Raw genomic sequence first — 57,671 nt, forward strand, 5'->3', positions numbered from 1 at the left:
CTTCTGTTCCCTGAGCGAAGATTTTCATCCAGGAAGAAGCATGGGTGTAATGGTATCTAACTTCTTTTAAAGATTTTTGAGCAATCGCTGACAGCTCTTCATTCGCAGAGTTTGATAACGCTTCATACATCAGTTTCTGATATACAGCCAGCACATATACTTTAAGAATAGTCTGTGCATAATCTTCATTAGGAAGTTCTACCCAATGTGCATTGACGTATTCGTGTTCGTATCTTAAAAATGCAATATCATCTTCACTTTTACCATTGTCTATCACTCTTGAAGCGTATACATAAAAGTTGTTCGCCTGCCCTAGCTCATCCAATGCAATATTTGTCAATGCAATATCTTCCTCTAAATAAGGACCTTCACCGCACCATGCAGACAAACGCTGTCCCATAATGAAACTGTCGTCTGCTAGTTTTAATAAATAATTATATAATGGGTTCATTGTTTAATTTTTTGTAAAATGTAAAATGTCGGATGTACAATGTACTTTTTACAACGGACATTTTACAGAAGATTACATATTTTTTACGTCGTTGGGGATATCGTAGAACGTTGGATGACGGTATAATTTATCATCAGCCGGATCAAAGAATGCTTCTTTATCAATCCCTTCCGAAGTCACAATATATTTGCTTGGAACAACCCAAACAGAAGTACCTTCTTTTCTTCTTGTATAAACGTCTCTTGCATTTTGCAAAGCCATTTCTGCTGTTGGTGCCTGTACAATTCCAACATGTTTGTGAGATAATCCCGGTTTAGTCTGAATAAACACTTCCCACATATCTAAATTTGCCATAGTCAAATTAATTTAACAATGTATCAATGTACCAGTTTAATAATGAGATGCTTCGACAAGCTCAGCATGACAATGATTGTTACATTTCTACATTGGTATATTGTTACATTATTATATTACTTCTTTTTGTTGTTTCTCTGCAAAAGCTGCTGCTGCTTCTTTTACCCAAGAGTTTTCTCTTTGCGCTTTTCTCTTGGTTTCGATACGCTTCTTGTTGCAAGGTCCGTTTCCTTTTAAGATTTCCATGAATTCATCCCAGGGAAGTTGACCAAAATCGTAATGTTGTCTTTCCTCATTCCATTTCAGATCTTTATCCGGAATGGTTAACCCTAGGAATTCAGCCTGAGAAACGGTAACATCGATAAATCTCTGACGAAGACTGTCATTACTTTCTCTTTTTACTCTGTAATTCATAGAGATTTTAGAGTTTGGAGAGCTGTCATCGTTTGGTCCGAACATCATCAGAGCCGGCCACCAGAAACGGTTTAATGAAGCCTGAGCCATCTCTTTCTGTTGTTTGGTACCACGGCACAGTGCCATTAAAATCTCATATCCCTGTCTTTGGTGGAAAGATTCTTCTTTACAGATTTTCACCATCGCTCTTGAATAAGGACCATAAGAATTCCCCATCAGCATTACCTGATTCATAATAGCAGCACCATCTACCAACCAGCCGATGGCACCAATATCTGCCCAGCTTAGCGTGGGATAATTGAAAATACTTGAATATTTTGCTTTTCCTTCCAGCATATCATCATAAGTAGCATCTCTGTCTGCTCTGATGCTTCCGTCTCCTAAAGTTTCAGTGGCAGAATAAAGATATAAACCATGACCTGCTTCATCCTGAACTTTTGCCAGAAGAGCCATTTTTCTTCTCAATGAAGGCGCTCTGGAAATCCAGTTAGCTTCCGGCAGCATTCCTACAATTTCAGAATGTGCGTGCTGTGAAATCTGACGAACCAATAATTTTCTGTAATCATCTGGCATTACATCTTTTGGTTCTACTTTATTTTCCTCGTGAACGTATTGAACAAATTTTTCTAAGTCCATTTTTTTGTCTTTTGTACTAAAGTAAAATGTCGGTTGTACAATGTATTTTCGATATACGTTTTACATTATACGTTTTACATTTTACAAAAAATTAAACATCATAATTAAGCATCACCACATTGGTCGTTGGGTGACATTGGCAGGTAAGAACGAAGCCTCTGGCTACTTCTTCTTCGGTAAGTGCATAGTTTTTCTCCATGAAAACTTCTCCTTCTAAAACCTGCGCTTTACACGTACAGCAAACGCCTCCTTTACATGCGAAAGGAACCGGAAGCTGATCTTTCAATGCTTTATCTAAGATACTCTCTTTTTTAGAATTAAGGTGGAACGAATATTCATCATCATCAATGATTACCGTTACCATACTTTCAATATTGGCAATGGCCTTGAATTCATCACTCATTTCCTCCGTATTTTCTTCATCCGGAGCGGTGAAATATTCAAATAAAACCTGAATAGCAGGTACTTTTTTATCTTTCTTCAGATAATCGGCAATCCCTTTGATCATTTCTGAAGGTCCGCAAATAAAGTAAGTTGCTTCTTTGATGTCAATATCTGTATATCTTTCAAATAGCTGCTCCAGCTTTTCTGATGAAATTCTTCCTTCAAAAACAGGGTCTTCATGCTTTTCACGGCTCACTAAATAAACAACTTTCAGTCTTCCGTTGAAATGCTCTACCAGTTTGTCGATCTCTGCTTTTCTTAAAACATGATTCATGCTTCTGTTGCTATAGAACAGGTAAGCAATACTTTTAGGTTCCTGATAAAGACTTTCTTTGATATTGGATAATACTGGAGTAATTCCGCTACCTGCCGCCAGACCAACATAAGTTTTTACATTTGTCGGGTGATAAGAGGTATTAAAACCACCCATCGGAGGCATCACTTCCAATACTTCATCCATATGAAGATGCTCATTGAAATACCCGGATACCTTTCCGCCTTCAAGCAATTTCACCAATACTTCCAGCGTATTGCCTTTTTCACTTGGAGCATTACAGATAGAATAAGAACGTCTTTCTTCATTTCCGTTGATGATCATACGGAAATTCAGATACTGCCCTTGCTTGAACCTGAACTTATCTTTCAGTTCTTCAGGGATTTCCACCGCTACATTCACTGCCTCGGAGGTATCTTTCTGAACCTTAACTGTTTTAAGTTTATAAAATGAATTCATTATTTTTTTAGTATTCTATTAATTTTTCCACCTTCGCACTTCGGCAAACTGTCCTGGGCATGAACTTTTACTTTCGTAGTAATCCCTACCCTCTTTTTTATTTCGTTTTCTATATTTTTTCCAAAGTTTCCGACAAAATTAAAATAATCATCGGTATTGGCGCTTATTTTTTGAGATTTCACCAGTTCATCATCTATTTCAACATCAATGTCCAGAGCAATACACATATGTTCTTTTTCCACAGGGGTCAAATAGTAGTTGGGAACCACTCCTTTTACATATGAAAAAGCATCTTCAATCTGACTTGGATATACATTTACTCCTCTTACAATCAGCATATCATCTGCTCTGCCGACAATGGGTTTCATTTTCACCATTGTTCTTTTCGCATTTTCATCGTAGTAAAGGCTTGTGATATCATTTGTCCAATATCGTAAAAGCGGCATTGCTTTTTTCGTTAAAGTAGTGATCACCAATACACCTTCTTCCCCGAAAGGAACCGGCTGTTTGGTTACAGGATCTAAAATTTCCGGATAGAAATGATCTTCCCAGATATAGCCTCCACCTTTCTCTTCGAAATCCTCCATGGAAACTCCAGGCCCGATGATTTCACTCAATCCATAGATATTGGTTGCATGAACACCTAATCTTTCTTCGATATGGCCTCTGATAATCTCCGTCCATGGTTCTGACCCTAGTACCGCATATTTAAGACTGATTTCGTCTGCAGAAATTCCTCTTCTGGCAAACTCATCGGCTATGGTTAAAGCGTATGAAGGAGAACAGCAGATCACTTCCGGCTTAAAGTCTACAATCAGATCTACCTGTCTTGCTGTCATGCCTCCGGAAATAGGAAGTACGCTCATTCCCAACATTTCTGCTCCGTAATGAAGACCTAAACCTCCTGTAAAAATCCCGTAGCCATAGGCATTATGCAGCTGCATTCCTGGTCTTGCGCCTGCCGCATGTAAAGATCTTGCCACCACTTCACTAAAAAGATCTACGTCTTCTTTGGTATATCCTACCACGGTCGGTTTTCCTGTAGTTCCGCTTGAACAGTGAATGCGCTGAAGCTCATTTTTTGGAACGGTAAATAACCCGAACGGATAGTTATCTCTTAAATCCTGCTTGTAAGTAATAGGAAGTTTCGTGATATCTTCAATCGACCTTATATCCTGTGGAGATATTTGCAATTCATCAAATTTCTTTTTATAAAATTCCGACTTCTCTTCCAAATAGCTGATCAGGCTGATCAACCGGTCGGATTGAAGCTGTCTCAACTGACCCAGCTCCAGATATTCAACTGAAAAATCCATAAAACTAACTAACATTTGTTAGGTGTAAATTTAAAAAGATTTTGCTAGCTGGCAAAATTTTTATGACTTTTGTCATATTTTGAATGATTCTAAATAACAAAATAAAAGCTAAGATGCTTATTTTGTAAAACGTATAATATAAAATGTAGTAATGATTCTATTTACCAAAATTCTATGAATGCTGATTTCCAAGCAGACCAAAAAGAATTTTATCTCTGATCTCATCGGTAATTTCATCGGTAGAATCACTGCTTCTTTTGAACCAGAAGTATGAATTATTTAAAGTATGAAGAATAAATCTTGTGGTAAATGAAGGTGATTTCAGCTCCCATTTTTCTGCTTTGTAGATCTCAGAAATCAGTTCTTCAACTTCCTGCTGGTAGTTTTTTCTTAATTCTACAAATTCAGGAAGTCTTTCTTCAAGATGCCTCCACTCATTGGAATAAATATGGGTAACATCACGGTTTTTAAGAACAACCGAAAGGTGTTTATCCAAAAGCAGATTCAGTTTTTCTCTGGGTGCAATATCCGTATTTTTTACTTCCTGAAGTTCATCGAAAAACTCCTGAGCAATGCCAAAACAGATCCATTCCAAAATTTCTTCCTTTGAACGGATATGCGCGTACAGTGATGCTGCCTTGATATTGAGTTTCGTAGCCAGATCTCTTACCGAGCTTCCCATATAGCCCTTCTCTTTGAAAAGTTCTACTGCTACGTCTAGTATTTTTCTCTGTTTTTCCTTTAGTTCCATCTGGTAAAATGCAAAAGTAACTATTCTGATTTAAACTGCTTATTTTTTGATCATAAAAAGCAAAAGACTCTTCAATTTCAGTTTTATGATGTAATTATTTTACCTGATTCTGACTATTTGTTCATCAATTTCAAAGAAATAATTACGAAATCGGAAATTTTGTCAAGTTAAATTTCCGTTAAAAATACAATATCCGGAAAATTTGTCCTATTTTTTTGTAAATTTAATAATTGAACAGTTTTTGCGATACAGTCATCGAATAAATGATTAAATAATTGATGGCATTAAGAAACTGAGCCTTAAAATTTGGTTTCTTGATGTTTTTAAAGCTAAACTTAATATTAACCATTACCAAAAATATAAAAGATATGAACTTAAACCAATATACTGTAAAATCACAGGAAGCCATCCAAGCAGCACAACAGGTTGCTATGGAGCTGGGCAATCAGAATATTGAACCTCAACATCTCCTTGAAGGAATCTTTCAGGTGGATGAAAATATATCGCCTTTCTTATTAAAGAAATCTGAAGCAGATGCCAACTTAGTAAGAGAGCGCAACCGTGAAAATTTAGAAAAACTTCCAAAAGTACAGGGAGGCAACATTTATCTTTCACAATCAGCCAACAAAGTATTACTGGATGCACCCAATATCGCTAAAAAGATGGGTGATGAATATGTAACGATTGAACATTTATGGTTATCACTTCTGGAAACCAGTTCTGAAGTATCCAAAATGCTGAAAGATATGGGGGTAACTAAAAACCTACTGGAAGGCGCTATCAAAGAATTAAGAAAAGGAAGCAAAGCAACTTCTGCAAGCTCAGAAGAAACCTATCAGTCTTTAAATAAATATGCTAAAAACTTCAACGAGTTGGCAGCAGAAGGGAAACTGGATCCTGTAATCGGGCGAGATGAAGAAATCAGAAGGGTTTTACAGATTCTCTCCAGAAGAACTAAAAACAATCCAATCTTAATTGGGGAACCGGGTGTAGGTAAAACAGCAATTGCTGAAGGAATTGCCCATAGAATTATCAGCGGTGATGTTCCGGAAAACCTTATGGATAAAACCTTATTCTCATTGGATATGGGAGCATTGATCGCCGGAGCAAAATACAAAGGTGAGTTTGAAGAGCGTCTGAAATCTGTGGTGAATGAGGTGATCAAATCTGACGGACAGATTATTCTTTTCATTGACGAGATCCATACTTTAGTAGGAGCCGGTGGTGGTGAAGGAGCAATGGATGCTGCCAACATTTTAAAACCCGCTTTAGCAAGAGGAGAATTAAGAGCGATAGGAGCCACTACGCTGAATGAATATCAAAAATATTTTGAAAAAGATAAAGCCTTAGAAAGACGTTTCCAGAAAGTAATGGTGGAAGAACCGGATACAGAATCTGCAATTTCTATCCTTCGTGGTATTAAAGATAAATATGAAGCCCACCACAAAGTAAGAATTAAAGATGAAGCAATTATTGCTGCGGTGGAAATGTCTCAAAGATATATTTCAGACCGTTTTTTACCGGACAAAGCGATTGACCTTATTGATGAGGCTTCCGCAAAACTGAGAATGGAAATCAATTCAAAGCCGGAAGAACTGGACGTTCTGGACAGAAAACTAATGCAGCTGGAAATTGAATTGGCAGCCATTTCAAGAGAAGGAAATCAGACAAAAATTGATCACCTGAAGGAAGATATTGCAAAAATTTCTGAACAAAGAAATGAAATTAATGCCAAATGGCTGAAAGAAAAACAGAAAAGTGAAGATCTTACCCAGATCAAAAAAGATATTGAATCTCTGAAACATGAAGCAGAAAGAGCTTCCAGAGCCGGAGATTATGCCAAAGTAGCGGAAATCCAATACGGAAAACTCCGTGAAAAAGAGGAAGAACTCACCAAGATGGAGCTGGAAATGCAGAACCATCAGAATGAGCTGATCAAAGAAGAGGTTACGGCCGAAAACATCTCTGAAGTAATTGGTAAATGGACAGGTATTCCTGTAACCAAGTTACTGCAGTCTGAAAGAGATAAATTATTAAATCTGGAATCTGAACTGCACCACAGAGTGGTAGGGCAAGACGAAGCCATTCAGGCGGTTGCCGATGCTATCAGAAGAAACAGAGCCGGGTTAAGCGATGATAAGAAACCTATCGGATCCTTCTTATTCCTGGGAACAACCGGAGTAGGTAAAACCGAGCTGGCAAAAGCATTGGCGGAATTCTTATTCGATGATGAAAATAATATGACCAGAATTGATATGAGTGAATATCAGGAGCGTCACAGCGTTTCAAGATTGGTAGGAGCGCCTCCGGGATATGTAGGATATGATGAAGGCGGGCAGCTAACTGAAGCCGTGAGAAGAAGACCTTATTCCGTAGTACTTCTGGACGAGATCGAAAAAGCACATCCAGATGTTTTCAACACCTTACTTCAGGTTTTGGATGACGGACGTCTTACGGATAATAAAGGGCGTGTAGTGAATTTCAAGAATTCAATTATCATTATGACCTCGAATTTAGGTTCTCACCTTATTCAGGAAAATTTTGAGAATCTTACGGAGGAAAACCAGGATGAAATTGTGGATAAAACAAAAGATGAAGTTTTTGATCTTTTAAAACAAACCCTACGTCCGGAATTCCTGAACAGAATTGATGAAATTGTACTGTTCCAGCCTTTAAGAAAAAAAGAAATCGGAAAAATCGTTCAGTATCAGTTGAGAGGATTCAATGAAATGTTATCTAAACGAAACATCATTATGACATTCACTCAGGATGCGGTAGATTATCTGATGAATAAAGGTTATGATCCTGCTTTTGGAGCAAGACCACTGAAAAGAGTAATCCAACAGGAAGTATTAAATAAACTTTCTAAAGAAATCCTTGCAGGAAATGTAAACGATGGAGACAGAATCACGCTGGATTATTTTGTAGAAACAGGTTTGGTTTTCAGACCTACTGAGCAATAAATAGTTTTTTTCGTATACATTATTTTTGTGAATAAGTGCTGTAGAATGATCTGCAGCACTTATTTTTTCTATTTTTTCCTTTGTTAGTGAAATATTATTATATTTACGATACAAATCAACTAATAACTCAAACAAAATCAGAATGAAAAAGTTAAAAAGAAACGAATTAAAGAAAATTGAAGGCGGACTCATTCAATCCATGATAGCCTGTGACGAGAACTGGAACTGCCCCATCGGCCTTTGCTGCACAGCAGGACTGATCTGCAGGGATCCAAAACATTACGGATGCATTTAATTAATATAAACGGAGATTTTCTCCGTTTTTTTTGGCTGAATCAGCGCCTCCTTTCTGCAAAATCTTTATCCCATCCCTACAATCCGTAAAAACACGGTAAAAATAACAGGGTAATTCCCAATTCATGAATACATTTTCTAGAATATTTTTTACGAGATTTGCATATTAATTGAGTTTTACCGTAAAACACTAAGCTATGAATACAGAATCAAACAACCCACTACAACCCGGGATCATGTCAAACAGTCTTATCCAGGCTCTGATCGACAATTACCGTCAAAATCATCTAAGTGCTATTAATACCACTTTGGGAATAGAAGACGCACATTCCATTTGGTTTGATCTTCCTAAATTAAAAAGCTTTATTGCAAAAATCGAAGAAGAAGCTGCGAAAGTAAATCCGGCAACTTCTCAAGAAGATCTTGGAATCAGATTTTATTATGCAACTTATCCGAAAGCTGAAAACTGGTCTATGATGGATTCTCATCCTGTTCCTGAGGAATATGCGGGAAAACATACACTGGTAATGATTCCTACTCTGAAAAAAACAAATGAAACAGGGGAGTTTCACGATTATGATTTCAATCCTTTCCAGAATGCTGGAGGAAGTTCTTTAGCATTAAATTTCCTCTCTGCCAAAGGTGCCGGAGAAGATGACGATGATACTCTCGGAGAGAATAACGGAGTCCTTATTCCACCCAAAACACCTATAGGCGAGTCTTTCTAATTGTAATATATATACTTAACACACTGTATGACAGAGTTCCAGGAATTTGCACAAAAAAGTCTGCTTTGGGCTGAAGGACTTGCTGCAGTCATCGCTCTTTTCCACTATAACCGTTTAAAAGGACAACATTGGAAGTTTTTTGTGTTTTATCTGGTATTTATTTTTCTTGGGGAAGCGTATGGTAAATGGGGAAGTTTTGTCCATTTTACCAAAGCTCAGTATTATAACTACCTTTTAATGCCGATCCAGTTTATATTTTTTTACTGGTTATATGCTGCAAAATCTTTGGGAAAGCCCAAATTATTTTGGATAATATCCATTTTATATCTCCTTTCATTTATTCCCAATGAATTATATTTTGCCAAAAGTAAAATTGTATTTGCTTTCAACTATACGTTTGGCTGCCTTATTCTGATGCTTTTGGTAATAATGGAGTATTACAAACAAATTACTTCACAAGAGATTCTCAATTTCAATAAAAACAAAATGTTTTATATTAATCTTGGGATTACGCTATCCTATATAGGAACATTACCTTTCATGGCATTTTTATCACTTCTGGTAAAATACAAGGAAATTTGGGATATCTATTTTAGTTATTTTCTACTCTCAGTTTCAGTGATGTATATCTTATTTGCAAGTTCATTTATATGGGGAAAACAGAGCTCTTAATAGTTATCATTCTATTCAACATACTTTTTGTAATGTTTGTAACAGCCGTATTGGTATATATCCGAAGTTACAGACAGCGCAAAAAAGAATATCTGAATGAAATCGAGATGAAAAATGAAATTCATCAGAGAGAGCTCCTGGCTACCCAATTGGAAATCCAGCAGGCTACCATGCAGCAGATCGGCAGGGAACTGCATGACAACATTGGCCAAAAGCTTACCCTGGTAAGTCTCTATATACAGCAGATGCTGTATGAAAATAAAGTATCCGAAGCCAGTGAAAGAATTGATCAGGTTTCCCAGATTATTAATCAATCTCTACAGGATCTTCGAAGCCTGTCTAAAACATTAACGGATGACAATATCAACCAGAAGGAAATTGTAACGCTGATACAGGAAGAAGTAGATAACACCAATTCCTTTAAAAAATGTCATGTAAGTTTTGAGCACAATTTTAAACAACTGGATTTAGGCTTTGTTCATAAAAATGTCCTTCTGAGAATTACTCAGGAGTTTATTCAGAACAGTATAAAACATTCCCGCTGTAAAAATATTCTTATCAGCCTGAATACTTCCGAAGATATCCTTTGGGAACTTAATATTCAAGATGACGGAATCGGGTTTGATACCTCAGAAATCAAATCCAACGGAATAGGTTTGACCAATATGAAAAACAGAGCTGAAATTATAGGAGCACGTTTTCGTATGGAAAGCCAGGAAAATAAGGGAACTCAAATCAATATTATCTTAAAAAAACAGTCATGAAAAAAACTATTGTAATTGTTGACGACCACATACTTATTGCAAAAGCCCTGGAAGGGATTATTGGTAATTTCAGTGAATTTGAAGTAATCTATGTAAGTGAAAACGGAAAAGACCTCATCCAAAAATTTGAAGAAGGCAATGCAATTCCCGATATTATTCTCCTGGATATCAGTATGCCGATTATGGATGGTTTTGAAACCGCAGTCTGGCTTACAAAAAATCATCCTGATGTTAAAATTATGGCGCTCAGTATGCAGGGAGACGACAACAGTGTGATTAAGATGATCAAAAGCGGCGCAAAAGGTTATCTTCTAAAAAATACCCATCCAAGAGATCTGGAAACCGCTCTCACCCGACTCAACAGTGATGGTTTCTTTTATCCGGACTGGGCTTCCAAAATCATATTCTCTAACCTTAATAAAGAAACAGAATCTGAGATTGCCATAAAAATTTCCGACAGAGAAAAAGAATTCCTGAAATATACTGTAACGGAACTCAGCTATAAGGAAATTGCAGACAGAATGTGCTGCAGCCCAAGAACAGTGGAAAGCTACCGTGATCAGCTTTGTGAAAAACTGGATCTGAAAACACGTGTAGGACTGGCTGTTTTTGCCATTAAAAATGGTTTTGCAAATTAAGGTTTTTATCATTAAAAAATTCTTATAAAAATAAATTTAAGCGAAAAGTATCAATGTAAAACAAGTAAAACAAAAAACCACATTAGTAATTTTCATGAAATTGATTAAAATTCAATACATTTTAAAAAATATTGAATTAAAACCATCAAACAACAATAAAACATAACGATTCTTTAAATAAATTTAAAAAACTCTTGCATATCAATTTCAAATAATATAATTTCACATCCTCAACCTAAATGATTTTGATATGAAAAAACTATTATTTGGAGCTTTTATGCTCAGTGTAATGGCTGCGTGTAACAATGACAGCATCACCAATCAAAACGAAAACACAACTGACGAACCCAAAACTTCTGCCAGTTTAGCTCAAAGAGGCTGCGCTTCTGAGGAAATCAGACAGGAAGCATTGAAAAAAAGCCCTGAACTTCAACAAAGATTTGCTGCACTGGAAGCCAATACAGAGAAATTTGCCAATGATCTGAAATTCGGAAAAGTTCTTGCAGACGGTACGGTAGAAATTCCGGTGGTGGTAAATGTGATATACAAAACTACAGCTGAAAACGTTTCTGATGCAAGAATTGCTGAGCAAATTGCAGTATTGAATGCAGACTATACAGGCACGAACAGTGATGTTAATAAAATTCCAACCGAATTCCAGACCGTAAGTTCTGGGGATACAAAAGTAAAATTCAGGCTGGTAAACACCGTTAGAAAATCCACTTCAAAAACCAGCTGGGCTACTAATGATGATATGAAAAAAGCATCTAAAGGAGGAATTGATGCCACTAACCCTACCAATTATCTAAACTTATGGGTTGTAGGCAAAATGACCAGTCAGGGACGCACAATTCTTGGATATGCCACTTTCCCGGAATCTTCAGGATTATGGAATGATGGTGTTGTAATAGCCGCTCCATATTTTGGAAAAACGGGAGCTTCATCTCCTTTCAACCTGGGAAGAACAGCAACGCATGAAGTAGGTCATTACTTAAACTTAAGACATATCTGGGGAGATGCTAATTGCGGAAATGACCAGGTAAGCGATACTCCTACGCAAACTACTGCCAATTACGGAAAACCTTCTTATCCACTTTACAACACTTGTAGTGGTGTACAAAGATCTGTAATGTTTATGAACTACATGGATTATGTAGATGATGCAGCAATGTTTATGTTCTCTGCAGGACAAAAAACAAGAATGCAGTCTGTAGTAGCCTCTTCTGGTGCAAGATCAGGATTGAGAGTGTACTAAAATATTTTTTTTATATAATTTAAATCTATCTCAGCTTTGAGATAGATTTTTTTTATGCTTCTACTTTACTTAAACTTCAGGAATATAACAATAAAAGGTATTAAAACCACAAATCCTACAGGAGCATTGAAGAGAATACGATAATAAATCTACCGCTTTTAAAGATCATTCACAACCTGCTTTAATGTAAAAAATATTCTATAAATAATAGAAAAGCAATAAAATTATTTACATTTAAAATACACTTAAATGTGAAATATAAAACAAATAAATAAAATTAACTAAAATTCAACACAATGTTATTTTATTTGATTTAAATTCAAACAAAACAATGATAACTTAAATATTTATCAAACATTTTAAGAAAAACCTTGCATATTAATTTCAAATAATATAATTTCACACCCTCAACCAAATTATATTATAACGATATGAAAAAATTCCTATTTGGAGCCCTAGTTCTGGGCTTTATGTCGGCGTGTAACACTGACAACTTAACCAATCAAAATGAAACTCCGCCCACTCAGGAGCCTGCTACCGGAAGTGCGCTTAAAAGAAGCTGCCCTTCTGAAGAATTGAGGGCTAAAATGTTACAAAAAGATCCTTCATTACGCTTAAAAGCAGAAGAAATCGAATCGCGTACCCAAAGCTTCATCAATGACCTGAAAGTAGGAAAAGTTCTTGCAGATGGAACTGTTGAAATCCCGGTTGTTTTCAATGTAATCTATAACACTTCTACGCAAAATGTTTCTGATGCAAGAATTGCAGAGCAAATTGCCGTACTCAATGCTGACTATGGAGGAACCAATTCTGACGTTACAAAAATTCCTTCTGCATTTCAGCCTTCAGCAGCAGGCGATGTAAAAATCCGTTTCAAATTAGTGGCAACCAACCGTAAGCAGAGCACAAAAACAGGTTGGAGATCTGATCTAGAACAGATGAAAAAAGCCAGTACAGGAGGGATTGATGCTACTGATGTAACTAAAAACATGAATATTTGGGTTGTCAATTCAATACTTGACGAAAACAACCAACCTGGAACTTTAGGCTACGCTTATTACCCGGAAAATGCAGGACAATGGTATGACGGTCTTGTAATAGGTTACCAGTACATAGGAAAAACAGGTGCTTCTGCTCCGTTCAATTTAGGAAGAACAGTAACTCACGAAGTAGGACACTACCTAAACCTTCCACACCTTTGGGGATCTTCTGATGCAGGATGCCAGACAGATTACTCTAATGACACACCTACTTCTCCTGGCCCTAACTACGGTAATCCTACCTATCCTCTAAACAGAGTTTGTGGAGGAGTAAGCCGCTCTCAGATGTTCATGAACTATATGGATTATGTAGATGACAAATCTATGTTTATGTTCTCGGCTAATCAAAAAACAAGAATGCAGGCTGTAGTAGCTGCATCCGGACCTAGAGCTGGATTAAGATAATCAACAGCCTCATCCGAATATTATAAAAATATTAAAATAGTCTATCTCAATTTTTGGGATAGATTTTTTTAATATTTTTACCCGATTTAAATTTCAGCACCACTACGATGAAAAAAATAGCACTAGCATCAGGAATACTATTGCACTTACACTGTATTAAAGCGCAGGATACTATCCAGGTCCGGAATCTCAAGGAAGATCTTACATTACTTAGTTCAGTTGATCCCATCCAGCAGAAAACTCCTTTTTTCCAAAAAGAATGGGTTAAAAAATCAGTAGCTCCAGCCCTTCTTTTTACAGCGGCCGCTGCAACATGGGGAGAAAAAGAGAATATTCGTGAGGTAAGAAACCGATATCTTCCCAACTTCAAAGTTAAGTATGATGATTATCTTCAATATGCTCCGGCCGTTGCTGTTTATGGATTAAAATTAGCAGGCGTAAAAGGAAGGAATAATCTTGGAAGGGCCACCTTATCTTATGGGACGAGTTTAGCTATTATGGCTATTTTAGTCAATTCTATTAAATATACAACAAAAGTTGAACGCCCGGATGGCTCTAAAAACAATTCTTTTCCTTCAGGACATGCGGCCATGGCATTTACGAATGCTAGCTTTCTACACAAGGAATATGGAATGGTAAATCCGGCTTACAGTATTGCAGGGTATGGCTCTGCTACGATTACAGGACTCGGAAGAAATTTAAATAACAGACACTGGGTTCCTGATATTCTTGCTGGTGCCGGTATTGGAATTATATCCACAGAACTAGGATATTTTTTTATTGATAAGATTTATAAAAATAAGGGTGATAATTTAAGTATATTATCCAGGATACAAGGAAACGATTATCCTTCCTTTCTTGCTCTAAAGTCAGGGATAGCACTAGGTACAACCAACTTCCTGAGAGAATCTGAACTGGATGACAAAAAGCAAAACGGTTTTGAGGGCGGATTGGAAGGCGCTTATTTCTTTTCAAAAAAATGGGGTGTGGGTGCAGATATAACTTTCAGCAGCTTCCCAATTAAATCTCAAAGAATAACCATTGATGACGGGCAGGATTTTGGCAACCATGAATTAAAAACACAATCCATGGGCTTCCTGTCTGCAGGCATTGGCCCTTATTTCTCTCATGAGTTCTCAGACAAATGGCAGCTCATGGTAAAGCTAACCGGAGGATATGCTGCAACTGCCAGTGGAAAAGTATTTGTAAAAGGAGATGATATTGATGCTCCAAATCACGAGCTTCAGATTGCCAGATATAAACCTAAACCAGCTTTCCGCTGGAATACAGGAGCTTCTATGACCTACAAATTCAATCCGGGAGTAGGCCTTACCTTTTATACAGATTATAATCAGATCAACTCTACAATCCGTTACCAGTTCAGTGATAAGATTAAAGACAGTGATGAACTGGATCAGGAACTTAACAACATGATTGCCAAAGAAAAAATCAGCTATATCACCTTAGGTTTACGATTAACTGCTTATTTTTAAAATACAAAAGCCTTCAATTCTGAAGGCTTTTCTTTTATAATTTTTTGTAATTATCTTCCGGGGTATAATCCATAAACAGATCTCCATCCAACTGTACAGACTTTACTTTCTTTTTAATAGGAATTACCAGATCCGTAAGTTTCTGATCTTTTTCCCAGACAGAAGGTGAGAAATGCAGCTTCTCTGTAGTTCCGTCTTCATAGGCTAATATAGCATCAAACGGAATGGCAAATCCCCCAACATTAGCTACGTTTATAGTAAGCATATCATTCATCTGGGAAGCTCCGGTTACTTTTAAATCAATATAATTATTGGTATAAAACCAATTCTGGAAGAACCAGTTCAGATTTTTCCCTGAGCCGGTATTCATAGAATTGAAATAATCCCATGGAACAGGGTGCTTCCCATTCCAGTTGTCCATATAATGATGTAAAGCTTTTTTGAATAATTCGTCTCCCAGATAATCTTTCAGCGCCAGATAAGACAAAGAAGATTTCACATAGGAATTGTTTCCATATCCTGCTCCACTCACCTGGGTACTCATTGTAATAATGGGCTGATCCTGTTCTGCAGATGCATCATTAATCCATCTTTTAACACGGAAGTTTTTATAAAATTCTTTGGCAGCAGCTTCTCCGTTTTCATCAATTCCGATCAGATATTCCAGTGTGGTAGCCCATCCTTCATCCATGAATGCATATCTTGTCTCGTTGATTCCCATGTAAAAAGGGAAATAGGTATGGGCAATTTCATGATCTGCAGTCAGTCTTGCATCCTGAAGATCATCAGGAATACTGGTATCATTGATCATCATTGGATATTCCATATCTGCATATCCCTGAATCGCTGTCATTACATTGTAAGGATATTCTACGCCCGGCCAGTTTTTCGAGAACCAATCCAGATTATAGCGCATCCAGTCTACATAATGTTCAAAATCTTTAGCTCCTGATTTATATCCGGCCTGAACGCTGGCTCTTTTTGTTTTTAACTGTACGCTGGCAGCATCCCAAACATAATGGTTGCTCATCGCAAAACAAAAATCTGTAATATGACTGGCTTTAAACTTCCAGACATTCCATTTATTCTGCTTTGTTACTTTTCCGGACTTCATTTCCTGCTCTGTAGCAACATGCATCAGCTTGTCGCTTTTTAAGGAAGCTTTATATCTTTTTAAATATTCCGGCTGAAGTACAGCTTCCGGATTCAGAAAATCTCCGGTAGCCCAGACTACATAATTTTTGGGTGCCGTGATGGCAAAACTGTAGTCATTAAAATCATTATAAAACTCCTGTCTGTCTGAGTGCTGAAGCATATCCCACCCATTGTAATCATCATATACGGAAATTCTTGGAAAAGAATAGGCCACATAGAATGTTTCAGGATCAATCTGCCCTTCTCTCCCACTCTGTACTGATAATGGATATTCCCATTCTATTTTAACCTCAGCTTTCGACTTAGATTTTAAAGCTGATTTTAATTTTACTTTTTCAACGGTACTCCAGTCGTCACTGTCGATATCATATTTTACATTGTTTACGATGAAAGATTTAATCTTTAGCCCGGACGACAGAAAATCTTTGGATACAAATCCTGATCTTGGCGACTGTGGCTTGTGAAGATTATTCACAAATCGTATAGCAAGTTCATTAAGATTATCGGGACTGTTGTTGGTATAAACAATGGTTTCTTTTCCGTAAACCACCTTTGTACCGGCATCCACTTTCACCTCTACATTATACACTCCTTTATTCTGCCAGTAGTTTTTACCGGGTGCACCGGAGATATCACGTGTTCCTGTTTCATATGCTTTTTTGATATTCCTCGGCATATACAATTCCTGAGCTGACAATTGCAGTAAAGAAACTGCCATCAGCATTCCGGAAAAAATTTTCTTCATAGCGATCTTTTTAAAGATAGGTATCAAAAATAGCGAAAATGTAACATCAGGCGATCATTCTTTAGTAACAATATTTTGTCGCAATTAACTTTTATATTAAAATATTCTATAATCTCTCCTGTTCGGCTGTCTTCTTGATTGTTTTTGCATTTTTAACGGATTGATTTCCAAAGTTGAATTTCAATGAAAGCGTTACTCCCTGGGTATCTGAATAATCAAGAAAATAATTATCCTGATTCGCATATTTTGTGCTGACTTTCTGACCCGTGGATCTGAAAATATCGGTAAAAATAAGACTGGCTTCCAGTTTTTTGCTGAAAAACTTTCTGTTCATTACAAAATAGGCTGACCAGAGAGAAGAAATTCTAAAGGTTCCCTGTATACCGGGTGAATAGTAGTGGTGCCCCATTTCCATTTTCCAATCGCTGTTTTTATCCAACGTAAAGCTTGTAGAAATATTGGACACCCAGTTCCACACCTGATTTTTATACAGCATTCCGTCCGTTCCTTTGAAGTAGTTTTCATTGTGTTCCAGATTTTCAGAGAGGATGATATTCCACCATGGCTTCACCTGAAAGTTTTTATACAGGCTCAATCCGAAAGCTTCTCCTTTTTCAATATTGGTGAAATAATAAATGAGACTGTTGGTACTTGGTTCCTGATATGAAATTTCCATAGAGGGATATATTTCTTTTCGGTAATACAAATCCAGGTTCCAGTCTTTCCAGGAATAGGTAAGATTGAGATTATGGGTAATGGTTGCTTTTAATTTTGGATCTCCCTGATAATAGGAAAACAGGTTATAATAAGATTTCGCAGGATTCAGCCATGAATAGGAAGGTCTGCTGATTCTCTTTCCATAGGAGAACCCGAATTCCTGTTTATTTTCTGTGGTATACTGTGCATAAAAAGTAGGAAACAGTTTCCAATAGTTACTTTTATTCAGTTCGTAGGGTTCGGAAACAATTCCTTCAAGATCTGTCCTTTCTGCACGAAGTCCTCCTTTGAAACTCCATTTTCCAATATTATAAGCCAATGAAGAATACAGTGCAAAATTGTGTTCTTTATAATCGAAAATACTACTCTTTTCAGGACGGTATTGCAGGATTCCATTCTCATTGTCTGAGAAATCAAGCTGACTGTTTGTCTTCACAAAACTATACTTCGCTCCGGATTCCAACTCCAGTTTATCCGCTTTCCACTGATAATCCAGCTGGGTAGAATATAACTGAACATCTGCTTTATTATGGGTAAGAAAATTATCTTCTCCTGGCGGCTGCCCTGCAAAGTTCAGATAGGTGATCACATTCTGATATTTATCTGTATTATTTCCTGTAAAATAATTAATCCACGAAAGGCTGCTTTTCTTATTAAACTTACGGTCTATCTGAAAACTTACTGAGTTATTGATGGAACGTGAGCAGTGGTCATTGATTGTGGTATAATTAGATTCTACAGCATCCTGTTGGTTATAGATGAGTGTAGGAACATTATAAATTCCAAAAGATTTTGGAGAAAAATACCCTGAGTAGTTGAGGCTGATATTGGTTAAACTATCCAATTCATATTCCGCATTAAAATTCAGGGTATTCTGGTTAGTGTTTTTATCCTTCCTGTTCATTGTACTTACCCATCGGGTTTGGCTCTCCGGGTAGTTTACATAATCTGTTCCTTCCCGGTAGTACGTCCCCAGCCCTCTATAATAGCTTCCCATAAAGGAAAGTTTATCTTTTTTATAATATTGGGAAAGACCAAAAACGCCTTTCGCATATTGTGTCTGTATATATTTGGAGGAGAGAATTCCACGGTAGCCTTCGATTTTATTCTTTTTCAGTACAATATTCAGTACTGCACTTCCCGAGGCTTCATATTTTGCGGGCGGATTGGTAATCACTTCTATTGATTTCACCTCATCTCCCTGTGTATTTTCCAGAAGGTTCTTGAGTTCATCACCCGTCAGCATTACTTTTTTATCATTAATTGTTACCAGAATTCCGTTGCTCCCTTTTACACTCAATACACTATTATTGATGGTGACACTTGGTGTATTTTTTAAAATTTCCCAGGCATTGAGTGATGAAATATTGCTGTTTTCCACATTAAATTCCAGGCGGTCTACTTTTCTTTTCACCAGCGGTTTACGTTTCGTCATAACCACTCCTTCTATTTCCTGTGATTCCTTTTTAAGAATGATATTCAGAGGTTCTGCTTCTTTCAGATCAAGTTTTTTCTCAAATAAAGAATATCCCTGATTTTTAACAACTAGTCTTACATCCTGCTCCGCAATATTTTCCAATACAAATTTTCCGTTATCATCCGTTTTTAATTCTTTGATTAATTCATTTTGGGCATTATATACTTCCACCTTTATGGATGAGAGTTTTTCATTATCGGTATTCATAATGGTTCCTCCAGGTTTTTGTTTCTGGGCAAAAATCAAGACTGGAAAACACAGTAAAAAAAGAATCTTATACATGGCTATTTTTTTATCCTACTCAACAAAACTGTAGTTCTGTTCTGCGGGTACAAAATTCTATATTGGCTATAAGAAATACGGTTAATAGAAGGTTAATGATGGGTTAATGTATTTTCTGTTATCAATATTCCCAAATTCAGAGGAATGGATTATGCTTTGTTTTTTACGATTTGAAACGATGGTTAATGGAAGGTTAATAATAAAATAATCACTTCCGGAAAACGCCTAAAGGTTTATCTTTGTTTTAATGATAGCCAAGAGTAAAATTCTGATTTCGGTTTTTGCCGCTCTGTTCCTGCTTTTACTGGGAATTCAGGTTTATTTTATGTACAAAACCTATCAGGTAAAAGAAAGAGATATCTACAGATCCGTGAATGACGGCCTTACTCATTACACGGACAACCTTGAGGATATCCAGGAAGCCAAAGAAAGGAATGATGATTCTCTTCAGGAAATCATTATACAATATCATAATAAGGAGATCAGTAAAAAAGATTTTTTACATTATTTCATAGAAAACAGAAAGTCAGCCAGAGAAAGACTGATCCATTATATCGAAAGCCGTTACCAGAAAGATGGTTATGAGATTTCCTCAAGAATACGATACCTTTCTATTGTACATCTTCCGGACAGCACTAAAGTAATCACAGAACCTATTGTTATTTTTGAAACACAAGATAAGATTAAAAACCCACATATTGCCAGTAACGGAAGTTGGGAAACGTCTACCACCAAAAGAAATGATTCAGATAAGGGCCATGTTGAGAAAAGGAATACTTTTCTTGTCAAAACCCAAACTGATTTTGAGATCAGAAATATAAAAAGTATTGTTTTCAAAGAGCTTACTCTATTGATCATTTGTTGTATTATACTGCTTTCAGGAGTTCTTTTAATTTATATTTTCACGATCAGAAATCTGATTAAGCAGCAAAAGCAGGTAGAATTTCTCCACACCATTGTGGATAACATTTCGCACGAATTTAAAACTCCAATCGCTACGTTAAAAATAGCATCAAAGGCATTAAAAAAAGAATGGAATCCGGAAACACTTCCTCTGGTTGACCGTCAGATTTCCCGGCTTGAAAGTCTGATGTTTCAGCTTCATAAGGATGAAATACCTGATGAAATGATTGAAATACAACCTGAGGACTGGAATTTTTTCATTCAGGATCTTTCTGTTACGTATCCTGATATTGATTTTAACCTCGAAAATGCAGTCTCAAAAAATCTTCCTTTTGATAAAAACCTGATGGAAACAGTGATTAAAAACCTTTGTGAAAACAGTGTAAAATATGGGGCATCTGCTGTTAAAGTAAACATCAGCAGCTCTTCTCAACAATTGGAAATCAAAGTTTCGGATAACGGACAAGGCATGGAAACGAAAGAACTGAATAACATTTTTGAAAAATTCTACAGAATACAGAACAACAATATCCACAACAGCAAAGGGCTTGGACTGGGGCTTTATTTCGTGAAGAAAATCATTGCCAATTATGGTGGAAAAATAAATGTTTCAAGCCAGCTTAATTTGGGTAGTACTTTCACAATATCAATTCCTTATGAAAACTAAAATCCTTCTGGCTGAAGATGACCCGGATTTCGGAATGATTCTGAAGCAGTATCTTGAATTGGAAGATTTTGAAGTCAGCTGGTTTCAGAATCCTGAAGATGTAGTCCCATTACTTCAAACTGATTTTTCTTTTCAAATGGGGATCCTGGATGTTATGATGCCAAACATTGATGGTTTTTCTCTGGCTAAAATAATTTTAAAGGAGAGAAATAATTTCCCCCTGTTATTTTTAACGGCTAAAAATCAAAAAATAGACCGCCTTACCGGATTGAAAATAGGTGCAGACGATTATATTGCCAAACCCTGTGATCCTGAAGAGCTTGTTTTACGGATTAAAAATATCCTGAAGAGAAGCCTTCCGGCTGTTACAGAAACTCAAATAAGAATTGGAGAATTTTCACTGGATACTACCAAACTTTTGCTATCACATCCTAACGGAAATAACCGGTTAACCATACGTGAACAGGAGCTGCTCCTGTATCTTCTGAAACACAATCGTACGATCATCACCAGAGATAATATTCTGGACAATCTTTGGGAAACCAATGATTATTTTACCGGAAGAAGTCTTGATGTGTTCATCAGCAGGCTTCGTAAATATTTCAATAGTGATCCCCAAATAAAAATCCAATCCCTGAGAGGAATTGGATTTGAGATTGATTTTCCAACCAATTGATTTTTTATAACGACAGGTTCACAATCACAGGGAAATGATCCGATGGATACAAAAGATTTTCCCTTCTGTCATTGATATGTCGGTGAGATTTTATTCTAAAGCCTTGCGTAAAAATATAATCAATTCTATCCTTTGGAACTTCATTGACATTGAAGCCTGTAAACGTTCCTACCGGGCCATAATGTTTGGTTTCGGAATGATAAAAAGTATCTTTCATATGCTGGGAAAGAATTTTAATCGGTTCCGAATCATCTGTCAGGTTAAAATCTCCGCTTAAAGCTACCGGAAGATTCTTTGGATTCAGTTCTTTGATTTTTTTCAGAATGAGTTCTGAAGATTTTACTCTGGCTACATTTCCTACATGATCAAAGTGAAGATTCATGGCAAGGAATTCTTTTTTTGATTTTTTATCTTTAAATACAGCATAGGTACAGATTCTGTTCAATGCAGCATCCCAGCCTTTTGAAGGTTTTTCCGGAGTTTCAGATAGCCAGAATGTCCCTGATTTTACCACTTCAAGTTTATTGGTATCATAAAAAATAGCAGAAAATTCGCCCTTTTCTTTACCATCATCTCTTCCTACGCCTATATAGTCATAGTTCTTTAATCCTGTTTTAATATCTTTCATCTGTTCCGGAAGCGCTTCCTGTACTCCGAAATAATCAGGATGATAATAGGTTAGTAAATCTGCAACATCCTGCTTTCTTTTAGGCCAGGCGTTGTCTTTATCAGATTCAACATTTAATCTGATATTGAAACTCATTACGGTAAGGTCCTGTGAAAATCCTAATGCAAAAAGCATCAGAAATATCATTGAAAATTTGAAATTCATCTATTATTTTATCAGTAAGAGACAAAAATAAAACTTCTCTGTGACAGAAAAGCTTTATTGATGTGATTATATTGTTAAATTATCTTTTTCTTCTTCTATAGATATAAAAAACTCCTGAAATTCGGTTTCGGAAACGGGGTTGTCACTTTCAATTTTTATAACGCCTATGGTTTTATAGTGAACAGCCAGTTTAATCCCTTTGCTTTTCAGAAATGCTTCAAGCTTCTTTAAATTTATATCTTTTTTTAAAACTGCCAGATAGGTGATCATATGTATACTTGTATTAAACCGTTTCCAATATCTCTGTATTTTATGCCTTCAATAGGCCTTGCCTTTTTTTCAATCAGTTCCCAGATTTCTTTTGCAGATTTATCAGGAAACTGTTCCATGTATAAAGCCGCTAGCCCGGAAACATGCGGTGCTGCCATGCTTGTACCACTCATGCTGTAATACAAATTATTTTTGTTCTTTGTGTTTTTGGGATATGCACTGATAATATCTACCCCTGGAGCACAGACATTGATATTCCCTCCTGTGGATGGGTTAATCCCTGCGTTTGAAAATCTAGCAATCTTCATCTGACTGTCAATAGCTCCCACCGCCATAATAGATTTTGAATTGGCCGGCATTGAAACAGGCTGCGGAATCTGTGGCCTGTTGCTGTCATTTCCGGCAGCCGCTATAATAAGACAGTTATTTTCCAGCGCTCTTTCTCCAATGGTTTCAAACAGAACGGAAGGTTGGTCATCCAGTTTCACCGGAGATGCCAGCGAAAGAGACAGTATTCTGAATTTTTTACTAATAGCCCAGTCTATGGCATCAATCACACTGCTGGTAGTTCCTCTTCCGTTATCGGCGAGTACTTTTGCTATTTTCAGATTGCAATTCTTAGCTATTCCATAGCGGTTTCCGTTATCACTTCTGGTATTCCCTGTTGCCACTCCTGAACAGTGTGTACCATGTCCGTTGGGATCTCTGTTCCAGTCCTGGCCATCTATGAAAGATTTGCCTTCAATTTCTTCAGAGGAAAAATCGGGATGGGAAGTTTCAAGACCTGTATCGAGAATGCAGACATCAATTCCTTTGCCTGTATAGTTGGAATTTTCCAGCCCAACAGCCTTAAGTCCCCATTCCATTTCAACAAATGATTTTTGAGGCAAGGGTTTGCTGATGATATATTTTTCAAGTTCTGCAATTTTTTCTGCGAGTCCGGCGGATTGTTTTTTAAGTTCACTGATCAACTGCAATTCATCTGCAGGAAAAAACTCCCGTTCTTTTTCATAATAAATAATAGAATTTGATTCATTTTTTACGGCGCTTTTCAATTGATCTTCATCCATATTATCCACCACAAGAACTCCCAGGTTTTTGTAAAGTACACCGTTATCCTGATCTATAATTTCATATGAACGGTTTTCTTTGGAGAGAAATTCTGAAGAAGTAATATTCACTTCCAGTTCTTTCTCAATTTTTTTGAGTGCATTTTTCTGCTGGTCTTGCAACAGAACGATATATCTTCCGGTTTCCATAATGATCTTTTTTAAATTAATTTCAGAAATACCTTTTCCAGGATCAGAAAAATATCCTCCGGAATAATGGTCAGCCTGAGTTTTTTATTAATTCCGGATATGGCTGTATTCTGTTCAACCAGTGAAGCCCAGAAACGTTCAATTTTGGGAACAGAATTCATTTCTTTCAGCTTTTCATCATCCAGAAGACCATTTTGATATAATGACACGATGATTCCTGAAATAAGTTCTTCTGCATCATCAAGCTTTTTATTTTCCTTAGTATAGATTTCCATGAGAATACCATACATGCTTTCCATTCCATTGAATGAAAATCCTCCAAGAATTTCCCGTCTTCCGGTAATTATTTTTTCCATTTTGATAGGGTTAAAACCTCTTTTAACCGTGGAAATCATATTCATAATTTTCAGAACTTCAGATTCATGGCTGGTGTTTCCTTTGGTACGGAAATACTCTAAAACCTCATTAAGGAATACCTCAAACCGCACATCAAAGTCAAAGGATTTGGAAAGATATAAAGCCTGAACATCATTGAAGTGCTCCAGAAGTTCCTTAATTTTCTGTACTGTAAAGTGAATAAGTTCCTGCATTACTCAAAAGTTATCTGTTCTATTTCGTTACCGTCTTTATCTTTGTAAGAAACAATCCTGATTCCTTCTTCCTCCATTTCTACGTGAAGGTTGATGAATAGTTTATCTTTATCTTCCGCAGCGCTGGTATTCGGATCTATGTAAATATTGTTCAGCTTGGCATTCACCAGTGTATATTTGTTGAGTAAAACCTTTGAAAAAATCTCTTTCAGTTCCTCTGTTTCTTCTTCGGTTGTCCCATCCTGAGGTCGAAAAATCCCGGAATTAAGAAGCTGCACTTTCTTTCTGAGGTCCAGTTTAAGAACTTCGTTCGCAGGGAGTTTACCAAATTTCTGATCATTTTTCTCCAGATTACTGAAGAGTGTTTTGAACTCTTCGGTCTGGAGCTGTCTTTTGCTGATTTCAGAAATATTCAGTCTTTTCTCTTTATTTGCAAGACGGATTCTCTCATTGAGTTCTGTGACAAACTGATCCTGATTCAGTTTAAAATTATATTTAGAGTCTGAATCTATATCCGTGATTTTGATCGGAATATCCATCTTTACGCTGGGCAATGCATATCTTGGAACCTTAAAATACTTAAGGTATTCATGACGGGCATATTCTTTAGCAATAAGAACCGCATTCTCGTCAGCTTTTTTACGAGCCTGAATTATCTCGTTGTTGAGATAATCCAGGTAATCTGATAATTTTATCATCTTTCGTAAAAATATTATTGTGAAAGAAGTCCAAGAACTTTTTCTAATCCTGCAGGCATTTCGTCATTGGTTGCACGTACTTTCACCCCAAGAGAATATTCTTTTTCCACTTTAATTCCTGTGCTGGAAGTTCTTTTATAAGATACATCCACTTTGAATTTTACAGGTCCCCAACCACCGGATACTCCGGCATTAATACCAAACTCATCACTTACGTCTTTCGTGTACGTAGAATTAAGCTTCACATTAAAGTCTACTTCACAGGTTTCAATTCTGAAACTTGGAACATTCAGCAGGGCAATAAAAGGCACTGAAATTTCTACATCATTCGGAATCGTTTTAGGATTGGTAGCACTTACCGGCTCATCTTCCTTAAAATCCGGATTCGGAATATTTTTTTTGTATTTGAATTCGGCCATTCTCAGTTTTTTAGGACTGGCAGCATTGGAAGGATCTGTAAGTTCGAATCCAACTTCATTGATGAAATTAACGGTTGCGATAGAGGCATTAGACTGTGCTTTTACACAAGCATCCAAAGGTCCGCCAATAATGGTAGCAAAATCGATACTTCCCAATTCTGCAGCAAAATCCGCACTGGCAGCATCGGAAGTTCTGAAAATCTCTTCATCGGCAGCCATCTTACCGGCAATTAGCTTCATAATTTCTGCAGATGTACCTGAAAAAGATTTTTCCCACTTTTCATCATAGTTCTTTTTGAATTCTTCTACAATAGCTAATAATTCTTTATTCGTCAATGAACTCAGTTCCGAAGTTTCAATTCCAGATACTTTTTCATAGACTGCAGGGGTAAGAACTTTTTCTACTCCCGATAAGAGATCAATTAACTCATTTTTTGTTTTTTTGGCGTGGCTTGCTTCAAGCACTGATTTTAATGTTTCCATGTTTTTTGTTTTTGATTAATATTGTGGGACAAAATTATATCACTGACAGTCAAAAGATTGTAGGAAAACCCCTCTACCTCACCCGGAAAAACACCCTAAAAAATAAAAGCCTGAACTTACGGTTGTAAGCTCAGGCTTTTATGGCGGGTATATTTTGTTGATATTAATCTGGTATAAAAACCCAAAGATTATATGAATTTTTAAGTAGGATAAGAAAGTAACAATGTTGCTGATGAAGCTACATGAATATACTTACACTTAGAAAGAATCAATTTCATTGGTTCCTCCTTTGCCTCCTTAAAATTCAACATGAGATATTAAATCTTTGCGTTACATTTAAATGAATCCCATATATTTCTATACAGGTTTTTTGCTATTATTTTCCAGATTGATATCAGGAACTTCAGAATTCGGATCAAGTTTTACCTCATCTATTTCTTTCGTAGAATCTACTTTGAATGTCCATTCTGTATTTCTTTTCCAGACCTCAACAGGGATTTTCATAGTCTGTGCCGTTCCATCTTTGAATTTGATCTGCACGGTTGTAGGCATTGGAAGCTGACCAATATTTTCCACCGTGATCTGAACTCCGTTCTTAAAATCTCCGTTGATATATTTTACGTTTTTAACAGCCTGATCAATTTTCCATTTATTAAAGAACCATCCTCTCCAGAACCAGTTTAGTTCTTCTCCGGAAACATTTTCCATCGTATGGAAGAAATCCCATGGTGTAGGATGTTTAAAAGCCCAGCGGTCTATATACGTTCTGAATGCCTTGTCAAATTTTTCAGGTCCGAGAATGGTTCCTCTTAAAACATCCAATCCTGTTCCCGGCTTATAGTAAGCCAAAGCACCGATACTTCTTTCTTTCATATTATCCGGACCTACCATTACAGGCTCAAGATTGTCAGTCAACAAATATGTTCCTGATCTTGCCAGATTGGGTTTATTATAATATTCTCCTTTATTGAAAGCCTCTGTTGAAAGTCCGTTAATGAAAGTATTAAATCCTTCATCCATCCATGCAAACAGTCTTTCGTTAGATCCTACGATCATAGGAAACCAGTTGTGTCCAAACTCGTGATCTGTAACGCCCCAAAGATCTTCTCCTTTGGAATCCATATGACAGAATACGATTCCCGGATACTCCATTCCGCCTTCATTTCCTGCAACATTGGTAGCAGCCGGATAAGTGTATTCGTACCATTTTTTCGAATAATGCTCTATGGCAGCCTTCGTATATTCTGTAGATCTTCCCCATGCTTTCTCACCGGCACTTTCTGCAGGGTAAGCAGAGATAGCCAGAGATTTTTTTCCACTAGGTAAATTGATTTTTGCAGCATCTAAAATAAATCCGGCAGAAGATGCCCACGCAAAATCTCTTGTCTGCATAATTTTAAATTTCCATGTTTTTGTACCGGAAGCTTTATTTTTACCGATTTCAGACTCAGGACGGATCATTACCGTTTTATCGCTGTTTCTTGCCTGATTCCATCTGTTGATTTCTTCCTTAGTGTACACTTCCTTCTCGTTCAGAAGTTCTCCGGATGCTACTACATAATGATTGGCAGGAACCGTAATATTGGCTGTAATGTTCCCATATTCCAAATAAAACTCCGAAGCTCCAATATAGGGAAGCGTGTTCCATCCCATAACATCATCATACACACACATTCTGGGATACCATTGTGCCATGGTAAAAATTTTACCGTTTTTCGTATCCTGTATTCCCATTCTGTCTGAACCATAATCAGGAGAAATAAAGGAATATTCAATTTCTATTTTTGCAACTCCTCCATTGGCTTTCAGTTCTTTTGGAAGATCAATCTGCATCCTTGTATCGGTAATGGTATATTTCACTTCTTTTTTACCGTCTAGCTTTACTGATTTAATGGTATATCCACCATTAAATTCTTCACCATGCGCTCCATTTCTGCTTCCCGAAAGCGGAACGACACCATTTCCTCTGGAATCTTTTGCAAACAGATTCTGATCCAGCTGCAGCCACAGAAAACCTAATTTGTCAGGACTGTTGTTGGTATAAGTAATTTCTGCTGTACCTGTAATCTCTTTTTTATTTTCATTCAGGCTGACATTCAAATGATAATCTGCTGAATTCTGCCAATAAGCATGTCCCGGCTGTCCGCTTGCAGAACGGGTTGCCGTGCCTGTCTGTGGATAAAAGAACGGCTTAAATGCTTCTACGTAATCGTATTTCGGAGTTTGTTGTGCGTATGCAGATCCTGAGAACAAAACCACTGCAAGCGTCGAAACAAGGGTTGGAAGTTTAAAATTCATTTGAAAAAGTATTATTTAACTGTATAGGTAAAAAAAAGTCCCGGATTTGTTACACATCCGGGAGTTTTTTTACTATAAGTTTTATTTAATTCGATTTTTTTGCTTTAATCATCGCTTCTAAAGCATCCCACATTTCACGAGGAATTTCTTCAAGCATATTAAATTCTCCGGCTCCCTGCAGCCATTCTCCTCCATCAATGGTCACTACTTCACCATTCATATACGCTGAATAATCAGAAACCAGATAAGCAGCAAGGTTGGCAAGCTCCTGGTGTTCTCCTACTCTTCTCAACGGAACTTTCTTTTTCATATCGAATTTTTCCTGAAGATCTCCCGGAAGAAGTCTGTCCCAAGCCCCTTTTGTAGGGAAAGGTCCCGGAGCAATAGCATTGAAACGGATTCCGTATTTTGCCCATTCTACCGCCAATGATCTGGTCATCGCCAGAACTCCTGCTTTTGCACAGGCAGATGGTACTACATAGGCAGAACCTGTCCATGCATAGGTTGTTACGATATTCAATACAGTTCCCGGAGTTTTAGAATCTATCCAGTGCTTTCCTATGGAAAGGGTACAGTTTTTTGTTCCTTTCAGAACAATATCCAGAATAGAATCAAAAGCGGAATGAGTCAGTTTTTCTGTTGGAGAAATAAAGTTTCCGGCAGCGTTATTCAACAAAATATCAATCTTCCCGAATTCTTTTAACGCAGCTTCTTTCATGGCTTCCACTTCATCCCAGTTTCTTACATCACAAGCTACACAAAGAACTTTACCACCTGTTTTGTCTTCCAGTTCCTTAGCTGTAGTTTGTAGTTTTTCCAGATTTCTGGAAGTAATGACTACTTTGGCGCCCAGTTCAAGAAAGTATTTGGTCATAGCTTTTCCAAGACCGCTTCCGCCTCCTGTTACAATTGCTACTTTATCTTTTAGTGCACCTTCGCGCAGCATAGGTTGTGTATATAGACTCATAAAATATTTTTTCTTAAAAATAATAAATATTGAAATGCAATCCCTTAAAATAGGTTGATAAATAATGCTACAAATAATTATTCTTCACATAAAAGCTCTCTCAACTTTTATATTCATGATTTTTAACCCCAAAAGACATAAAAGTTTTAAGTGCTTAAGTTTTTCAGAGGCCAACTTTATGTAAATAAGTACATCAAAGATTTTCATCTTATTTGAACTTTTTTCCAGCATTATTTTAAACTTACTTAAGCAGACAAAATGAAAGCTTTTGTGCCTTTTGTGGTTTTATGAAGTTTAGGCGTCTTTATAAACTATTCGAAAAGAAAAATAGCCTGATAACAATTACCAGGCTATTTTTTCATTTGTTAAAACAATGTATTAAGAAGCTACCACCCCTTTGAACGAAAGTGTCTTGGGAGTTTTGCTGTCACTAGTCGTAACATTTACAGTCTTCATAAATGGTCCTACCGCTGCTGCGTTATAGCTGGCTTCTACAAATCCTTTTTTTCCTGGCTGGATAGGAGTTTTTGTATAATCAGCTGTAGTACATCCGCATGAAGGCGCTACATTCTGAATAATGATTGGCTTTGAACTTGTGTTCGTAAATTCAAATCTGATCAATTTTGGTTTTCCCTGAGGGATATTTCCCACATCTATTGATTCTGATTTCCATTTAATAGCATCAGCTACCATTTTTACAATGGATGGAGCATCTGTAGTCAATACATTTGCATAAAAAGGAGAGAATGATAACACTGCTAAAAGAGCTGTAATTTTTAGTTTTTTCATGAGTATAAATTTTAATATTTGAAACTGATTATTTTCTTTCGATGTAACAAATGTAAAGCAGAGAATGATGATAACTTGTTAACCGCTGTCAAACATTTGTTAACGAGTTGTTAATAATAAAAGATAAATAGATATTTTTGGATAATATTGCCTCAGTAAATGAAAATAAAAAGACTCAATATTATAATAACGCTGGGATTTATTGCTATTATCGGAATTTTAATAGCACAGCTGATGTGGACCCGGCAGGCTTATAATCTTGAAGATAAAAAATTCAATCAGAAGGTCAATATTGCCTTAATGGAGGTGGCTGAAAAACTCTCCGGAGGAAAGACCTCCTATACCGAAAACCCTGTTCAGAATATTGCCAATGACTATTACGTAGTTAATATTAATAATGAATTTCATCCTGTCGTTCTGGAATATTACCTGAAAACAGAATTTACCCGTTTTCAAATCAATACAGACTATGTATATGCATTATACAACTGCCACAGCGATAAGATGGTATATGGAAAGTATATGACTTCTCATCAGGAAAGCCCCAGTAACAAAGTGATCAATTTTCCTAAGCATAAAAATCTGATCTATTACTTTTCCATCCGTTTTCCTGATAAAACAACTTATCTGATCAGTTCATTAAGGTTCTGGTATCTTCTTACATTTGCTCTTATTATCATTCTTTTGGTTTATGTTTATTCTATTTATACGATCATCCAGCAGAAGAAGTTTTCGGAGCTGCAACGTGATTTCATCAATAATATGACCCACGAGTTTAAGACCCCTTTATCCTCAATACTTCTGGCATCGGAAGCTCTTAATAAGCAGAATCTGATTCAGGAGAACTCCAAATTGCAGACGTACACTTCTATTATCATCAATCAAAGTCACAAGCTTAATAGTCATATTGAGAAAATTCTGAATATTGCTAAGAATGATGCAGCAGGACTTTCGTTAAAGCCTCAGAAAATTCTCCTTCTTCCCTTTATTCAGGAGATTTCAGACACTATACAGCAAAAAAATAAAGACCTCAGCATCGAGATTGATATTGAAAACAGCACTTCGGTAATGGCCGATGAATTTCACTTTACCAACATCATCTATAACCTTTTAGATAACTCCGTAAAGTATTGCGAAACAAAGCCTGTTATTAAAATTTCAGCTCATAAAGACTCAAAAGGATTATATTTAAAGTTTAAAGACAACGGAATGGGAATTCCTGCTAAAAATATTCCTCATATTTTTGAAAAATTTTATCGGGTACATACCAAAAGAAGTGAAGAAGTGAATGGTTTCGGGTTGGGATTATTTTATGTAAAAAAAGTAGTTCAGCAGCATCACTGGAAAATTTCTGTTGAGAATAATGAAGACAAAGGAATTACCACAACCCTCTTTTGCCCGTTTTCAGTTTAATTAAATATAAGTATGGAGAAATCTAAAATTTTATATGCCGAAGATGACAAAACCATAGCTTTTCTGGTAGAGGACAGCTTGGAAAGTTATTATGATATCAGCTGTTATTCTGATGGTGAATCTGCATTGGAGGCATTTAACAGCAAAGATTTCGACATTTGCCTGCTGGATATTATGATGCCCGGAATGAACGGGTTTGAAGTGGCCCAAAGGATACGCAGTAAAAATTCTGAAATTCCGATTATCTTTATTTCTGCAAAAGCTTTAAAAGAAGACAGAATCAAAGGACTTAAAATAGGCGCTGATGATTATCTGGTGAAACCATTTAGTATTGAAGAACTGATGCTGAAAATTGAGGTTTTCCTGAAACGTACCAAGAAAACAGATACCACTCCTCTAAAGTATAAAGTTGGGAAATATGATTTTGATCCTAAAAACTATACTCTGCAGGGTACGGAAAACAGTATCACGCTTACACAAAGAGAATCTGACCTGCTTTTGTATTTTATCCGCCACAAGAATCTGGTAGTCAAAAGGCAGGAAATTCTAAAGGCTATCTGGGGTGATGATGATTATTTTATGGGACGAAGTCTTGATGTATTTATTTCCCGATTGCGAAAGGTACTGGCCGAAGAACAGAATATTTTAATAGAAAACCTGCATGGAATAGGTTTCCGTTTTTCTGAAAAAGAATAAATAATATCGAATCACTTAAAAACACAACAGCAAATGATGATTTTAATTAATTTTAAACTTTGAAAATTTGTCATTAATGAAAAATCACAAACCCACTGTTTTTCTATTTCTTTTATTTTTAAGTATCCAATTTAAAGCTCAAAAATTTGAAAAATTAATACAATATGTCAATCCTCTGATCGGTACCGAAAAGATGGGACATACTTATCCCGGAGCAACGGTTCCTTTTGGGGCAGTACAGCTAAGCCCTGAAACGGATTCCATTTCTTATGAGCTTAACGGGAAGTACAATGGTGAAGTTTATAAATACTGTGCTGGCTACCGTTATGAAGATAAAACCATCGTAGGGTTCAGTTCTACCCATTTCAGCGGAACGGGACATTCCGACCTCGGAGATTTTCTGATCATGCCTACTGTAGGAAAACTTCAATTGAATCCCGGAACAGCTTCCAACCCTGAAAGTGGCTACAGAAGCAGGTTTTCTCATCAGAACGAAACGGCAGAAGCAGGATATTATAAAGTAAAACTGGATGACCACAATATTCTGGCAGAGCTTACAGCAACACCACGAGTGGGAATTCACCGCTATACTTTCCCAAAATCCGACCAGGCTCATATTATTCTGGATCTGATGGCCGGTATTTACAACTATGATGGGAAAAATGTCTGGACCTATGTTCGGGTAGAAAACGGAAATACCATCACAGGCTATCGCCAGACCAACGGTTGGGCAAGAACCAGAACGGTTTATTTTGCAATGAAGTTTTCAAAACCGTTTAAATCTTATGGCCAGAAAAATTATGATGAAAAGCAGGTTTACAAAGGGTTTTGGAGAAAATTCGACCAAAATCAGAATTTCCCTGAAATTGCAGGTAAGAACCTGAAAATGTATTTTGACTTTGATACTAATGAAAATGAAGCCATTGAAGTCAAACTTGCTATTTCTCCGGTAAGCCAGACCAATGCTTTGGAAAACCTGGAAAAAGAAGCCGGAAATATAACTTTTGATCAGGCTAAAACTCAAGCCCAGAACAACTGGAATAAAGAATTAAATAAAATTGTCATTAAAGGTTCCGATACGGAAAAAACCAACTTCTATACAGCCATGTACCATACCTTTATTAATCCTACTACGTACATGGATGTTAATGGAGAATATAAAGGTCTGGATCAGAATGTTCATCAAGCAGATGGCTTTACCAATTATACAACCTTCTCTTTGTGGGATACCTACCGTACGCTACATCCTTTCTTTAATATTATTCAGCCTAAACGAAATGGAGATATGGTAAAATCCATGATGGCTCATTATCATCAGTTTTCAATGAAAATGCTGCCTATCTGGTCACATTATGCTAATGATAACTGGTGTATGAGTGGCTACCACAGTGTAAGTGTTGTTGCTGATGCCATTATTAAAGGGAATTATGAAGGTGATCCTGAAGAAGCTTTAAAAGCATGTATAGAAACGGCTAACAAAAGAAATTACGAGGGCATTGGACAATATATTGATCTCGGATACATTCCGGCAGAGAAAAACGGAACTTCAGTTTCCAATACACTGGAATATGCCTATGATGACTGGGCTATTGCTCAGCTGGCAAAGCATTTAAATAAAACAGAAATCTACAATCAGTTCATCAAGCGATCTGAAAACTGGAAAAATAATTTTGATAAAACGATTGGGTTTATGCGTCCACGTCTGGCAGATGGAAGCTTTAAAAAAGATTTTGATGTGTTAAGCACCCATGGACAAGGTTTTATTGAAGGAAACTCATGGAACTACAGTTTCTTTGTTCCACAAAATCCAGATGAGCTGATCACCATGATGGGTGGAAAGAAAAAATTTGCATCAAAACTGGACGAGCTGTTTACCATGCATTTACCTGATGAATTCTTTGCAGACACTGAAGATATTACACGGGAAGGAATTATCGGTGGATATGTTCACGGGAATGAACCTGCTCACCATGTTGCGTATTTCTATAACTGGGCAGGACAGCCATGGAAAGCACAGGCACAGATCCGCCGTATTCTGGAAATGCAGTATAAAGCAACACCGGACGGATTGGGAGGAAATGATGATGCAGGGCAAATGAGCGCTTGGTATATTCTAAGTTCATTAGGTTTTTATCCTGTAGCTCCCGGTTCAGAAGAGTATTCAATTGGAAGTCCTGCAATTGACCATGCTGTACTGAATCTGGAAAATGGAAAAACTTTTGAAATTGAAGCCATCAACCAAAGTCCGAAAAATGTATATGTTCAGAAAGTTCTTCTGAATGAAAAAGAAATAAAGAATTTTACTTTGAAACATTCTGAAATTATGAAGGGAGGAAAGCTTACTTTTTATATGGGTAACAAAACGAAAAAATAAAAAAGAAAGCGGTGTAATCACCGCTTTTATTTTTCTAAACATTTTTCTTTAAATAATTTCATTCCTTCTGTTTGTTCCAGATCTTTTAATCTTTTCAGTCCCTTACATGCTATATCTATTTTGTTTTGGGTTAAGGAAATTGAAACTATATTATACAGTGCATCAGTATTGGTATTATCATATTCATGAGCTTCATTGAAGAACTGAATGGCTTTATCAAATTTATTACTATTACTAGCATCCAGTCCTTTATCAAAGTTGTCTAAAGAAAGTTTTTTATTTTTTATAGAAACAGGAAATCCTTTGGTGTCATTTGAAACATTAAAAAATAGAATACCTATTGTGTTTATATCATTTCCTGAGTTTCCATTCTTACTGGTTATATCATAAGGAATAATAATTTTTTCAAAATTTTCAAAACCTGTTAAATCCCAAAGGTGATAATTTTTCTCAAGGGTTGTTTTGAAAAAAGCAATACCTTTTTGACTCGCTTTAGTTTGTTCTGTATTTTCAGTCTCTACTTCAATCTTTTGTTTTTTAGGAAAAATTAAAATACTCCCTTTTAGATGAAAATCGTGAGAAAAATCTTTTTGTGTATAATTATCGAATATTTCAGAAATAATATTTCTTTTTAATGCTGGGGTAAAATTTTTAGAAGCAATTATAACAGAATCTTTCTTTTTCTCTTTCACAAAATTATTCAGTACAATTGAACTCTTTATGAACCACATCTTTCTTATTTTATCTGGAGAGTCTATACCTGCAACTTTTTGTATTACAACTAAAGAATCTGAAGTTAGTTTTTCAATTTGATAAGCCGAAAGGTCTGATGTCTTCATTAATTCTTTTTCTAATTTGAAGTCCATACAACTCTTTTTATCTAAAATCAAAGCATCAGTAAATGAACAAAGGTTATTTCCTTTAATTTTCCATATTAAAAACTGTGATGGTATTTGCGATAAATCTCGACTGCCATCTAACATACTAAATTTCACTCTTGTCCATGAAGAGTTTGAAAGTAATTGGGTATTTATTTGTGAACTAAACTGTAATGAAATGGAGAGAAATAGGATTAAAAGGATTCTATACATGGTTATTATTTTTCCACGCAAAACTAGCTAAATAAAAGTTTATTGAAAACAATACGACTTACAAATAGATTAAAGTTTACCTATTATACGGAAAATAAAGTAAAAATGTAAAATATTTTCACAAATTAATCAAATTTAGTTAATAATCGGGATCAAAAAAACTGTAATCACCTTAATCTGCGAGAGTTGAATAATAAGTTTTGGCTAAAGCCAATGGAAGATTCCAAATAAAGAGAGCGGGCTAAAGCCCGCTCCTATTGAATTATCTTGACAATCTCAGATTAATCTAAGACTATTCTTCGAATATATCTTATTAATCCCTTGCTTCAAAAAGTAATCGCTCTCCGAATTTCTCTTCTGCAATTTTACCATTGTCATACACCAGATGTCCATTCACAAAGGTGTGCGTAACTTTTGAATGGAAATTCATCCCTTCTAATGGGCTCCAACCGCATTTATAGAGTAAATTATCTTTGGAAACAGTCCAGTTTTCATTTAAATCAACTAAAACAAGATCCGCTTTATATCCTTCTCTCACAAAACCTCTTTTTTCAACTTTGAAAAGAATAGCGGGATTATGACACATCTTTTCAACGATTTTCTCAAGGGATATTTTACCGTTTTTATAATTTTCCAACATCACAACTAATGAATGCTGTACCAAGGGTGCTCCTGAAGGACACTTTGTATATACATTATTCTTCTCTTCTGCTGTATGCGGAGCATGGTCTGTAGCAATCACATCAATTCTGTCATCCAGTAATGCCTCCCAAAGAGCATCTTTATCTTTTTGAGTTTTTACCGCCGGATTCCATTTGATAAGACCTCCTCTTGTGTCATAATCTTCATTGGTAAAAGTAAGGTGGTGAACACATACCTCAGCCGTGATCTTTTTATCTTTTAAAGGAATATCATTTCGGAAAAGCTCCATTTCCTTTGCTGTTGAAAGGTGGAAAACGTGAAGTCTCGCTCCTGTTTTTTTTGCAAGTTCAATCGCTTTGGATGAAGATTTATAACATGCCTCTTCACTTCTGATCAGGTGATGGAATTTTACAGGAATATCATCCCCATATTCATCCATATATTTCTGAGTATTGGCTCTGATGGTGGCTTCATCTTCACAGTGAACGGCAATCAGCATTTTTGTATTGCTGAAAATATTCTCCAGTGTTTCCGGATTATCCACCAGCATATTTCCTGTAGAGGATCCTAAGAATAATTTGATCCCCGGAACATTTCTTGGATTTGTTTTCAAAACTTCCTCAAGATTATCGTTCGTTCCTCCCATCATAAAACCATAGTTGGCATACGCTTTTTGAGAAGCAATCTCATACTTGTCTGCTAATAATTCCTGAGTAACAGCATTAGGAACCGTATTCGGCTGATCAATGAAACTCGTTGTTCCCCCTGCGATGGCAGACCTTGATTCACTTTCAATATCACCTTTATGAGTAAGCCCTGGCTCACGGAAATGCACCTGATCGTCTATTACTCCGGGAAGAAGGTACTTTCCTGAACCATCAATAATCTGATCGGCATCTTCAGAAATACCGCCGGCTATTTTAGCAATCAAATCATTTTCTATCAGGATATCGCTTTCAAAGACTTTTCCTTCGTTAACAATATTTACGTTTTTTATAAGAACTTTCATTTCAATTTATTTCCCTGTAAAATTAATATTTTAAGTTTTAATTCACCCCAAAATCGCAAAACGAATACTTAAAGTTTTACATTTGCAAAAAAAATTCGACTTTGTATAAGAAACTATTAGGACAGACAATCATCTACGGAGTAGGGGCAATAGCACCAAGAATCATTCTATTCATCCTTAATCCACTTTTGATCTATAAGATTCCCAATGAAGGTTTTGCAATTTTCACACAGCTTTATGCGTGGATCTCATTTGTTAATATTATTCTTTCTTTTGGTTTTGAAACCGCCTATTTCAGATTTTCAGCTGAAGAAGATAACGAGAAAAAAACTTTCAATACCTCGTTCTGGTTTTTATTTTCTACTTCCACTCTTTTCCTTGCCTTGTGTTATTTATTTAATCAGCCAATTGCAGATTATGCCGGATATCATGATAACCCTGAGTATATCAGATGGTTTGCGCTGATTGCATTTTTTGACAATCTATTGGTTATTCCTTTTGCATGGCTGCGTTTTCATAATAAACCTATCAAATATTCTGCTGTACGAATTGTTCAGTCCATATTTCAGGCTGTTTTCACAGCTGCACTCTTCTTTTGGATCCCGGAAAGCCTATCAAAAAGTATGGGATTGGATCAAAATGTAGACTACCCGTTCTTCAGCAATCTTGCAGGAAGTGCATTGGGTTTTCTATTATTATTTCCAATTATATTAAAAGTAAGATTCCAGTTTGTCACTTCATTGTTCAGACGCATGATCAAATATTCTTTTCCTCTTATGCTGGCAGGTCTGGCTTTCATGGTCAATGAAAATTTTGATAAATCCATTCAGAGAAATCATATTTCAGACGAAGAAGCTGGTGCTTACGGTGGCTGCTATAAGCTTGCTGTATTGATGACATTGTTTGTTACCGCTTACCGAATGGGTATTGAACCTTTCTTCTTTAAGCAAATGGATAAAGGTGATGCTAAAAAGACATATGCCAAAGTAGCGGAATATTTTGCTTTTTTCGCCTGTGCTGTTGCCTTAGGAATTATTGCAAATGTATCGTGGCTGAAAGCCGTTTTTATTCCTAATAAATCGTATTGGATCGCTATAGATATCATCCCGATTATTGTTATTGCCAACCTTTGTTTTGGAATCTATTATAACTTTTCAACATGGTATAAAGTAACAGACAGAACCAGTATGGGAACGGTTATTTCATGGCTTGGGGCTGGAATCAACATTGCTCTTAACCTTTTAGCTTTAAATTACTATCACAGCATGATCGGTTCTGCATGGGCTACTTTCGGAGCGTATGTTATTATGATGATCGTCTCTTATCTGCTAGGTCAGAAATACTATCCTATTCCTTACAGAATGAAGAAAATATCCTTTTTCCTGATCCTGCTTGGCGTTTTTAGTTTCATCATTGTAAAATACCTTCACTATAATATTATAACAAGTAATCTTCTCTTTTTGGTCTTTACCGGAATGTTGATTTATTCTGAAAAAAACCTTATTCTATCGAGAATCAGAAAGAATTAAACTTTGGTCTTTATTTTGCTTGTAAACAAACCTATTTCCAATTTAAACAAATATTTAAAAAGATATTAATCATAGTCTATCAAAGATTTTAATTATTACCTTTAACCTAAATATTAAAAACAACGAATAAAACATCTTTTATACATATAATTTATGAAAATTATTGTCCCTATGGCTGGACGTGGTTCCAGATTACGTCCACATACACTGACAGTTCCAAAACCTCTTATTCCTATTGCAGGAAAACCTATCGTACAGAGGTTGGTGGAAGATATTGCTAAAGTTGCAGGAGAAAATATTGAAGAGGTAGCTTTTATCATCGGAGATTTTGGCCCTGAGATCGAAAAATCCCTTATTCAGATTGCTGAAAAGCTGGGAGCAAAAGGAAGTATATATTATCAGAACGATCCTCTTGGAACCGCTCATGCCATCAAATGTGCTGAACAGTCTATGCAGGGAGATATTGTTATTGCTTTTGCAGATACCCTTTTCCGTGCAGATTTCCAGTTGGATAAAAATTCCGACGGTGTAATCTGGGTGAAAAGTGTGGAAGATCCATCTGCTTTCGGAGTAGTAAAATTGGACAATTACGGTTTCATTACCGACTTTGTTGAAAAACCAACGACTTACGTTTCAGATCTTGCCATTATCGGTATTTATTACTTCAACAGTGCTGAAAAACTGATGGAAGAGATCAACTATATCATGGATAATGATATTAAAAACGGGGGTGAATATCAATTGACAACAGCCCTTGAAAATCTTAGAGCAAAAGGAGCTAAGTTTACGCTTGGAAAAGTAAACGACTGGATGGATTGCGGTAACAAAAATGCTACCGTAGAAACCAACAGTAAAATCCTTGAATATGAAAGAGAGGAAATGATGCATTATCCAGCTTCTGCTGTAATTGAAAATTCTCTGATTATTCAGCCTTGCTTTATTGGGGAAAATGTAAAAGTTTCTAATTCAAAAGTAGGTCCCGGTGTTTCTTTAGGAAACAATACCACTGTTATAAACTCTAATATTGAAAACTCTCTGATCCAGGAAAACACAAAAATCAATCATGGAAACCTTTCCAATTCTATGATCGGTAATTCTGCACAGTACTTCGGAGTTGCCAGAGAAATTTCTTTAGGTGATTATTCAGTTTTAGATTTTTTATCTAAATAAGAATAGAAAACATTTAACATAAACAACACATCATCAAGCCACACAATATCTTTTGTGTGGTTTGGCGTTAATATTGCACCGTATTTTTAATTAAAGATAAATACATGAAAAATTGGATCCCTTTTCTTTTATTGCTTCTTGCCTTATCGTCCTGTAAGACCCGTAACACTGCTCAAAATGATACAGATCATACACGGGACAGCATTAATACTACAAAAGATAATGGAGATCCAAAAGATGTGAATGAACCGGTGAAAGACAAATACACCTTTTATGAACATGTACTGATCCCTCCAAAATTTGAACAGATCAAAATAGACAGCAAGGTAAAAGTAGAAACAGGAAGCTATGTTCCTACACTGGATGCAACCATCTATATTGAAAATGACAAAAAGGTATGGATGAACCTCCGAGCCTTGTTCATCAATGCGGCAAGAGGTATTGCCACTCCGGAAGGAATCAAAGGGCAGGATAAAATCAATAAAACTTATATCGACTCTGATTTTGACTATCTTAATAATCTACTGAATGTTAATTTCATTGATTATAAATCTCTGGAAAAAATTTTACTGGGAAGAACCTTTGTAAAAATCAACGACAAGCAGTTTAACCTGACTCAAAATGCACAAGGGTTTAATATTGTTTCCACGATCAACCAGAAAATTGTAACCGATGAAAAAAACAGGGAATATAAGATTGCTATCCAATACGATACCAATTACGATTTACTATCTGTCAATTTAAAGGATATTCTGTCATCAGACGAACTGGATGTTTCTTATAGTGACTGGAATGAATACGAAGGAATCCGCCTTCCGAAAAATGTTAAAATAATTATAAAAGGTTCAAAATCTAGTCAGATTTTACTGGAAAACACGAAATTTGACTTTTCCAGGATGGAAACACCTTATTCTGTACCATCCAGTTATAAGAAAATTGAGATTAAATGATTAGAAAATTTAGCTTTTTAATAGGTGTTTTGATGTTCGGACTGCACCAGGGACAGCAGACCAAAGAACAGCTGCAGAAGCAGAATGCCGAACTTAAAAAACAAATTGCACAAATAAATACCGATTTAGCCAAGACCAGAAGTGAATCTAAACTTTCTGTAGCCTATCTTTCTAACGTCAACCAAAAGTTGATTTTAAGAGAAAAGGTTTATAATAATACACAGAAAGAAAAAAGATTCATCGAGGATGATATCTATTTACGTCAGCTGGAAATCAACCGTCAGAATAAAGAACTGGCTGTTTTGAGAAAAAACTATGCTGAAGTTTTGGTGAATGCTTATAAAAACAAAGGAGTACAGAACAAAGTAACTTTCATACTTTCTGCTAAAAATTTAGGAGAAGCCATACGAAGAGTTCAATATCTGAAACAATACTCAGACTACCAGGATAAAAAAGCGGCTGAAATCACAGACGCGGCCAACCTCATCAAAAAGACCATCGCACAAAAACAAAACTCTGTAAAAGCGAAGGAATCCCTTTTGGTAAATCAACAGAAAGATCTGGCAACCATCAATACTGAAAGAACTCAAAAAGAACAATTAGTAGCAGAATTTAAGAAAAACGAATCTAAGCTGACTGCTGAACTTAAACAAAAACAAGTTCAGTCTAAAGCATTGGAAGGACAGATCAGAGCTATTATTGCGGAGGAAATCAGAATTGCTAAAGCGGAAGAAGAAGCAAGGAAAAAAGCGGAAGCAGAAAAAATTCGTTTAGCGAAATTAGCTGCTGAAAGAGAAAAAGCAAGAATCGAAGCTGAAGCTAAAGCAAGAGCAGAAGCCCTTGAAAGAGAAAGAAGACTGGCAGAAGCAGAAGCTAAGAGAGCAGCAGATCTGGCAGCAAAAAGAGCTGAAGAAGAAAGAAAACGTAACGAGGAAGCAGCAAAAGCAGAAGCGAGTGCAAGAGATGAATCCAGACGATTAGCCGCTAAAAAAGCTTCAGATGAAGCTAATGTAAGAGCTAAAGAAGCAGCAGATAAATTGACAGCAGCAAGAGCCGCAGAAGCTGCCCTTACCAAGAGAAAAGAAGAAGAGAAAAAAGCTGCTGAAGCTAAAGCAATGACAAGCTACGGAGTTTCCACTGCCACAGGAAACAGTTTTGCAGATAGCAGAGGAAGACTTGGCTATCCTGCAGACAGAGCCGGACAGATCACTCACCGTTTCGGAAGACAACCACACCCTGTTTTCAAAAATATTACTGAAGAAAATAACGGTATCAAAATTTCCGTTCCTTCGGGTACACGTGCAAAATCTGTGTTCCCGGGATCAGTATCTTCGGTACTGGCCAATAATGACGGAACAAAGACCGTAATCATCAAACACGGAAGTTATTTTACCATTTATTCCAACTTAGGAAATGTAAGTGTTTCCAAAGGGCAGCAGGTTTCATCAGGAACTCCGGTAGGTACAATAGCTCAGGATTTTGATGGCGCTTATACACTTGATTTCCAAGTATGGAACGGAAGTACACCAGTTGATCCATTAGGTTGGATTTCATATTAAAAAAAGTGTAACTTTACAAAAATTTTAAGAGATGAATACACTAACAATACTTGCCTTATCTTGGCAGCACATCCTTATCGTAGCAATACTTTTAGTATTACTTTTTGGAGGAAAGAAAATTCCGGAATTAATGAGAGGAGTAGGTTCAGGAATCAAGGAATTTAAAGATGCAGTAAAAGAAGAAGATAAACCTGGTTCTGAAAATAATAAGTCGGCTTCCAATAATAACAATTCTTCCAGCAACTAAAATTCCGTAGAATTAATGAAATTTACTGAGACTGCATGGAAAGTCTTCAATCAAGCTATTGAAGACTATCACGTGTCTGATGACGTTAACACTCTAATTAATAACCCGTTCGAAAAAGATAGTTTGGAACGGATTTTGTATGCAAAGAACTGGATTGATACCGTTCAATGGCATTTGGAAGATATAATTAGAGATGAAAATATTGATCCGGCAGAGGCTCTTCAACTGAAGAGAACAATAGACGCCTCCAATCAGAAAAGAACTGATCTGGTAGAATATATTGACGGCTGGTTTCTTAATACGTTTGAAAATATAACTCCTAAACCTGAAGCAAAAATAAATACGGAAACTCCCGCTTGGGCAGTAGACAGACTATCAATTCTTGCATTAAAGGTTTATCATATGTCGTTAGAAGCTAATAGAGAATCCGCTTCTGAAGAACACAGAAACAACTGCCAGGCTAAACTGGATGTTCTGCTTACTCAGAAAGAAGACCTATCAACTTCTATAGATCAGTTGCTTACTGATATTGAAAACGGTAACGTTAAGATGAAAGTGTACAAACAAATGAAAATGTACAACGATGAAAGTCTTAACCCAATCCTTTATCAAAAAGGGCAACAGAAATGAAACGACTATTTTTCTTTGGAGTACTTATCATATTAACATCTTCCTGCGCAACGGAAAAGCTTAATCTTTCTCCGTTGTCAAATAATTTTTATAGTGATGCTAAAGGATCTGATTCAGACAGAAGCTCAAAGAAGAATTTTAATATCAATATTAAGCAGAATGTAAATGCTTCTGAAATTTCAAATATGATCTCTACTTTTCCCAAGTTTAAAAACAACGGATTAAATGATGAGATTACCAGCTTGAAATACAGCCTTCAGAATTATTTATATGCTATTGATGCCAGTAATTCTGCCGGAAAGAGCAGAGCCCTTAAAAGCTTCGAAAAATCATACAAAAAAATTCAAAAGCTAAGGCAGAATCTTGACAGAGACGACGATGAAGTTCTTAACAGATATCTTGTACGTTTAAAAACAAATATTTCTGTTATTGAAGATACTTTGCCAGGAAGTTAAAAACTAATTGAACGATCAATGATTAAAATTCAGGCGGAAGCCAATGTTCCCACAGAGCACGGCACTTTCCGAATGATAGCTTTCTCCGAAAACGAAAACGACTGGATGCCTCATATGGCCATCGTTGCTGAAAATACAGATTTCTCAAAACCAGTTAATGTTCGTTTCCATTCAGAATGTATTACCGGAGAAGTTTTCCATTCAAAAAAATGTGAATGCGGCCAACAATTGGATGCTGCAATGAAATATATCCATGAAAACGGTGGAATTATCATCTACCTTCGACAGGAAGGAAGAAACATCGGGATCATTAACAAACTGAAGGCATACTCACTACAGGAAAAAGGACTGGACACCGTACAGGCTAACCTTGAACTGGGACTTCCCGCAGATGACAGAAACTTTGGCGTAGCCATTGAAATCCTTAATCTATTGGAGGTAAAAGATATCAACCTTCTTACCAATAATCCTGAAAAGGTAAAATATGTTGTAGACAGCAATATTCACCTTAATTCAAGAGTACCATTACAGATTCCGGCTAATGAAATAAGCAAAGGATATCTGCAGACAAAAAAAGACTTCTTTGGACATCTTCTGGATGACAATGATAACTAAATAAAATAGAAAGAAAAGCTTCAGAATATTCTGAAGCTTTTCTTTTGCCGTTTATCTTGTTCATACTTTAGCCTAAAAGCTTCTGTATATAAAATACCATTCTAAATATTCTTAACAAGAAATCTTCTCGCCAGCGATACCCATGACTCAAATGATCTGATCATTATCCATAACGTTTATAAATCAAAAGCCCCGAGAGATATTTCTCCCGGAGCTTTTTTAATTATAAAAAACTGAAAAGATATTCTAAATTATTTAGTCTTGATTTTAGACTCGTCAATATTGTAATATTTAATTACGCTTTTGTAATCGTTGTAATCTACAGCAGAACCTTTAGCCGCTTTCGCACCACCTGTACCTGTTCCATTTGCAGGAAGGATAAGAACTCTGAATTTTTTATTCTGATAATACGTTGGGTTAGCTGTTAAGCTAAATGTATTGGTAGAGTTAATATTAATAGTAGCAGCATACTTGCTGAAATCAAAAATATAATCTACAGCATCATTATTGGCGTTCCCCACATACGATGTATAAGGAAGAAGTTTCCATACAGGAGAATCTCCGTCAGTCCCATTCTGCATATAAATAAGCACCATATCAGACTGTACTAATGGACTGTTAAAGTCATCACTCCATCTGTAAAGATTATCAGTAACTCTTGTAAAATTAGGGCTAATATCAAATGACTGATTTATTGTATCATAATCTTTTGCTACCACAACATCATCACTATTGTCACAGCTATAAGCGGTAAAACCTACAGCCCCCAGGAATAAAAAGAGAAGTATTTTTTTCATTTTTAGTAAAGTTTAGTTATTATTTATATTGCGTATTCAAATCATATACCAAAAATCTCAAAAACTTTGTTTTCCTCATTTTTTTAATTGTATTTTTGTTCTTATTCAAAAAGTCATGAAGAAATTATTATATACTTCACTCTTTATTGTTGCATTGATAAGCCCTACGATTAAGGCTCAGTATCAGCCAAAAAATGCATCCAAAGAAGATTTGAAAAAAGCTCAGCAATGGGTTGATAAAACCTACAAAAATCTTTCTCAGGATGAAAAACTAGGACAGCTTTTTATTGTAGCACTGTATACCAATAAAGGAGAAGATTATATCAGCCAGGTAAGAACTATTGTTGCCAATGATAAAATAGGGGGTCTTATTTTAATGCAGGATGATGCAGCAAGAGAAATCAATCTGGTGAATGAATTTCAGCAAAAATCAAAAGTTCCTTTGATGATCGGGATGGATGCAGAATGGGGATTATACCAGAGAATTGCCACGGCTCATAAATTTCCATGGGCAATGACATTAGGAGCTATCCAGGATAAAAACCTAGTCTATCAGATGGCTGCGAAAATTGCAGAGGATTGCCACAGAATGGGAATAAATTGGGATTTTGCCCCTGTAGTGGATGTAAACACCAATCCTAATAATCCGATTATCGGTAACAGAAGTTTTGGATCTGAAGTGAATAATGTAATCAGCTCTGCCCTATCCTATTCTAATGGTCTTCAGGACAATAATATACTGGCAGCTATTAAACACTTTCCAGGACATGGGGATACCAGCACAGATTCTCACCTTGATCTCCCTGTAGTTTCCCACACTATTGACAGGCTTAATACGGTCGAACTGGCACCATTTAAAGCGTTGATGAATAAAGGAATCGGCGGCGTAATGGTAGCTCATTTATATGTCCCGAGCTTAGAATCAGGAAAAGGAATTCCGGCTTCTGTTTCTAAAAATATCATTACAGGATTACTAAAAGATAAGCTGGGTTATAAAGGTTTAATCATTACTGATGCCTTAAATATGGGCGCTGTAGCGAATAAATACAAACCAGGTGAGCTGGATGCCATGGCTTTTAAAGCAGGAAATGATATTATGCTTTTCTCTCAAGGGGTTTCTGAAGGTAAAAAACTCATCCAGAAAGCTCTTGATAAAGGAGAAATTCCTCAATCAAGAGTAGAAGAAAGCGTGAAGAAAATTCTGTTGACCAAATATTTCCTTGGATTAACTCAATACACCCCAAAAAATCCTGAAAACATCAATGCTGATTTGAATAATGATTCTCACATCCAATTGGTACAAAATCTTTATTCCAATGCATTGACTTTATTAAAAGATGAAAAGAAATTACTGCCTCTTACAGGAAAACAGATATATTATGTTCCTCTTGAAGAAGCTCCTTATCAGACTTTCGCCAACAGATTAGGAAGTAATGTGGTGATCAAAAAAGCAGGAGAAATTACTACGATTCCGGCAGGTTCTACCGTTATTGTAGGTTTCCATAAAGACAACTCAACCGCTTATAAACCTTACAAAATATCTGCAGAATCGAAAAAAATACTTTCCGATCTTACAAGAAATCAAAATGTAATTCTCAATGTATTCGGAAGTGCTTATGCATTAAAAGATATTGATATTTCAAAAGTTTCAACAGTTCTTGTTTCTTATGAAAACAACGATGATTCAATGAATGCGACAGCTGATGCATTAAACGGAAAAACAAAAATATGGGGAAAACTTCCTGTACTGGTAAATGACCAGCTAAAACCGGGAATGGGTATAGAACTTACTACCAATACCTCAACAACTATCAAATAATACAACATCAAAAACAACAATAATCTAATGAAAATAGGCATACTTTGCTATCCCACTTATGGGGGAAGCGGAATTGTAGCAACAGAATTAGGAATGTCTCTTGCCAATAAAGGATATGAAGTACATTTCATCAGTTCTGCACTTCCCGCAAGATTAGATATCACCAACCCGAATATTTTCTTTCATAGAGTAAATGTTCAGACCTATCCGCTTTTCCAGTATCAGCCTTATGATATTGCGCTAAGCTCGATGATCTACAGGGTTGTCAATCTTTATAAACTGGATCTTCTTCACGCACATTATGCCATTCCTTATGCATATGCTGCTTTTACAGCCAAACAAATGCTTAAAGAAGACAATAATGATATTCCGTTGGTAACAACATTGCACGGGACAGATATTACCCTTGTAGGCCAGCACCCTAGTTATAAACATGCTGTAGAGTTTTCAATCAATCAGTCTGACGCTATTACTTCAGTTTCGGAAAGCCTGAAAAAAGATACCCTTCAGTTCTTCAACATCAAAAAGGAAATTCAGGTGATTACCAATTTTATTGACAATTCTGAATTTGATGACTGCTCTGAGTGTCAGAGAACACAGTTTGCCAATCCTGATGAAAAAATCCTGATTCACGTATCCAATCTTCGTCCTGTAAAACGTGTGGACGAGGTACTCCAGATCTTTAAAAATGTGGAGAAAAAAGTTAAATCTAAACTGATCATCATTGGTGAAGGTCCGGATATGGAAAAAGTAAATCAGTTTTTAGAAGAAAACCCGGAGCTTATTTCCAAAATACGTCTTTTAGGAAAGGTAAATGATTTGTATAAAATCTTACAGCTTTCGGATGTATTTCTTCTTCCTTCGGAGCAGGAAAGTTTTGGTCTGGCAGCACTGGAAGCGATGGCAGCATATACACCGGTAATCAGTTCCAATGCAGGAGGAATTCCTGAAGTGAACATTCAGGGAGAAACCGGATATCTTGCTGAAATCGGAAATGTAGAAGCCATGAGCAACTATACGATCAAGCTGTTGAGCAATGATGAACTTTTAGCCAAAATGAAGCAAAATGCGAAAGATCAGGCCATAAAATTCGATTTGAAAAACATTCTTCCTATCTATGAGAAAATGTATAGAACGACCATAGAAAATTTTAATAAGGAGCTGACGAAAGTATAATATTTCTATTATATTTACGTCACACTTATGACGGAAAAACTACTTCAATATCTTTGGAACTATAAGGTTTTCAAATATTTTGACTTCAAAGATATTGAAGGAAATTCCGTTGAGATCATCCATTTCGGAAAATGGAATAAAAACGCTGGTCCCGATTTTCTGGACGCCAAAATCAAAATCAACGGCTTACTTCTCGCAGGAAACATAGAACTGCATATCCGTTCCTCAGACTGGATTTTCCACCATCATTCCATAGATCCCAATTATCAGAATATCATTCTTCATGTTGTTTTTCAGCACGACATAGAAATTCATGACCTTACCGAAAAACGGGTTCCGACACTGGAGCTGCAAAACTATATCGATAAAAATATCCTTTGGAGATATGAAAAACTCAATAACGGAGATCAATTTATTGCCTGTGAAAATATTTTTGACCCAAAAAAAATACCGTTCAACTTCCATGAAGAGAATATTCTGAAAAAACTGGATGAAAAATCCTTGGAGATTGAGCAGAGTTTACATCAATACAAAAATAATTTCGAGGCTGTTTTATTTCACAGTTTTGCCTATTCATTTGGCTTAAAAGTAAATGCCCTTATTTTCCGGCAGATTGCAGAAAGTGTAGAGTACAGGATTATTAATAAAATCCGTCAGAATCCCCTTCAGCTTGAAGCCTTATTGTTCGGAATTTCAGGATGGCTGGATGATCCACAGGACGGGCAGATGAAAATATGGAAAAGAGAATTTGAATTCATTAAAGCCAAATTTCCAGTTTCTGATTTAAAGTTTCATCCTAAATTTTTAAGATTAAGACCTCCCAATTTCCCTACCATCCGATTGTCACAATTAGCAGACCTTTACAAACATCAGCATTTATTCTCAAAAATTATGGAAGCGAAAAGCACAGAGCAGCTGTATGACATTTTCAAATCTGTAAAAGCCTCTGAGTACTGGAATTTTCATTTTAATTTCGGAAGTATTTCCAAAGTACAGCCTAAAGCATTGAGTAAAGATTTCATTGATCTTCTCATTCTAAACACTGTACTTCCATTACAATATGCCTACCAAAAAAATCATCACGAAGAAATTGCCGATGAAATCATTGAACGTTACAGCACTATTTCTGCTGAAAAAAATACGGTTATTAAAAACTGGGAAAAGCTGGGTTTGAAAGTGAATAATGCTTTAGAAAGCCAAAGCCTGATTTATCATCACAAGACCTGTTGTGAGCCGAAGAACTGTTTGTCCTGCGCTATTGGATTCAAACTTTTAAAAGAATGAATGTATTGAAAAGTTCAAATCACCTAAAAATCGTTGTCAAAAAAAATCCTTAACTTGCAGTATTGGATTCAAAACTGTTAAATAACAATCTGAAAAATGCTGAGTAATATCCGTCATAAAATGGAAAGAGAATGGTTTGGTGTACTGACTAGAACAGGTGCCAAACTGGGAATTCCTGTTTCTAAATTGAGAATTTTCTTCATCTACTCTACTTTTGCAACCGCTGGATTTTTCTTTCTGATCTATCTGGGATTGGCATTTACACTTTGGATTAAAGATATTTTTATCACCAGAAGACCCAGTGTCTTTGATTTATAAATTATGGAATTTTCACCCATTACTTCTGCTGAAGATCATAGAGTTCAGGAAATCTATACTTCTTATACCACCACTTTTCCTGTAGACGAGCAAAGAGATAAAGATCAGTTTGAAAGCTTATTTTCAAATCCCTATGTAAAATTCATGTCTGTTATCCATGAATCAGAAGCTATTGGCTACCTCATCCTTTGGGAGCTGAGTTCTTTTGTTTTTGTAGAGCATTTCGAAGTATTTGAATCATTTCGAAGTAAAAAACTGGGTTCTCATATTATGAATCATCTATCAGACAATTACCCCCATATTATCCTGGAAATTGAGCCTGCAGAATTGAGTGAAGATGCATCAAGACGTTATTCTTTTTATCAGAGAAATAATTTCACGCTTATTGATACCAATCATATACAGCCTAGTTATGGTGAAGGAAAAAAATCTTTGAATTTATGGCTGCTGGCCAATTATACTCCTGAAAATGTGGAGGATGTTAAAAAAGAGATTCTTGATATCATTTATCATTAAAATATAAAACGCCGGAATAGTTTTCCGGCGCTTTTCTTTTACTGGTATTTTATATTAATTTACTTCATACTCCAGTTTGATGGTAATACTGGCTTCTTTTTCTTTGGATGAAGTATTGAAAGTTCCGCCATAAGAATAGTCTTCATTAGAGTTGGGTGCTGTAATCTGAATCACTCCCATTGTAGCTTTCTTCAGATTTCCCAGATCACTTCCTGAATTTTCCGCAATTTTTTCAGCGCGTTCTTTGGCATCCTTTGTAGCACTCGCAATCATTTCCTGCTTCACGGTAGCCAATTTAGTATAAAAATAAGCAGGTGAAGAAGAAGTGAATTCAATCCCGCGGTTGATAATTTCGGTAATATTTCTGGAAAGATTTTCTATTTTGCCAACTTCTTTGCTTTCAATAGAAACTTTTTGGGTAAGATTATAACCGGAGAATTCTCCCTGCACATAGTTTCCGTTAGCATCATTATAACTTCTGAATTGTTTTTGAATATCCACGGAGGAAAATACAATCTCCTTCTGCTGTATCCCTTTTGAAAGCAGATAATCATTAATTACTTTTCTGTCTGTCGCAAGCTCATCATAAGCCGATTTCAGATCTACATTATTTTTGGAAAAACTTCCGGACCAGGTAATCAGATCTGAAGTAAATTGTTTTGTACCGAGCCCTGTTACGGAAATTGTGTTTTCAGATTTATTCCTGTTCTTTATAGCATTTCCTAAAAATGCAAGACCAATCACAAAACCTAAGGCGGCTATAGCCACTGCAAAAATATTTTTATTCATAAAACTTGTGAATTTGGGTTGTTACCATTAGACTGTATCAATTTCTATTCCAATATTTTAAGAATTTATTAACATTTAAATTACTTTTAATCTTGCTTCAGTCTCTCCATAAAAAGCGGCACTGTTTCTTCTAACCTCAACATTACGCCTGAAAGATTTTTTGCTTTCACATAGGTTCTCACCTGAGGCTTTGCTAAAAATGAAAACTGAATAAATTCTGAAATTCTGTCGGCTGGAATTCCGGCTTTTACAAAATAATCATCATCTATCCTGTCCCGAATCCAGGCAACATGTTCCTGAAGATCGTCATATCTATATTGTCTTTTCTGTCTTCTGGCTTTACCGCTTATCAGATCATAAACTCCCTGAACATTCAGATTTCCTAAGAGTATCGGCAAAAGAACACTTTTTACTTCAGCGGGTTTTTCTCTCATTTTTCCTACCGGCTGCGGAAGACCTACAGCATCTCTCACCTGTTCTCCTTTATCTACTTTTGCTACAATCCGGGAATCCGCTTCCAGATCTCCGGTAAGTTTTTTAACAATCTTCACCTCACCCACATCTTTCGGAATCTGATAAAGAGTAATAAACAGAGGTAAATTGGTACCATTGGTGAGGACCCTTCTGGATGTTCTGTTGAAATCTTCTTTTACAAATCTCAGTTCATCATTAGGCCTGGCTTCAATAGAAAATATTCCTTCTGCATCAGAATATACCTTCTTGTCAGTAGACATATTGATAACAATTACTTTACTCAAATTCTCTCCATTATCTTCCACTATTCGTCCCGTCACTGTCTGCTGAGAAAAAAAGAAAGTACTGCACAGAAGCATCAGGAAGAGAAAAATTTTTCTTTGCCCGGATGTTTCAGTATTTTCAGTGATATAGTCCAACTTCTAATTTTTATAAGTATTATCTTGACTTCCTTCTAATTTGTTCGTTTTACTGTATTCCCCGAAGGCAATTTTAAGCTCGTATTCAACGACATCGATACTAAAATCCTTACGGTATCTTTTTGCCAATGAACGGGTCTTATCGGCATACAGCAGAAATGTATCAATCTGTTCCTCATCCATTCCGTATTTTTTCAGGAAACTCAGGTTTATTTCATTTTTTACTCTGCGTAGGAAATCCTGGGTTTCATTGTAATTCGCTTTAGTAATTTTAGGCTTTGTTGCTTTCTTTACTAAACCTGATACAGCATTAAATACGCCAAACAAATTAACCTGCCCCACATTAAAATCATGTCCTGTAAAAGTTTTTGACAGCGTATTATTGGGTAAGGGTTGATTCAGCGGGCTTCTCATATATTCCTCCATATCTGATTTTAAGGACTGAAGTTTTCTGGATTCATTCAAATGCTGATTGTCTTTTGCCAGATTTCCGGTAGGTCTGTACTTAATTTTCACTTCAGGGATCTGTATCTCCATTTTTTTCAAAATGATATTTAAGGGAGAGCTGAGATCTTCATTCGTAATTTTTTTATCAACCCGGTAATATCCTTCTTTGACAAATCTGATTTCATCATTTTCTTTGGCTTCGATCTCAAATTTTCCGGACATATCACTTAATATGCTTTTGTTTCCTGAAATATTAACGATGAGTACAGGAGCAAAATCCAGTTCATCTCCTGTAATAACTTTCCCTGATATTTTCTGCTGTCCCCACAATCCTGAAGTGATACAAAAAAGCACGAGAAATAAAAATCTATTGATATATCTTTTTTCCATTTATCTTTGAGTTTGTGGAGCACGGTAAGAAGAAATCCTTGTCAGAACAAAACGTTGAAACCTGTTCAGATCCGCATCGCTGCAGAATCCGTATTTCAGAATTTTCTTTCTTTCGAAGCCGCCTGCAAAAACATAATAAATGAAATGATCTATCAGAGGTTTCTCTATTTTAAGATTGGTAAAGTAATCGTCACCCAGGCTTGCCCTGATGTATTTCATTAGATCTACATCATCCCATTTATCTTTAACTTTCCCTATAGAAAATCCTTGGCCTTTCGGCTGTACAAATTCTCCAGGTTTTGCGGCCAGTATTCTAGGATCTGATTTCTGAGCAATATACTGATCAATGTCTTTGATTAATTTTTCTACCTTTTTAGGTTTATTATAAAGTTTTGAATCAATTTTCAGGTTTCCGGTAAGCCCTTGTTTCACTTCTACTTCAGGGATCTCAATGGTTTGCCGAACCATATTTATATTCATAGGAGACTGGGTATTTTCCTGAGTAACTTTTCTTGTCAGACGTTCATAACCTGCTTTTATAAAACGTAATTCATCTCCCTGTTTTCCGGAAATCATAAAATGTCCGTCCCGGTTGGAAACTACGATCTCGTCCGTTCTGATATTAACTACATTCACATCCTGCATTTCAGTACCGTTTTCGGAAGTAATCTTACCAAATATATAGCTTTGGGCATGGGTATGGATAAAAAGAATAAAGGATAAGAAAAAGTATAGTTTAAGTTTCACGGGCTGTTTTTTATAGAGCAAAGCTAAAATTATTTTTAATTTATCCCATAAGTTTAACCACAGTTAACGCGTTTTAATATTTCTTTTTGATTTTTGCCTTCTAAACTGTTAAATAGCCTGATTAAATTGTTAAAGTTTCTTTTAAATTTTAGCTAACTTGCAGTCTCAATTCTCTTTTTACAATGCAAAATTCTTACACAGTCATCAATGCTTCTGCCGGATCCGGGAAAACGTATGCCCTGGTACAAAGGCTTCTGATGATCTGTCTCCGCTATCCTAATCAACAGCAGTCGATCAGGAATATTCTCGCCCTGACTTTTACCAATAAAGCAGCCAACGAGATGAAGGAAAGAATTTTATCATGGTTGGGAAATTTTTCATCTAAAGAGTATACAGAGAATACAGATCTGAAAAATATCCAGAAAGCATTTGAAGAACAGGGTTTAAAAATTACCATTGATGAACTTTACCACCGTTCAAAAAAATTGCTTGACTATGTTCTCCACAATTATTCCACATTGAATATCGGAACGATTGACCGTTTTAATTCAAGGCTGGTAAGAAGCTTTTCTTATGAACTGGGACTGGCCAAAAATTTCAATCTTGAAATTGAAGCTGAACCATTTCTGATAGAAGCGGTTGATAAAATGCTGGATCAGATCGGTGAGAATGAAAAGATTTCCAATTCTTTCATGGATTATGTAGACTACAGTCTTGAAAACAATGAAAGGATTAATCTTAATAAAAACCTTTATGATTCGGCTAAGGAATTTGTAAAAGATATTCACTACGAACATCTGAAAAGCAACAAAAGTTTTGATGATGCCAATTATGAGAATATAAAGAATACACTCCGTAAAGAAATCGTACAAAACAAAAAGCAGTCTGCTGAACTGGCAGCCCACTCCATTGAATTATTCAAATCAAGAAATATAGAAATTGAAGATTTTGCCCAGGGTAAAAACGGAATCGGAGGTTTCTTTACTAAGGTCATCGATTTTTATCAACAGAAAAGGGCCGGTTTTCCTTTTCCAACCACCCAGGAAGAATCTGTGATTAACAATTACAGGAAAGGAGCTTCTTCAAAATCAAAGCATAAAGAGTCCGATATTTTGGAGATTCTTGATCAGCTTCTTGACAATAGGATGAAACTTATTGTTCTGTACATTGAAACTCAGAAGAAAGAGAAAGTTTTGTCTGCTCTTCTTCCTTTAAAGGTTAATAAAGATATTCAGGATGAACTTCAAAAAATTGAGGAGGAAAATGATCTTGTTCTTCTTTCTAAGTTTAATATCCTGATTAATGAAAATCTTAAAAATGAACCTTCTGCTTTTATTTATGAAAAAGTAGGTTCACAGTTTCAGCATTATTTTTTTGATGAGTTTCAGGATACATCGGAACTGCAGTGGCAGAATTTTGTTCCGCTGAGAGATCACAGTGTTTCTTCGGAATATACTTCCTTCACATTGGTGGGTGATCCCAAGCAGAGTATTTACCGCTTCCGTGGTGGAGAAAGTAAGTTGATGCTGGATATTATCAACAAAAAAGAGTTCTCTCCAAAAGAGGCTGATCTTCTGGTATTAAAAGACAACTGGAGAAGTGCCCGAAATATTGTACAGTTCAATAATGAATTGTATCGTTTTCATTCTGAAGGATTGCTGGAAGAGCATAAGAATATTTTCGGGGCAGATGCTGAGCAAAATCCAAAATCCAAAATGGATGGACGGGTAAAGGTAAATCTGATCAAAAATCTTACGAATGAAGAGTTTTATACTGATACTTCGGAAAGAATGCAAAAAGATATCCAGGAATGTTTGGATAATGGCTTTAAATTCTCTGATATTACGATCCTTTGCCGCGGAAATTTTGATATTTTCAGCTATTCTCAAAAACTGGGAAATTTAAAGGTTAAGTATAAAGGAGAGGAAACCAATATTAAAACAATCTCTGATAAGGGTCTTACACTGGAACTTTCCAATACTTTAAAGGCTGTTATAGAGTTCCTCCGCTGGGAACTCAATCCTAAGAATAAAACCTGCCTGATCATGATGATGTATCATCTGAATACACTGGGGAAAATTCATATGCCGGATTTCACTTTGGGAATGAAAGAAATTCTGAATATTGAGGGGCATGAAGAAATATTACAATTCATTCAGGAGAAATATCTACTACAGCTTAAACAGGATAATTTCCCGAGATTCAATCTGTATAATTTTATTGAATATTACATCAACGAATTTTCTGTTGAAAACAAAGAAACAGACTTTTTACTGAACTTTCTGGAAATGCTTTTCAACTTCACGCAGAATGCGGGAGCCAGTACCAAAGAGTTTTTGAAATATTGGGATGAAGAAGCTTCGTCATACACTATACAGGCTTCGGAAAACATTGATGCCATCCAAATCATGACCATTCACAAGTCTAAAGGTCTGGAATTTCCCATTGTTTTTATTCCTATGATGAATAAAAACCGTGACAGTGAATTTACCAACTGGTTTGATACGAATGAAAGTGAAGCATTAAAATCAGTGAATATCAATCAGTTCAGCAAAAATCTGGAAGCCTATGATGAAGAGATTCTGTTTTTCAACAGTAAAAATGCTTACAAAAACCTAATTGACAGATTGTGCCTGCAGTATGTGGCTACCACGAGACCTGTTGAACAACTGTTTTTCTATCTGCAAAAAGCAAATAAAACGTCTAACAATCTGGAAATTTTAGAATTCCTTCAGGCAAAAAACGCGGAACAGGCTGATGAATTTGATGTGTATGAAGTAAATCCTGAGATGCTGAAGAAACATTCTAAAGATAAAAGTTCATTATTTAAAACCCAGAATATTCAGGATCTGAAAAATGTCAATGAAAAAAGTACTTCTATCAAGATTGCTACGCCGTCAAAAAATTATCAGGTACGAAATGAAAAGGTAAGAATCGGGCTTTTTGTCCATGAGCTTTTATCAAAAATCAATACTGAGAAGGATATCATCAAGGTTTTGGACGGATATGCTTTAGAAGGACAAATTACACTGGAAGAGAAAAATGAAATACAGGTTACCCTACAGGAAATTGTCAGAACTTATGCAGAGTTCTTTGATGAGAAATGGGAAGTAATCAACGAAAAAGATATTATGATCTCTGAAAAAGGAGAAAGCCATATATTCAGACCAGACCGTATTTTAAAGGGTCCGGAAGGTTATATCATTGTAGATTTTAAAACCGGTGAACAAAAGGCTAAAGATGAAGCGCAGGTAGAAGGATATAAAAATATTCTGGAGCGTCTGGGCAAAAAAGTTCTTAAAACTCAGATTATTTATCTATAACTCTATACAGTACCGAAAGGTTATTATAATAATTCTCATAAAAAACTCTTCAAAATATAAAAGGATTAACTATTTTTATTTTGTACGAATAAAAATATAGTCTTTGATTATATTTGAATACAACTAACCAACCATGAGAATATATTTAAATTCCTTTGCAATAAGCCTGATCATGATGTTATTTTCTGCCATGGTCATTTATAATATTGTTGAT

53 protein-coding genes (2 of these 53 cut by a window edge) are annotated in these 57,671 nt (G+C 36.1%); 29 read left to right on the top strand and 24 right to left on the bottom strand.

From position 1 onward, the window contains the following. From paaC to ODR02_RS22480, 6 genes are all read right to left on the bottom strand, one after another. On the bottom strand, nucleotides 1-451 hold the 5' portion of the coding sequence (gene paaC / locus ODR02_RS22455; RefSeq protein WP_309513609.1) for a 1,2-phenylacetyl-CoA epoxidase subunit PaaC. 299 nt of this gene lie to the left of the window's left edge; only the first 451 of its 750 coding nucleotides appear in the window; the start codon lies at nucleotides 449-451; its stop codon lies beyond the left edge, outside the window. Between the two features lie 72 nt (nucleotides 452-523). After that, nucleotides 524-805: a 1,2-phenylacetyl-CoA epoxidase subunit PaaB gene (gene paaB / locus ODR02_RS22460; protein ID WP_034679196.1), complete on the bottom strand. Its 282-nt coding sequence runs from the start codon at nucleotides 803-805 to the stop codon at nucleotides 524-526. A 111-nt stretch (nucleotides 806-916) separates the two neighbouring features. Next, nucleotides 917-1,855, bottom strand: a complete 939-nt coding sequence (gene paaA / locus ODR02_RS22465) for a 1,2-phenylacetyl-CoA epoxidase subunit PaaA (protein WP_309513610.1) — start codon at nucleotides 1,853-1,855, stop codon at nucleotides 917-919. A gap of 91 nt (nucleotides 1,856-1,946) precedes the next feature. Beyond that, complete coding sequence (locus ODR02_RS22470; protein WP_209786073.1) at nucleotides 1,947-3,032, bottom strand: 2Fe-2S iron-sulfur cluster-binding protein; 1,086 nt, start codon at nucleotides 3,030-3,032, stop codon at nucleotides 1,947-1,949. Next, on the bottom strand, nucleotides 3,032-4,348 hold the full coding sequence (locus ODR02_RS22475; RefSeq protein WP_209786074.1) for a phenylacetate--CoA ligase family protein: 1,317 nt from the start codon (nucleotides 4,346-4,348) through the stop codon (nucleotides 3,032-3,034). The genes ODR02_RS22470 and ODR02_RS22475 overlap by 1 nt, the downstream gene beginning before the upstream one ends. A 172-nt stretch (nucleotides 4,349-4,520) precedes the next feature. Then, nucleotides 4,521-5,099 (bottom strand): TetR/AcrR family transcriptional regulator, encoded by a 579-nt coding sequence (locus ODR02_RS22480; RefSeq protein WP_105684611.1) that lies wholly within the window; start codon nucleotides 5,097-5,099, stop codon nucleotides 4,521-4,523. Nucleotides 5,100-5,467: 368 nt separating this feature from the next. On the opposite strand from ODR02_RS22480, the gene clpB reads away from it, so the two are divergent. The 9 genes from clpB (at nucleotide 5,468) to ODR02_RS22525 (ending at nucleotide 15,351) form a co-directional block, all read left to right on the top strand. Beyond that, on the top strand, nucleotides 5,468-8,062 hold the full coding sequence (gene clpB, locus ODR02_RS22485; protein WP_309513611.1) for an ATP-dependent chaperone ClpB: 2,595 nt from the start codon (nucleotides 5,468-5,470) through the stop codon (nucleotides 8,060-8,062). 142 nt (nucleotides 8,063-8,204) lie between these two features. Then, nucleotides 8,205-8,357 carry a hypothetical protein gene (locus ODR02_RS22490; protein ID WP_309513612.1) on the top strand — a complete coding sequence of 51 codons (153 nt, stop codon included), beginning with the start codon at nucleotides 8,205-8,207 and terminating at the stop codon, nucleotides 8,355-8,357. 196 nt (nucleotides 8,358-8,553) lie between these two features. Beyond that, entirely contained in the window at nucleotides 8,554-9,084 is a 531-nt protein-coding gene (locus tag ODR02_RS22495; RefSeq protein WP_309513613.1) for a hypothetical protein, read from the top strand. A 27-nt stretch (nucleotides 9,085-9,111) separates the two neighbouring features. Next, nucleotides 9,112-9,756, top strand: a complete 645-nt coding sequence (locus ODR02_RS22500; RefSeq protein WP_209786078.1) for a hypothetical protein — start codon at nucleotides 9,112-9,114, stop codon at nucleotides 9,754-9,756. Nucleotides 9,757-9,788: 32 nt separating this feature from the next. Then, the gene (locus ODR02_RS22505; protein WP_245169787.1) at nucleotides 9,789-10,520 is read left to right on the top strand and encodes a sensor histidine kinase; all 732 of its coding nucleotides are present in this window, start codon (nucleotides 9,789-9,791) and stop codon (nucleotides 10,518-10,520) included. Next, nucleotides 10,517-11,158, top strand: coding sequence for a response regulator transcription factor (locus tag ODR02_RS22510; protein ID WP_105684606.1), 642 nt, complete (start codon nucleotides 10,517-10,519; stop codon nucleotides 11,156-11,158). Before ODR02_RS22505 ends, ODR02_RS22510 begins: the two co-directional genes overlap by 4 nt. Before the next feature lie 250 nt (nucleotides 11,159-11,408). Next, the gene (locus tag ODR02_RS22515; protein WP_309513614.1) at nucleotides 11,409-12,413 is read left to right on the top strand and encodes a zinc metalloprotease; all 1,005 of its coding nucleotides are present in this window, start codon (nucleotides 11,409-11,411) and stop codon (nucleotides 12,411-12,413) included. Nucleotides 12,414-12,844: 431 nt separating this feature from the next. Next, the gene (locus ODR02_RS22520; protein ID WP_209786081.1) at nucleotides 12,845-13,858 is read left to right on the top strand and encodes a zinc metalloprotease; all 1,014 of its coding nucleotides are present in this window, start codon (nucleotides 12,845-12,847) and stop codon (nucleotides 13,856-13,858) included. A 107-nt stretch (nucleotides 13,859-13,965) separates the two neighbouring features. Next, complete coding sequence (locus tag ODR02_RS22525) at nucleotides 13,966-15,351, top strand: phosphatase PAP2 family protein (RefSeq protein ID WP_309513615.1); 1,386 nt, start codon at nucleotides 13,966-13,968, stop codon at nucleotides 15,349-15,351. Nucleotides 15,352-15,385: 34 nt separating this feature from the next. Here ODR02_RS22525 and ODR02_RS22530 read toward each other — a convergent pair whose 3' ends face one another. Together ODR02_RS22530 and ODR02_RS22535 are read right to left on the bottom strand one after the other, a co-directional pair. After that, nucleotides 15,386-17,251: a M1 family metallopeptidase gene (locus tag ODR02_RS22530; protein ID WP_309513616.1), complete on the bottom strand. Its 1,866-nt coding sequence runs from the start codon at nucleotides 17,249-17,251 to the stop codon at nucleotides 15,386-15,388. Between the two features lie 106 nt (nucleotides 17,252-17,357). Then, entirely contained in the window at nucleotides 17,358-19,727 is a 2,370-nt protein-coding gene (locus ODR02_RS22535; protein WP_309513617.1) for an outer membrane beta-barrel family protein, read from the bottom strand. Nucleotides 19,728-19,974: 247 nt separating this feature from the next. Here ODR02_RS22535 and ODR02_RS22540 point away from each other — a divergent pair, with 247 nt between their 5' ends. Next, nucleotides 19,975-21,297, top strand: a complete 1,323-nt coding sequence (locus ODR02_RS22540; protein ID WP_309513618.1) for a sensor histidine kinase — start codon at nucleotides 19,975-19,977, stop codon at nucleotides 21,295-21,297. After that, nucleotides 21,287-21,973, top strand: a complete 687-nt coding sequence (locus tag ODR02_RS22545) for a response regulator transcription factor (RefSeq protein ID WP_309513619.1) — start codon at nucleotides 21,287-21,289, stop codon at nucleotides 21,971-21,973. The genes ODR02_RS22540 and ODR02_RS22545 overlap by 11 nt, the downstream gene beginning before the upstream one ends. A gap of 4 nt (nucleotides 21,974-21,977) precedes the next feature. On the opposite strand, the gene ODR02_RS22550 is transcribed toward ODR02_RS22545, so the two are convergent. The 9 genes from ODR02_RS22550 to ODR02_RS22590 all read right to left on the bottom strand — a co-directional run bounded on the left by ODR02_RS22550 (nucleotide 21,978) and on the right by ODR02_RS22590 (nucleotide 30,578). After that, on the bottom strand, nucleotides 21,978-22,805 hold the full coding sequence (locus ODR02_RS22550; RefSeq protein WP_309513620.1) for an endonuclease/exonuclease/phosphatase family protein: 828 nt from the start codon (nucleotides 22,803-22,805) through the stop codon (nucleotides 21,978-21,980). 66 nt (nucleotides 22,806-22,871) lie between these two features. Then, on the bottom strand, nucleotides 22,872-23,075 hold the full coding sequence (locus tag ODR02_RS22555) for a hypothetical protein (protein WP_309513621.1): 204 nt from the start codon (nucleotides 23,073-23,075) through the stop codon (nucleotides 22,872-22,874). Next, nucleotides 23,072-24,334, bottom strand: a complete 1,263-nt coding sequence (locus tag ODR02_RS22560; RefSeq protein ID WP_209786089.1) for a S8 family peptidase — start codon at nucleotides 24,332-24,334, stop codon at nucleotides 23,072-23,074. Before ODR02_RS22560 ends, ODR02_RS22555 begins: the two co-directional genes overlap by 4 nt. Before the next feature lie 11 nt (nucleotides 24,335-24,345). Continuing rightward, complete coding sequence (locus ODR02_RS22565) at nucleotides 24,346-24,924, bottom strand: hypothetical protein (RefSeq protein ID WP_209786090.1); 579 nt, start codon at nucleotides 24,922-24,924, stop codon at nucleotides 24,346-24,348. Continuing rightward, on the bottom strand, nucleotides 24,924-25,622 hold the full coding sequence (locus tag ODR02_RS22570) for a hypothetical protein (protein ID WP_209786091.1): 699 nt from the start codon (nucleotides 25,620-25,622) through the stop codon (nucleotides 24,924-24,926). The genes ODR02_RS22565 and ODR02_RS22570 overlap by 1 nt, the downstream gene beginning before the upstream one ends. 14 nt (nucleotides 25,623-25,636) lie before the next feature. After that, a complete protein-coding gene (locus ODR02_RS22575) occupies nucleotides 25,637-26,524 on the bottom strand; it encodes a DUF2589 domain-containing protein (RefSeq protein ID WP_209786092.1) in 888 nt (295 codons plus the stop codon). Nucleotides 26,525-26,881: 357 nt separating this feature from the next. After that, nucleotides 26,882-28,822, bottom strand: coding sequence for a M1 family metallopeptidase (locus ODR02_RS22580; RefSeq protein ID WP_309513622.1), 1,941 nt, complete (start codon nucleotides 28,820-28,822; stop codon nucleotides 26,882-26,884). Between the two features lie 85 nt (nucleotides 28,823-28,907). Next, nucleotides 28,908-29,789, bottom strand: a complete 882-nt coding sequence (locus ODR02_RS22585) for an SDR family oxidoreductase (protein WP_309513623.1) — start codon at nucleotides 29,787-29,789, stop codon at nucleotides 28,908-28,910. A 378-nt stretch (nucleotides 29,790-30,167) separates the two neighbouring features. Then, a complete protein-coding gene (locus ODR02_RS22590; RefSeq protein ID WP_309513624.1) occupies nucleotides 30,168-30,578 on the bottom strand; it encodes a DUF1573 domain-containing protein in 411 nt (136 codons plus the stop codon). Nucleotides 30,579-30,737: 159 nt separating this feature from the next. Here ODR02_RS22590 and ODR02_RS22595 point away from each other — a divergent pair, with 159 nt between their 5' ends. The 3 genes from ODR02_RS22595 to ODR02_RS22605 all read left to right on the top strand — a co-directional run bounded on the left by ODR02_RS22595 (nucleotide 30,738) and on the right by ODR02_RS22605 (nucleotide 35,061). Continuing rightward, nucleotides 30,738-31,991: a sensor histidine kinase gene (locus tag ODR02_RS22595; protein WP_309513625.1), complete on the top strand. Its 1,254-nt coding sequence runs from the start codon at nucleotides 30,738-30,740 to the stop codon at nucleotides 31,989-31,991. A gap of 12 nt (nucleotides 31,992-32,003) precedes the next feature. Then, nucleotides 32,004-32,687: a response regulator transcription factor gene (locus ODR02_RS22600; RefSeq protein WP_309513626.1), complete on the top strand. Its 684-nt coding sequence runs from the start codon at nucleotides 32,004-32,006 to the stop codon at nucleotides 32,685-32,687. A 76-nt stretch (nucleotides 32,688-32,763) separates the two neighbouring features. Next, nucleotides 32,764-35,061 carry a GH92 family glycosyl hydrolase gene (locus ODR02_RS22605; protein WP_309513627.1) on the top strand — a complete coding sequence of 766 codons (2,298 nt, stop codon included), beginning with the start codon at nucleotides 32,764-32,766 and terminating at the stop codon, nucleotides 35,059-35,061. 26 nt (nucleotides 35,062-35,087) lie between these two features. Here ODR02_RS22605 and ODR02_RS22610 read toward each other — a convergent pair whose 3' ends face one another. After that, nucleotides 35,088-36,152: a hypothetical protein gene (locus tag ODR02_RS22610; protein WP_209786099.1), complete on the bottom strand. Its 1,065-nt coding sequence runs from the start codon at nucleotides 36,150-36,152 to the stop codon at nucleotides 35,088-35,090. A 313-nt stretch (nucleotides 36,153-36,465) separates the two neighbouring features. Next, on the bottom strand, nucleotides 36,466-37,803 hold the full coding sequence (locus tag ODR02_RS22615; RefSeq protein ID WP_209786100.1) for a dihydroorotase: 1,338 nt from the start codon (nucleotides 37,801-37,803) through the stop codon (nucleotides 36,466-36,468). A gap of 101 nt (nucleotides 37,804-37,904) precedes the next feature. Here ODR02_RS22615 and ODR02_RS22620 point away from each other — a divergent pair, with 101 nt between their 5' ends. From ODR02_RS22620 to ribA, 8 genes are all read left to right on the top strand, one after another. Then, entirely contained in the window at nucleotides 37,905-39,332 is a 1,428-nt protein-coding gene (locus tag ODR02_RS22620) for an oligosaccharide flippase family protein (RefSeq protein WP_209786101.1), read from the top strand. 153 nt (nucleotides 39,333-39,485) lie between these two features. After that, the gene (locus ODR02_RS22625) at nucleotides 39,486-40,502 is read left to right on the top strand and encodes a sugar phosphate nucleotidyltransferase (RefSeq protein WP_209786102.1); all 1,017 of its coding nucleotides are present in this window, start codon (nucleotides 39,486-39,488) and stop codon (nucleotides 40,500-40,502) included. 104 nt (nucleotides 40,503-40,606) lie between these two features. Beyond that, the gene (locus ODR02_RS22630) at nucleotides 40,607-41,452 is read left to right on the top strand and encodes a DUF4292 domain-containing protein (RefSeq protein WP_209786103.1); all 846 of its coding nucleotides are present in this window, start codon (nucleotides 40,607-40,609) and stop codon (nucleotides 41,450-41,452) included. After that, complete coding sequence (locus tag ODR02_RS22635; RefSeq protein ID WP_209786104.1) at nucleotides 41,449-43,011, top strand: M23 family metallopeptidase; 1,563 nt, start codon at nucleotides 41,449-41,451, stop codon at nucleotides 43,009-43,011. Before ODR02_RS22630 ends, ODR02_RS22635 begins: the two co-directional genes overlap by 4 nt. A 31-nt stretch (nucleotides 43,012-43,042) precedes the next feature. Beyond that, entirely contained in the window at nucleotides 43,043-43,258 is a 216-nt protein-coding gene (locus ODR02_RS22640) for a twin-arginine translocase TatA/TatE family subunit (protein ID WP_047429099.1), read from the top strand. Nucleotides 43,259-43,273: 15 nt separating this feature from the next. Beyond that, the gene (locus ODR02_RS22645) at nucleotides 43,274-43,888 is read left to right on the top strand and encodes a DUF4254 domain-containing protein (RefSeq protein ID WP_105684581.1); all 615 of its coding nucleotides are present in this window, start codon (nucleotides 43,274-43,276) and stop codon (nucleotides 43,886-43,888) included. Then, the gene (locus ODR02_RS22650; protein ID WP_079240316.1) at nucleotides 43,885-44,343 is read left to right on the top strand and encodes a hypothetical protein; all 459 of its coding nucleotides are present in this window, start codon (nucleotides 43,885-43,887) and stop codon (nucleotides 44,341-44,343) included. Before ODR02_RS22645 ends, ODR02_RS22650 begins: the two co-directional genes overlap by 4 nt. 18 nt (nucleotides 44,344-44,361) lie before the next feature. Continuing rightward, nucleotides 44,362-44,958 carry a GTP cyclohydrolase II gene (gene ribA, locus ODR02_RS22655; protein WP_052198528.1) on the top strand — a complete coding sequence of 199 codons (597 nt, stop codon included), beginning with the start codon at nucleotides 44,362-44,364 and terminating at the stop codon, nucleotides 44,956-44,958. 251 nt (nucleotides 44,959-45,209) lie between these two features. Here the strand turns inward: ribA and ODR02_RS22660 are convergent, their stop codons facing one another. After that, a complete protein-coding gene (locus ODR02_RS22660; protein ID WP_209786105.1) occupies nucleotides 45,210-45,755 on the bottom strand; it encodes a hypothetical protein in 546 nt (181 codons plus the stop codon). 115 nt (nucleotides 45,756-45,870) lie between these two features. On the opposite strand from ODR02_RS22660, the gene ODR02_RS22665 reads away from it, so the two are divergent. The 5 genes from ODR02_RS22665 to ODR02_RS22685 all read left to right on the top strand — a co-directional run bounded on the left by ODR02_RS22665 (nucleotide 45,871) and on the right by ODR02_RS22685 (nucleotide 50,868). Beyond that, complete coding sequence (locus tag ODR02_RS22665) at nucleotides 45,871-47,574, top strand: glycoside hydrolase family 3 protein (protein ID WP_209786106.1); 1,704 nt, start codon at nucleotides 45,871-45,873, stop codon at nucleotides 47,572-47,574. 27 nt (nucleotides 47,575-47,601) lie between these two features. Further along, nucleotides 47,602-48,750: an N-acetyl-alpha-D-glucosaminyl L-malate synthase BshA gene (gene bshA, locus ODR02_RS22670; protein ID WP_105684577.1), complete on the top strand. Its 1,149-nt coding sequence runs from the start codon at nucleotides 47,602-47,604 to the stop codon at nucleotides 48,748-48,750. A 27-nt stretch (nucleotides 48,751-48,777) separates the two neighbouring features. Continuing rightward, entirely contained in the window at nucleotides 48,778-50,034 is a 1,257-nt protein-coding gene (locus ODR02_RS22675) for a DUF2851 family protein (protein ID WP_309513628.1), read from the top strand. 96 nt (nucleotides 50,035-50,130) lie between these two features. Beyond that, nucleotides 50,131-50,352, top strand: a complete 222-nt coding sequence (locus ODR02_RS22680) for a PspC family transcriptional regulator (protein ID WP_034695702.1) — start codon at nucleotides 50,131-50,133, stop codon at nucleotides 50,350-50,352. Nucleotides 50,353-50,355: 3 nt separating this feature from the next. After that, nucleotides 50,356-50,868 carry a GNAT family N-acetyltransferase gene (locus ODR02_RS22685; RefSeq protein ID WP_309513629.1) on the top strand — a complete coding sequence of 171 codons (513 nt, stop codon included), beginning with the start codon at nucleotides 50,356-50,358 and terminating at the stop codon, nucleotides 50,866-50,868. Between the two features lie 54 nt (nucleotides 50,869-50,922). On the opposite strand, the gene ODR02_RS22690 is transcribed toward ODR02_RS22685, so the two are convergent. The 4 genes from ODR02_RS22690 to ODR02_RS22705 all read right to left on the bottom strand — a co-directional run bounded on the left by ODR02_RS22690 (nucleotide 50,923) and on the right by ODR02_RS22705 (nucleotide 54,134). After that, a complete protein-coding gene (locus ODR02_RS22690; RefSeq protein WP_309513630.1) occupies nucleotides 50,923-51,657 on the bottom strand; it encodes an SIMPL domain-containing protein in 735 nt (244 codons plus the stop codon). A gap of 86 nt (nucleotides 51,658-51,743) precedes the next feature. Continuing rightward, a complete protein-coding gene (locus tag ODR02_RS22695) occupies nucleotides 51,744-52,550 on the bottom strand; it encodes a carboxypeptidase regulatory-like domain-containing protein (RefSeq protein ID WP_245169788.1) in 807 nt (268 codons plus the stop codon). Nucleotides 52,551-52,553: 3 nt separating this feature from the next. Next, complete coding sequence (locus tag ODR02_RS22700; protein ID WP_209786110.1) at nucleotides 52,554-53,387, bottom strand: hypothetical protein; 834 nt, start codon at nucleotides 53,385-53,387, stop codon at nucleotides 52,554-52,556. Further along, nucleotides 53,388-54,134 carry a carboxypeptidase-like regulatory domain-containing protein gene (locus ODR02_RS22705; protein WP_209786111.1) on the bottom strand — a complete coding sequence of 249 codons (747 nt, stop codon included), beginning with the start codon at nucleotides 54,132-54,134 and terminating at the stop codon, nucleotides 53,388-53,390. Nucleotides 54,135-54,316: 182 nt separating this feature from the next. Between ODR02_RS22705 and ODR02_RS22710 the strand changes: the two genes are divergently transcribed. Both ODR02_RS22710 and ODR02_RS22715 read left to right on the top strand, forming a co-directional pair. Further along, nucleotides 54,317-57,457, top strand: a complete 3,141-nt coding sequence (locus ODR02_RS22710; protein WP_309513631.1) for a UvrD-helicase domain-containing protein — start codon at nucleotides 54,317-54,319, stop codon at nucleotides 57,455-57,457. A 172-nt stretch (nucleotides 57,458-57,629) separates the two neighbouring features. Continuing rightward, nucleotides 57,630-57,671 carry the 5' portion of a hypothetical protein gene (locus ODR02_RS22715; RefSeq protein ID WP_331835787.1) on the top strand. 141 nt of this gene lie beyond the right edge of the window, so only the first 42 of its 183 coding nucleotides appear in the window; the start codon lies at nucleotides 57,630-57,632; its stop codon lies beyond the right edge, outside the window.

Origin of the sequence: Chryseobacterium sp. CFS2 (genome assembly GCF_036543225.1) — a bacterium.
GTDB classification, from domain to species: domain Bacteria; phylum Bacteroidota; class Bacteroidia; order Flavobacteriales; family Weeksellaceae; genus Chryseobacterium; species Chryseobacterium culicis_A.

Excerpts from the sequence above, each read along its gene's own strand:
- ODR02_RS22490 (WP_309513612.1), top strand. The coding sequence starts at position 8,205 with ATGAAAAAGTTAAAAAGAAACGAATTAAAGAAAATTGAAGGCGGACTC.
- ODR02_RS22710 (WP_309513631.1), top strand. The coding sequence starts at position 54,317 with ATGCAAAATTCTTACACAGTCATCAATGCTTCTGCCGGATCCGGGAAA.
- ODR02_RS22610 (WP_209786099.1), bottom strand. The coding sequence starts at position 36,152 with ATGTATAGAATCCTTTTAATCCTATTTCTCTCCATTTCATTACAGTTT.
- ODR02_RS22665 (WP_209786106.1), top strand. The coding sequence starts at position 45,871 with ATGAAGAAATTATTATATACTTCACTCTTTATTGTTGCATTGATAAGC.
- ODR02_RS22615 (WP_209786100.1), bottom strand. The coding sequence starts at position 37,803 with ATGAAAGTTCTTATAAAAAACGTAAATATTGTTAACGAAGGAAAAGTC.
- ODR02_RS22685 (WP_309513629.1), top strand. The coding sequence starts at position 50,356 with ATGGAATTTTCACCCATTACTTCTGCTGAAGATCATAGAGTTCAGGAA.
- ODR02_RS22580 (WP_309513622.1), bottom strand. The coding sequence starts at position 28,822 with ATGAATTTTAAACTTCCAACCCTTGTTTCGACGCTTGCAGTGGTTTTG.
- ODR02_RS22520 (WP_209786081.1), top strand. The coding sequence starts at position 12,845 with ATGAAAAAATTCCTATTTGGAGCCCTAGTTCTGGGCTTTATGTCGGCG.
- clpB (WP_309513611.1), top strand. The coding sequence starts at position 5,468 with ATGAACTTAAACCAATATACTGTAAAATCACAGGAAGCCATCCAAGCA.
- ODR02_RS22495 (WP_309513613.1), top strand. The coding sequence starts at position 8,554 with ATGAATACAGAATCAAACAACCCACTACAACCCGGGATCATGTCAAAC.
- ODR02_RS22690 (WP_309513630.1), bottom strand. The coding sequence starts at position 51,657 with ATGAATAAAAATATTTTTGCAGTGGCTATAGCCGCCTTAGGTTTTGTG.
- ODR02_RS22545 (WP_309513619.1), top strand. The coding sequence starts at position 21,287 with ATGAAAACTAAAATCCTTCTGGCTGAAGATGACCCGGATTTCGGAATG.
- ODR02_RS22625 (WP_209786102.1), top strand. The coding sequence starts at position 39,486 with ATGAAAATTATTGTCCCTATGGCTGGACGTGGTTCCAGATTACGTCCA.
- ODR02_RS22600 (WP_309513626.1), top strand. The coding sequence starts at position 32,004 with ATGGAGAAATCTAAAATTTTATATGCCGAAGATGACAAAACCATAGCT.
- ODR02_RS22605 (WP_309513627.1), top strand. The coding sequence starts at position 32,764 with ATGAAAAATCACAAACCCACTGTTTTTCTATTTCTTTTATTTTTAAGT.
- ODR02_RS22650 (WP_079240316.1), top strand. The coding sequence starts at position 43,885 with ATGAAACGACTATTTTTCTTTGGAGTACTTATCATATTAACATCTTCC.
- ODR02_RS22555 (WP_309513621.1), bottom strand. The coding sequence starts at position 23,075 with ATGATCACCTATCTGGCAGTTTTAAAAAAAGATATAAATTTAAAGAAG.
- ODR02_RS22575 (WP_209786092.1), bottom strand. The coding sequence starts at position 26,524 with ATGGAAACATTAAAATCAGTGCTTGAAGCAAGCCACGCCAAAAAAACA.
- paaB (WP_034679196.1), bottom strand. The coding sequence starts at position 805 with ATGGCAAATTTAGATATGTGGGAAGTGTTTATTCAGACTAAACCGGGA.
- ODR02_RS22675 (WP_309513628.1), top strand. The coding sequence starts at position 48,778 with ATGACGGAAAAACTACTTCAATATCTTTGGAACTATAAGGTTTTCAAA.
- ODR02_RS22540 (WP_309513618.1), top strand. The coding sequence starts at position 19,975 with ATGATAGCCAAGAGTAAAATTCTGATTTCGGTTTTTGCCGCTCTGTTC.
- ODR02_RS22660 (WP_209786105.1), bottom strand. The coding sequence starts at position 45,755 with ATGAAAAAAATACTTCTCTTTTTATTCCTGGGGGCTGTAGGTTTTACC.
- ODR02_RS22645 (WP_105684581.1), top strand. The coding sequence starts at position 43,274 with ATGAAATTTACTGAGACTGCATGGAAAGTCTTCAATCAAGCTATTGAA.
- ODR02_RS22590 (WP_309513624.1), bottom strand. The coding sequence starts at position 30,578 with ATGAAAAAACTAAAAATTACAGCTCTTTTAGCAGTGTTATCATTCTCT.
- ODR02_RS22565 (WP_209786090.1), bottom strand. The coding sequence starts at position 24,924 with ATGCAGGAACTTATTCACTTTACAGTACAGAAAATTAAGGAACTTCTG.
- paaA (WP_309513610.1), bottom strand. The coding sequence starts at position 1,855 with ATGGACTTAGAAAAATTTGTTCAATACGTTCACGAGGAAAATAAAGTA.
- ODR02_RS22530 (WP_309513616.1), bottom strand. The coding sequence starts at position 17,251 with ATGAAGAAAATTTTTTCCGGAATGCTGATGGCAGTTTCTTTACTGCAA.
- ODR02_RS22585 (WP_309513623.1), bottom strand. The coding sequence starts at position 29,789 with ATGAGTCTATATACACAACCTATGCTGCGCGAAGGTGCACTAAAAGAT.
- ODR02_RS22535 (WP_309513617.1), bottom strand. The coding sequence starts at position 19,727 with ATGTATAAGATTCTTTTTTTACTGTGTTTTCCAGTCTTGATTTTTGCC.
- ODR02_RS22570 (WP_209786091.1), bottom strand. The coding sequence starts at position 25,622 with ATGATAAAATTATCAGATTACCTGGATTATCTCAACAACGAGATAATT.
- ODR02_RS22525 (WP_309513615.1), top strand. The coding sequence starts at position 13,966 with ATGAAAAAAATAGCACTAGCATCAGGAATACTATTGCACTTACACTGT.
- ODR02_RS22680 (WP_034695702.1), top strand. The coding sequence starts at position 50,131 with ATGCTGAGTAATATCCGTCATAAAATGGAAAGAGAATGGTTTGGTGTA.
- ODR02_RS22515 (WP_309513614.1), top strand. The coding sequence starts at position 11,409 with ATGAAAAAACTATTATTTGGAGCTTTTATGCTCAGTGTAATGGCTGCG.
- ODR02_RS22510 (WP_105684606.1), top strand. The coding sequence starts at position 10,517 with ATGAAAAAAACTATTGTAATTGTTGACGACCACATACTTATTGCAAAA.
- ODR02_RS22550 (WP_309513620.1), bottom strand. The coding sequence starts at position 22,805 with ATGAATTTCAAATTTTCAATGATATTTCTGATGCTTTTTGCATTAGGA.
- ODR02_RS22640 (WP_047429099.1), top strand. The coding sequence starts at position 43,043 with ATGAATACACTAACAATACTTGCCTTATCTTGGCAGCACATCCTTATC.
- ODR02_RS22700 (WP_209786110.1), bottom strand. The coding sequence starts at position 53,387 with ATGGAAAAAAGATATATCAATAGATTTTTATTTCTCGTGCTTTTTTGT.
- ODR02_RS22470 (WP_209786073.1), bottom strand. The coding sequence starts at position 3,032 with ATGAATTCATTTTATAAACTTAAAACAGTTAAGGTTCAGAAAGATACC.
- ODR02_RS22630 (WP_209786103.1), top strand. The coding sequence starts at position 40,607 with ATGAAAAATTGGATCCCTTTTCTTTTATTGCTTCTTGCCTTATCGTCC.
- ODR02_RS22595 (WP_309513625.1), top strand. The coding sequence starts at position 30,738 with ATGAAAATAAAAAGACTCAATATTATAATAACGCTGGGATTTATTGCT.
- ODR02_RS22560 (WP_209786089.1), bottom strand. The coding sequence starts at position 24,334 with ATGGAAACCGGAAGATATATCGTTCTGTTGCAAGACCAGCAGAAAAAT.
- bshA (WP_105684577.1), top strand. The coding sequence starts at position 47,602 with ATGAAAATAGGCATACTTTGCTATCCCACTTATGGGGGAAGCGGAATT.
- ribA (WP_052198528.1), top strand. The coding sequence starts at position 44,362 with ATGATTAAAATTCAGGCGGAAGCCAATGTTCCCACAGAGCACGGCACT.
- ODR02_RS22475 (WP_209786074.1), bottom strand. The coding sequence starts at position 4,348 with ATGGATTTTTCAGTTGAATATCTGGAGCTGGGTCAGTTGAGACAGCTT.
- ODR02_RS22505 (WP_245169787.1), top strand. The coding sequence starts at position 9,789 with ATGTTTGTAACAGCCGTATTGGTATATATCCGAAGTTACAGACAGCGC.
- ODR02_RS22635 (WP_209786104.1), top strand. The coding sequence starts at position 41,449 with ATGATTAGAAAATTTAGCTTTTTAATAGGTGTTTTGATGTTCGGACTG.
- ODR02_RS22500 (WP_209786078.1), top strand. The coding sequence starts at position 9,112 with ATGACAGAGTTCCAGGAATTTGCACAAAAAAGTCTGCTTTGGGCTGAA.
- ODR02_RS22480 (WP_105684611.1), bottom strand. The coding sequence starts at position 5,099 with ATGGAACTAAAGGAAAAACAGAGAAAAATACTAGACGTAGCAGTAGAA.